Source organism: Pantoea sp. (assembly GCF_032114055.1).
In the GTDB taxonomy this organism is placed as follows: Bacteria; Pseudomonadota; Gammaproteobacteria; order Enterobacterales; family Enterobacteriaceae; genus Pantoea.
This window is the reverse complement of record NZ_DAMCTB010000001.1, coordinates 301482-356831: the sequence shown is the minus strand read 5'-3', so window position 1 is coordinate 356831 and position 55350 is coordinate 301482. Positions and strand designations below refer to the sequence as shown.

The following is a 55350-nucleotide window of genomic DNA, read 5'->3' as shown; positions in this document are numbered from 1 at the left end:
TTAAACTTCACCAGATCTTTATAGGCGTACCAGACCAGGCCACTGCAGTCGAAACCCGTATGCGGGGACGTTCCGCCCCACTGATAGGGTTTACCCAGCTGGCCCATCAGCTTAGTCATCGCCGTTTCACGTGCTTTCTGGTAACGCTGACGGTGAGATTTACTCATTTTAATCGTGCCGGTTTCGCGGGCGTCCGCGTCGGCGGTTTTCAGCGTACGCTGATGACCATAACGTTTCTTTTCATGAAGCTTGCTGATACGGGCAGTTTTAAGCGAGGTCTTTTTAGCAGGTGTCTGTGTCGCGGTGAGTTCAGCTTTTTTCTGTTTCTTTGTTTTGAGTTTCTGAACTGGCGTCACGCGCGGTTTTTTTGTGGCCGTTTTAACCGTGCGACGCTTGCGACGTTCATCGTCGCGCGCACTCTTTTTCTCTGCTTTATGCGTACTGACGTTCACCGGCGCGTGAGGCGACGCAGCGGCGGTGTTGAAAAACAGTTGCGCAAAAGCCAGCATGAAAAGCGTAATGATTAAACGCATAGTCCGTGAGTAAGTTAAGTTGTCATGGCCACTACGCACCGTGACAAAGTTGAGATTAATCTGATCGAAGATCAGCGCCCAGGCCATTCTAGTCCAGTTCTTTTAAAAACTGTAAGGCCTTTTATTATTAATCTTTGTAACCAGCGAAATTGCGTCGAAAATGAACATTTTCAGCGTCTTATATCAGCAAAACTATTACGAATTATTAATCTGTTATCCGCTGTTAACCATCAGGAAATGTGATGCATTGCGACATAACTTAACCATGGTGGCTATTCAGGCGGGCAGCAGGCAAAATCTCGTTTTCAGTCACGCTGCGAAGTCGCTACAATAAACAAACACGAAGTCGCGAATTAAGGAAGGCAATTATGAGTACTGTAGAAAAAATTCAGCGCCAGATCGCAGAAAACCCGATCCTGCTGTATATGAAAGGTTCCCCGAAACTGCCAAGCTGCGGTTTCTCTGCACAGGCGGTGCAGGCGCTGTCAGCCTGTGGTGAGCGTTTTGCTTACGTGGATATTCTGCAGAATCCGGACATTCGTGCCGAGCTGCCGAAATACGCTAACTGGCCAACGTTCCCGCAGCTGTGGGTAGATGGCGAGCTGGTCGGCGGATGCGACATCATTGTTGAGATGTTGCAGCGTGGCGAACTGCAGCCGCTGATCAAAGAGACCGCAGAAAAATTTAAAGAAGCAGAATAACGAAAAGGCCGACATCACGTCGGCCTTTTTCATTGTGCAGGATTACGCCGGTTCCCCGGCTTCGGCAGCATCGCCGGCAAAGGGCAGCGGCCAGCCGCCCAGGCGTTTCCAGCGGTTAACCAGCTCGCAGAACAGGGTTGCCGTCTGCTGAGTATCATAGAGCGCAGAATGCGCCTGCGAACTGTCAAATTCCATTCCGGCAGCAATACAGGCTTTCGCCAGCACGGTCTGCCCCAGCACCAGTCCGCTCAGGGCTGCGGTGTCAAAAGTGGCAAACGGATGAAACGGATTACGTTTCAGGCTGGCACGTTCCGCTGCGGCAGACATAAAGTTCAGGTCGAACGTGGCGTTGTGCGCCACCATAATGGCGCGGTTACAGCCGCTGTCCTTAATCCCTTTACGTACCATTTTGAAGATAGCGTGCAGCGCTTCATACTCGCTGACTGCGCCCCGCAGGGGATTGCTGGGGTCGATGCCGGTAAAGGCCAGCGCTTCCGGATGCAGCAGCGATCCGGCAAAGGGTTCGACGTTGAAATGCAGCGTCTGATCAATCCCAATCCAGCCCTCTTCATCCATTTTCAGCGTAATAGCGGCAATTTCCAGTAACGCATCGGTCTGCGCATTGAAACCCGCGGTTTCGACGTCGATCACCACCGGGTAGAAGCCACGGAAACGTTGATTGAGTGCATTAGGGGAATTCGATTCAGACATCAGGATCTCACTGCAGAAAAAGGGCAGCGCGCATTATGGCAAAAAACAGGGCCGGGTGCAGCAGATAGAGCGCAGAGAAGGGGATTCAGCCTGCCCGGGCGGGCAGGCTGAGAGGTCAATTAGTTGCCAAGGCCTTTACCGGCATCTTTGTTTTCGATCAGTTCGATTTTGTAACCATCGGGATCTTCAACAAAGGCGATAATGGTCGAGCCACCTTTAACCGGGCCAGCTTCACGCGTGACCTTGCCGCCATCCTTGCGGATGCGTTCGCAGGCTGCTGCCGCGTCATCCACGCCCAGGGCAATGTGACCATAGGCATTGCCCAGATCATAGCTGTCGACACCCCAGTTGTAAGTCAGCTCGATGACAGCCCCTTCGCTTTCATCGGTGTAGCCCACAAAAGCCAGGGTGTATTTGTATTCGGTGTTTTCGCTCTGACGCAGCACGCGCATGCCCAGCACACGGGTGTAGAAATCGATTGAACGTTGCAGATCGCCAACGCGCAGCATGGTATGAAGTAAACGCATAACATCCTCTTTAAAATAAAAACGCCATCGCCGGATGACCCAGCGCTAAGTATAGCGATGAAAATCGCCGGTGAATAATGGCTGCCGTCATCGTCCCGGACGACAGCCGGACCCGCTTAAAGTGTCGGGTAATCGATATAACCTTCAGCGCCGCCGCCGTAAAAGCTTTCCGGGCGCTGCGGGTTAAGTGGGGCATCCTGCTGCAGACGTTCAACCAGATCCGGGTTCGCGATGTAATCACGGCCAAAAGCGACCGCATCGATCAGACCGCGACCAATCAAATCATCCGCTTTCTCAACGGTATAGGCACCGGCCCCAATGATGGCACCCGGGAAGAGATCGCGCACTTTCTGACGGAAAGCGTCAGTGTAAGGTTTGCCGCCCGCCCAGTCTGGTTCTGAAAGATGCAGATAGGCGATATTACGTTTTGCCAGCTCGCCGATGTACCACAGCGCCGCCTCTTCTTCATCCGGGCCGTTATCCAGATTCTGGAAACTGCCAATAGGTGATACGCGAATACCGATGCGATCGGCTGACCAGTTGGCGATGACCGCGTCAACGACTTCCAGTGCAAAGCGACCACGTTTTTCGATGCTGCCGCCATACTCATCGGTACGCTGGTTTGAATCAGGGGCCAGGAACTGATGGATCAGATACCCATGCGCCGAGTGCAGTTCAAGCAGGTCAAAATCCGCCTCGCGCGCGTTAGCGGCAGCCTGACCAAAATCGGCCACGATTTGCTGAATTTCCGCCACCGTCAGTTCGCGCGGTACAGACGTCTCTTCGCGATAAACGCTGCCATCTTCCGCACGCAGAGAGGTGCGGGTCCCTGCAGGCAGGGCCGAAGGCGCGACAGGCGCTTTGCCTTCCGGCTGCACGCTGTGATGCGAGATACGGCCGGTATGCCATAACTGTACGGCAGTGTGGCCGCCCGCCTGATGCACGCCGTCGTTAATGTCTTTCCACGCCGCGATCTGCTGCTGGGTGTGCAGGCCTGGCGCACCGGCATAGCCTTTCGCCTGGAAGGAGATCTGGGTCGCTTCAGTGATGATCAGACCGGCGCTGGCGCGCTGGCGATAATATTCTGCCATCATTGGCGTCGGGATGTCGCCTGGCTCAATGCTGCGCAGACGGGTCAGCGGTGCCATAAAGACGCGATTCGGGACGGTAATTGCGCCGACTTTTAGCGGACGAAACAGCTGGGTACTCGCCATAATAGCTCCTGATTAGTAGACCAGTCGTCTACAAATATGTTTTTTAAAAATCAGCGGCGTTCGAGCCACTGTTCGATGGTACTCAATGCCAGACGCAGTGGCTGCGCCTCACGGGAAATTTTGCTCTGCAGGCTGGCGCCGAGCCATAGCAGCGACAGCAGCTCTGCCATCTGCGCCGGAGGCTGTGGAAGCTTAATTGGCTCCTGCTCCGCTGCGGCGACCAGCATCCGTGCGTAGAGGGCCGTGATTTTGGCTGCGCCCTGCTGCAGGGCCACGCGCATCGGCTCAGAGAGGTCGCAGACTTCGGCTGAAACTTTAACGCCCAGGCAGCCCACGATATGCCCCTGCTGAACGAACAGCTCAACCGCGGCACGGAAGTGATTAAGCAGACGCTCTGTCGGTGTACCGCAGGTCTGATTGAGCTGAAGTTCCACATCCTGCAGGTAACGCGCAAAGTAGCGTTCCAGCAGCGCCACGCCAAACGCCTCTTTAGAACGGAAATAGTAGTAGAAGGAGCCTTTCGGCACCGCGGCCTGAGTCAGCAGCTCACTCAGCCCCATACCGGTAAAGCCGCGCTGCAGACAGAGCTGCTCACCTGTCTGCAGCAGGTGTTCACGGGTTTCATTACGCTGTAGCCTCTTATTCATGGCAAAGAGGTTAGTAGACCGGTCGGTCGGATGCAATGCTACAGGCTACGTTTCGCACAGAGTGTTCACCTGAACGGGCGGAAACGGAATAATTCTGGCCGCGCGGGGCGGACTTCCTGCCTGACCAGGCTACGCTTTTAATTGACTGTATATTCTGTGAAACGGGAGGCGTGGTGGCCGAGCAGCTTGAGTTTTTCCCGGTTCCCAGCCCCTGTCGCGGTATCTGCCAGACGGATGCACGCGGCTACTGTCTGGGATGTCTACGCAGCCGCGATGAACGGTTCAACTGGCTGCGCTTCAGTGATGCGCAAAAGCGTGAAGTTATTCGCCTGTGCCAGCAGCGCCGTTTGCGCATGCAGCGGCAGCAGAAAGGTGAGGAGCCGCCCGAACCCCAGCAGCCAGAGTTGTTCTGACGACGCTGTATTCTGCTTTCCGTTATACTCTCTGACACGCTAATTTCAGCCAATGCGCAACAGGGAGAACGTCATGTCAGAACCGCAGGCCATTGCTTTACAGGGCCCCGTATTTTCACCGCTGGTGATGGGGTACTGGCGCCTGATGGAGTGGGGCATGTCGCCTCAGGAGCGGGTCGCGTTTATTGAGCACCATCTGAATCTGGGGATCACCACCGTCGACCATGCGGACATCTACGGGGATTACCAGTGCGAAGCTGCATTCGGTGAGGCGCTGAAGCTGGCGCCAGGCCTGCGCGATCGGCTGCAGATTGTGACCAAATGCGGTATTGCCACGCGCGCCCGGCCCGAAAATCAGATTGGTCACTACATCACCGATAAAGCGCATATCATGCAGAGTGCGGAAAATTCGCTGCGCCATTTCCACACCGATCGTCTCGACCTGCTGCTGATCCACCGGCCCGATCCGCTGATGGCGGCGGACGAGGTTGCAGATGCCTTCATGGCGCTGCATCAAAGCGGCAAGGTGCTGCACTTTGGCGTTTCTAACTTCACGCCTGCCCAGTTCTCACTGCTGCAATCCCGGCTGCCGTTCTCGCTGGTCACGAATCAGCTGGAGATCTCTCCGGTGCAGCAAAGCGTCCTGCTGGACGGATCGCTGGATCAGTGCCAGCAATTGCGCATCCGGCCGATGGCCTGGTCCTGTCTGGGTGGCGGCCGCCTGTTTACCGATCCTCATTTCCAGCCTCTGCGTGATGAACTGGACGCGGTCCGACAGGAAACCGGCGCAACCAGCCTGGATCAGGTGGTTTACGCCTGGATACTGATGCTGCCTTCACGACCACTGCCGATTATCGGTTCAGGTAAAGCGGCGCGGGTGAGTGAGGTTGCCGGATCGCTTGACCTGACGCTGACGCGTCAGCAGTGGTTCCGCATTCGCAAGGCAGCCCTGGGATTTGATGTACCCTGAAGCGTAAAACTGCGTCAATTTCCGGCAAAATAGCGCAACTGCAACCAGACTTACCGGACACCCTGGTCTGCAAACGGAGTTACCATGAAACTGAAAGCAGTTGCGCTATGCGCGTTGATCGCCTGCGGCTCAGCTCAGGCTGCCAGCGAAGAGGTCACAATCCATCAGGTGACCGCCGAAGGCGTCGGGCAGTCGCTGGGCACTGTCAGGATCGACGAGACGCAGTATGGTCTGCAGTTCACACCGGAACTGCAGGGGCTTAAACCAGGCATTCATGGCTTCCATGTTCACGCAAAAGGAAGCTGTGAACCAGGCGACTCTGAGGGCAAAGTCGTGGCCGCGGGTGCGGCTGGCGGCCATCTTGACCCGGCTAACAGCGGCAAACATCTGGGACCTTATGGCGAAGGGCATCTGGGGGATTTACCCGCGATCTATGTGGATGACGCGGGCAAGGCCACTTATCCGGTGCTGGCACCGCGGCTGAAATCGCTGCAGGCGATCAAAGGCAAGGCGCTGATGGTCCATGCTGGTGGGGATAATCACGCCGACCATCCCAAACCGCTGGGTGGCGGTGGGGCGCGCTATGCCTGCGGCGTTATCTGACTTTACCGGGCGGCTGACACCCGCCGCCCGCATTTCATCCGTCTGTTTAGTAATTGTTGTACCATCCCCGGCCTTTCCCCCCTATGATATTGATTCAGGTAAGAAAGCGTGACGGGGAAGGAGCAGGAAAAATGAGAGTGAAGGGCACATTACTGCTGTGTCTGCTGCTGGTGGGATGCGATAAACCCAATGATACGCAACTGGTGACTGAAACCGGTCGTGAGCTTCAGCGCACTATCGACACCAGTCCGATGCGTGTCACCTGCGAAAAGATTGCCAAAGGGCGTGAATGGCTGAGCCGCAACATGGTGCGAAAGCTGGAGAAACAGGGGTGCGATCAGGTCTTTCGCAGCGCGACTGAAACCAATTTTACCGAAACCACCATCTATCGTCACGCTATGACGATGGTCTGTGGCGGAATTCAGGGTCAGAGTTTCACCGGCAGCGAACTGACGCGCCGGTTTATCTTTTCACCGGATGAGAAGGCGCTGGTGATCGAGCCGATGACTGGCATGGACAAAACCCGCTTTGAAGGCCAAAAAACATTGCAACAGTTGCAGGAGGACTTCAACCGCCAGCAGCAGCAATATTGTCACTGATCAGGCAGGCACCGCCTGCTTCAGCTGGGCCAGCGAACAGCGCAAACGCCAGAGAATCCCCGCCAGTTCGCTGGCCTCATTGCTTTCCAGCGCCAGTAACGCGGCGAGGGTTGCCTCCAGTTCCGCCAGCGTCCGATCCAGCGAGCTGTGCTGCACGCCGCGGCTGCTCATAATCTGTTGCAGATGGCGCAGACTCTCTTCGCGAAACGCCAGCAGGGTCGCCGAACCGGTACGCCACTCCCGCAGCTGCCAGACAATGTGCGAACAGTTAAGCAGCACCACGCCCCAGCGCAGCAGCCAGACACGCGCCTGCTCATCCCGGCTGTGGCTGAGCTGACTGATTCGGTGATAAATCTGCGACTCGAAGCGGCTCTCACTAAGCCGGGGATGCTGACGCAACTGATCGAGAAACGCCAGCCGCAGCGCGCGAATATGGCGACGGCTGCGTCGTGCGTCGGAGCTTGGCCGTAAGATCTGAAATGCCAGCCAGGCCAGCAGCACACCACAGACTTTAGCGATGTTGTCATTGAAGAAAGCCTGGTAATCCCAGTCCGGGGGGTTGGTCACCGCGATAAATGAGCCCATAAAGACGATAAATTGTCCCCACATCCCGGCTCGCTGTTTCTGCTGCAGTTTGAAAAGCTGTAGCGTCACCAGCAGCGGAAAGAGTAGCAGCAGAAAAGGCCACAGCTGACTGATTTGCACCATCAGGCCAAATTTCATCACAAAACTAAAGATAAACAACCAGAGCAGCGTCTTCAGCAGCAGAGTAACGCTACCGCCGGGTGAGGGCGATGAGGCGTAGAGCACGCAGGCGATGGCCGTCAGGGTGAGCGCGGCGGCACCGGACGACCATTGGGTGTTGATCCAGAAAGCGCAGCCGAGCACGATAACGCAGAAGGTACGCAGGGCGCTCCAGCCCGCTTCGGCGCTGTCACTGTCCCGGGCCAGCGCCGGAACGGGCGGCGGCTGAAAGCGGGTATCTGCATCAGCCTGATCCAGCAGGCGGATCCAGCGCTGCACATTAAGATACATCCAGCAGAAATAGCGCAGTCGCTGGCAAAAGGCGCGCTGCCGGTAATCACCATCCACCGCAGGCGTCACGCTGCGCAGGATCTGCGCCAGCCGGTACTTGTCACACGCGGGTTTCGCCAGCTCCGCCAGCAGCTGCTGCAGTGCCGCGAAAAGTGCCTCTGGCGCATCCGGCCAGTTCAGCAACATGCGGCGCAGGCTCGACAGCACGCTGGTGAGCCGCAGCTGCTGATGCAACACATAGTTCAGCACGTTATTCTGGCGGCGAAAGCGATAGTGGCTCCAGAACGCCTGGATCCGCAGCAGGTTCATGGTCAGGATCTGGCTGATTACATTCTCATGCGCAACGCGAATAGTGTCGCTGGCCGAGGGCAGCAGCAGCAGCACGGCATGCTCCAGCAGGCGGTCGTGCATCTGCTTCAGTGACGTAATCAGCGTCTCTCCATCTGAGGTACTCGGCAGCACCATCATCATCAGTCCGGCGCACAAAATGCCCGAGATGACCTCACAGACACGGGCCTGGGCGATCGTCCAGAGCGAGGTAATATCGGTGATATTGACGCTGCTGAACGCAATAATCGCCGCGGTATAGCCCGCCAGTGAAAAGGCATAGGCGACGTTGTTCTGGAAGTGACTGGCGATGCCGGTGCAGAGTGCCAGCCAGCCGGCAATCGCAAAAGTAAACAGCCAGGGCTCATTCAGCGTATGCCCGGCGATGAGCAGCGCGGCACTGGCCCCCAGCAGACTGCCGACAATACGCCCGAGGCTTTTGCTGATCGCACCGCCGACCGTGGGAAAACTGATCACGGCAGCAGAGGTCATCGCCCAGTAGGGCTCATCGAGATCGAGTCCATAGGCGATGCTGAGGGCCAGACACATGGCGATAGCGTTGCGCAACGCATAGCGCCACTGTCCGCCGCTGGCCTTAATCCACGGCAGCTGATCCCAGGCCAGCCACTGAATATTCATGGCTGAATCGTAATTGTGCAGCTGGTACCCGCGACCAGGTCGGCGCTGGCGGGTAACGGGTTGAGGCGAATGCGCACCGGCACGCGCTGCGCCAGCCTCACCCAGGGAACGTTGGGTTTGATGTCAGGCACCAGTCCGCTATCGGTCTCGATACTCTGGTCATAGATGGCCCGGCCAATGCTGTCGACCTTGCCCTGCAGCTGCATCCCGTTGCTATAGAGCACCACCTGCGCGGCCGCACCGGCCTGAATGTGGCGCAGTTTCGTCTCTTCAAAATAGCCCATCACATACCAGGAGTGACCATCGACAAGGGCGAACAGTGGCGTCCCCGCTGAGGCATAATTGCCCGGCCGCAGCGTCAGGTTGGTAACCCAGCCATCTACCGGCGCGGTCAATGTCGTCTGCTGCAGATTCCAGCGCGCCCGCTCCCACTCTGCCTGTGCTGCTTTGGCACTGGCGGCTGCAGCCCCGGCACTCAGTCGTGCCGCATCAAGATCCTCGGCGGAAATCACATTGTGCGGCAGGCCGTTACGGCGGTTAAATTCATGCTGCGCCTTTGCCAGATCGGCCTGCGCTTTGCTGAGCTGGGCGGCGGCATTGTCGAGGGCGATCTGCCACGGCACGGGATCCAGCGTCAGCAGGGGATCGCCACGATGGACGAACTGATTGTCCCGCACCTGAAGCCGGGTGATCCGGCCAGAAACCTCAGGCGTGATATCGACCAGTTCCGCCCGAACTTTGCCATCGCGTGTCCACGGTGACTGCATGTAGTAGTTCCACAGCCAGCCACCCGCCAGCAGCGCCAGCCCAAAGACGATCAGCGTGGAGAAATATTTTAACGCGTTAAATTTCATCCCGATTATCCATGACCGATGAGCCAGAGTGCGGCGGTAACGCACAGCACAAACAGAGAGAGATCGAACAGGGTGGGATGCCAGACATCACCTGAATAGATCCAGCCGCGTACCAGCGGGTGGATCAGCAGCCAGAAAAAGAAGCCGAGCATCACCGCTTTGAACATCGGCGGGAAAAAGAGTGAGGCTCCCACGACCAGATCGGTCAGCGGTTTCGCCCCTGAAAGCGCAGGAGTGAGCACGTGATAACATCCTTCGTTAACCCAGACGGCAGATTCCGCGCGCGGTCGCGTTATTGGGGCTGGTCCGGGATTTGTAATTTGTCCTGTAAACTCGCAGAATAGTGTAAAATCTGGCTTGATAGCTAGCAAGCTAATTATAAGGAGATGAAATGGATACGCCACTCGGAACGGATTTATCTCGCCTTGTGCGCATCTGGCGCGCGTTGATTGATCAGCGGCTGAAGCCGCTTGAGCTGACTCAGACTCACTGGGTAACGTTGCACAATATTCATCAACTGCCGCCTGAACAGTCACAGATCCAGTTAGCTAAGGCGATCGGGATTGAACAGCCGTCGCTGGTGCGCACGCTGGATCAGCTGGAGGAGAAAGGGCTGATTACCCGTTCGACCTGCGCCAGCGATCGACGCGCCAAACGTATTAAGCTGACGCAGCAGGCGGAGCCGATCATCGAACAGGTTGAGAGCGTCATTGATGAAACGCGCGATGATATCCTTTCTGGCATCAGTCAGGAGGAGATCGGTCAGATGGTGACGCTGATCGCCCGGCTGGAGAAAAACATCCTCGAACTTCAGCATAAAGAGAAATAAAAAAACCGACGCCCGGGCGTCGGTTTTTTTAACGGCGTTAGCGCGGTGAAACGGTCACCTGGCTTCCGTTAGACGCCATCACAACACGCTGGCCGACAGAGTAACGGGATGCATCCTGTTTCTGCACGACCATGATGGTGTTGCCATCATCCTTGCGGATTTCCAGCTCGACGCCATCCGCTTTGTTGAGTGCGCCCTGAACGCCCTGACCAGCTACGCCACCCAGTACCGCACCACCGGCGGTCGCCAGGCTGCGACCGGTACCGCCACCAATGGTGTTACCCAGGAAGCCACCCAGCACGGCACCGCCAATGGCACCAATGACGTTGCTCTCACTGCCGCCCTGAATCTTCACCGGACGAACAGAGACTAACGTACCGTATGAAACGCTCTGCACCTGCTTGGCTTCACTGGCACTGTAGGTGTCACCCGACAGCGTACTGGTATTGCTACAACCAGCCAGCATCATACCTGTCAGAGCGACCACAATTACACGCTTAATCATTTGAAACTCCTTTAGTCGAGAAGGCGCCACGTTTATCGCTGTATCCTGCTTTCAGTATAAGACACAAACCTGGCAAATTAATCCCTGTCCAAACAAAACACGGTTGGACGAAGCATAGACTCTGCAGAAACAACAATAATTCAATCAGACGTGAAAAAATGTCGCGTCATGTTATCGGTCAGCACGATCGGATTAAAATAAATTAGTCATAGAATTAGCGATCGTTATTTGTCAGGCTAACTGCAGACGAATCGCACCTTCCGCCGGGAGACAGGAAAAGCTATGAAATCAGGACGCTATATCGGGGTAATGTCAGGTACCAGCCTGGATGGAGTCGACGTGGTGCTGGCCGCTATCGATGAAAATATGGTGGCGCAGCAGGCGAGCTATTGCCATCCGATGCCACCCGCGCTGCGCCAGGCGATTCTGGCGATTTGCCAGGGTCAGCCGCTGACGCTGTCACAGCTTGGTCAGCTCGATACCCGCCTCGGTCAGCTGTTTGCAGAGGCGGTGGTAACACTGATGAAGCGCGAGTCGCTCGAGGCCAGCGATATTACGGCGATTGGCTGCCACGGTCAGACCGTCTGGCATGAACCTCAGAGCGAGGCCCCCAGCACGCTGCAGATTGGTGATGCGAATCAGATTGTGGCGGCGACGGGGGTCACGGTAGTCGGCGACTTCCGCCGTCGCGACATGGCATTGGGCGGGCAGGGCGCGCCGCTGGTTCCCGCTTTTCATCAGGCACTGTTAATGGATGCCACGGAACGCCGGATGGTGCTGAATATTGGCGGTATTGCTAATCTCTCGCTGCTGATCCCGGGTCAGCCGGTGCGCGGTTTCGACACTGGCCCGGGCAACATGTTACTGGACGCCTGGATCTGGCGGAATCAGGCACAGCCCTATGATCGGGACGCGCTGTGGGCCCGCAGCGGGACGGTGATCCCGGCGCTGCTGGAGACGCTGTTACGTGAGCCCTGGTTCGCGCTGCCACCGCCGAAGAGCACCGGCCGTGAACACTTCAATCTGGGCTGGCTGGAGCAGCATCTGCGCTACTTCCCCGGACTGGCGCCGCAGGATGTGCAGGCCACACTGGTCGAGCTGACGGCCATCACCATTACCCGCCAGGTCTTACTGAATGATGGCTGCGATCGGTTGCTGGTGTGCGGCGGCGGTAGCCGCAATCCGCTGCTGATGGCGCGACTGGCGGCGCATCTTCCGGGAACCGAAGTGACCACCACCGACAGCGCGGGCGTGAGCGGCGATGATATGGAGGCACTGGCGTTCGCCTGGCTGGCGTTCCGCACGCTCTCCGGACTGCCGGGCAATCTGCCTGCCGTCACCGGCGCACGGGAGAAAAGCGTGCTTGGCGCCGTCTACCCGGCGAATTCACTCTACCGGCGATAGGCGGGAACAGGGGGCGATCTGCCCCCTGCAGGTTCAGATCGGTCAGGCGGCACCAGAAAGATGCGACAGTTTGCGCACCCCGGTGATGACCGTGGCAACCATGGTTTCCCGACGGGTAATCACCTCAACCTGATAGAAGCGGCTGCGGTAGGCAATGGAGTAGATAATGGGATGGTACTTATTTCCTTCCCCGTAGCGGGCGTAATGCGCTTCGAGCGCACGGGTTGCTGCCAGGATATGGGCGGGTTCTTTATCACCACGGATAATCTGCTTCATTCAGTTCCTCAAATGCTGTCCCTGGAGTCACGTCGCACGCATGGCGCGTTGCGCTGGCCTAAACACTGAACATCTGACTGCTAAACATTTAATCACTGATGGGGTAATAGCTGACTCTGCCGCGGGAAGATGACAGAAAGATGATCTTCCGGCGCTGTTAATTATTTAGCAGCGGCCGGATGATCGGGCAAGGCGGGTGATGACAAATTCATCCAAATCGCAGGGGGTTAGTTCAGCTCCGGCCAGGCCACCGCACCGATGCCGTTCAGTTCAGGTTTTGAGAACAGAAAGCCCTGGAACTGCGTCACACCCGCTGCTTCCAGCCACATCCACTCTTCCGGCTGTTCGATGCCCTCGGCGATAACGCCAATTTCCAGCGAGGCACAGCATTTCAGAATGGCATGAATGATCGCCTGCTTAGGACCGCTTTTATGCACATCTGAGATGATAGCGCGGTCGATCTTGATCTTGTCAGGCTGAATGCGGGTCAGAAGCGACAGCCCGGCAAAACCGGCACCGAAGTCATCCAGCGCGAGGCTGATGCCGGCGGCTTTCAGCTGCCTGATGGCGGCTTCAAAGGCTTCAGGCTGGGAGATGATTTCGTTTTCGGTGAACTCCACCATGATCTGCTCCGGCACCAGGTCGTGCGCCGCGATCTCTTTCAGTAAAAAGGCGACGGCATTGGGCACGGTAACCAGGGTCATCGGCAGCAGATTGATTGACAGGGTCATGCCCTCAATCCCCAGCTGTTTTGCCTGGGCGAAAGCGTCTCTTTTTGACCTCAGATCGATCTGATAGAGCTGATCGCGGGACAGCCCGGCAAAATAGTCGAGCGGAGATTCTCCCTGTGGACCACGCAACAGGGCCTCCAGCGAAACAATTTTACAGGCAAGCGGGTCGACGATGGGCTGGAAGGCAAAGGTGATCTCATCTGTGGCCATCAGCGCGGCGTCGCCTGTTCGCTGTTCTGACGCATCACGAATAAACTGCCAGTTGCTGGCGGCGGGGATCTCAAAATAGTTCTCTTTTTCCCGTGCCTCGACAAAGGTACGCAGGAACTGCAGCGCCCGGTCGGCATAGGTCATCTGAAACTTACTGGTACATTTTTCCAGAATGGCTTCCAGCACCCGCTCTTTTTCATGCTGCCGCAGATCGAACAGTTCCATGCCGACGTGACCAAAGCGTCGTGACGGTGCGTAATCACGCAGCAATTCGACCAGATTATGGTGGCGCGGATCCTGGCAAATCCGGCTGTAAACCGCTTTGACCGCTGTCTCCGGGCCTTCAAGCAGCTGGAAGAAATGCGTGCCATTGAACAGTAAAATGCCAGTGACGCTTGATGAGCGGTTGATATGGTTCGCTTTACGCGCCAGTTCAGCCAGAGTATCAAGCTTCACATGTTCAGTAATGTGGCTGCGATAGATGATTGTCGACAACATAACGGTTTCCGGGCTTTTTTATTTTTTGTTGACACACCTTACCAGAAGGTTCTCCTGCGGAGAACGAGGTCCGGTGCGTCTTTCAGATTAAAGTGGCGTTTCGCTGCCTGTTGGCAGCGCGGAATTGCCTAATCCCAGCGCGCGCTGCATAAAAACGGTATCCAGCCAGCGTCCCTGTTTAAATCCTACCGCGCGCAGGATGCCGGTGGTCTCAAAACCCGCAGCATGGTGTACGGCGATAGAACCACGATTCTCGCTGTCGCCAACATTGGCGATCAGCTGGCGATATCCGGCCTGCTCAGCCCACCGGATAGCGTGTTTCAGCAGGCCCGAACCAATGCCGCGCTGCTGAAAGCCAGGATCGATATAGATCGAGTCCTCCAGCGTATGCCGGTAGGCATGGCGAGGACGGTAGGGCGCCAGATAGCAGAAGCCGCACACCACGCCGTCGCTGACGGCGATAAACCAGGGCAGGCCCGCCTGCTGAATCTTATGCATCCGTTCACCGATTTCGGTGACGTCGGGCGGAACAGTCTCAAAGGAGCCGGTACCGTTCAGAACATGCCATGCATAAATCTGCTGAATCGCCACGATGTGGCGACTCTCTGCATCAAAAATTTCCACTTTTGGATGGGGTCCCGACACGCTGTACAGGGTTGAAAAGCAACGTTATAGCGGGTGAGCGGAGGACGCAATACAAATATGACAGTCTGCGGCTTTTTTCTGACAGCCGCGCCAGCCGGGATGAGGGCTGGCGATCACCGGGAAACGACCGGGCGGAATAAACAGCATGAATGAATCAGTGATAAGCCTATTCTGAAAACAACGGCCGCCGGATGATCCCGGTTCGGGTTGCGGCTATTATCTCTGCGGTTCCGATCAAGCGACGATATTATAAGGAGGCGCAGCGTGTTGCGATTCGTTGATTTTCTGAATAGCCAGCAGGGGCTGCGTGCGGCCAGAAATCATTGCTTCGAATTAAATGGCGTCGTGCTGGGTCATTTCACGGCGTTATTCCTGCATGATAACCAGATTATATTTACCAAAGATGGCCGGCAGTGTGCGGTGCCTTATTATCTGGGTCCTGATGAAGATCTCCTTCAGCAGAAGATGAATCCGCGGGTTAAAAATATCCGGGCGATCTGATTCAGGCCATTTATCTCTTTATCGGAACAGATAGCGCGCCAGAATCATTCCTCTTCCCTCATCGGCCAGATATATCTGATGCGGCCAGGCGAGCTGAATCGCTGACAATCTGTCGCGCGATATTAACGCGTTTACTGACACTGCATTATTTATCTGACGCACGGCTCTCCCGGTCGGGGAGCATAAACAGCAACAGCAGGCCGCTGACCGCGAACAGCGTGAGTGCCGTGGCGGCACCCAGCGAGGCGTAGAGCTGACCAAAGAGCGACCCCACAACCTGACCCACTGCCAGCATAAAAAACAGCAGGCCGACACCCGTCGCCGGCTCTTGAGCGACGGCGCGTGCGCCCCATACCAGCAGCACTCCCGACAGCGTAACGTATCCCGCGCCGCAGCAGGCCACCGCAATCAGTAACCCGCTGGATTCACCCTGGCTGAAGGCCAGAACCAGCAGCGGCAGTGTCATCCCGCACAGTGACAGTCGGTAAACGCCGTTCAGCCCGATACGGGCCACGATCGGGCCGGTTGCAACGCCCAGAATGCCCGCGCCGCCGGCCACCAGCCAGAGTAAACGCGCGGCCTCTGCATCGACACCCACATGCTGACGCGGCAGCGCCGGGCCAAAGCTCCACCAGGCCGCACTGACCAGACCAGACACTAGCGCAATGCCCATCAGTCGGCGCATAGCACGACGCTACAGTTGCCGGTATCCGTGACGCACGCTGGCGGCGCGACCCGAGGCATGAACGGGCAGTACGCGCATCACCGGCAGCAGACAGACCAGTGACAACAGGGCGAACAGCAGGCAGGCACTCCGCCAGCCGCCGGGCAGTACGCTGAGAACGACCACGGTCAGGATAATGCCTGCACTGGTCCCGGCATTGATCAGCGTATTGATGCGCGGCTGAGCGACAGACGGGATCCGCCTGCTGACCGCTGCGGCCAGCGCAGGTGGAGCCAGACCGGAACTTAACCCGGCAATAAAGAGTCCTGCCGCCAGGAGTAGCGGTGAAGAGGCACAGGCGAGCAGCAGCAGACCTGACGCGGCACAGAGGGCGGCCAGCAGCGCCGTCAGCCGGACACCCTGGCGATTTGCCAGTGTGGCGGCGGTAAGAATGGTGAGGCAGTACGCCACAAAACTGCAGGCGGACAGCCACCCTGCCTGTTGCGGGCTGAGCGGCATATCTGCTGCGACAGCGGGCAGCATCACTCCCCATGAAAAGCGGGCCATGCCATAGGTTACTGCAATCAGACTGAAGCCGGTCAGGGCGAGGGCGGTGGTGGCCGGTTTCATCTGGCCGCGCCGCTCTGCAGCAACTGACGGGCGACCTGCGCCGCCTGTCGGGCAGCGTCAGGGCCGATAATCAGCGCCGTGGTCATCGCACCTTCAAACAGCATCCAGATGGCATCACTCAGTGGCTGACTGGCCTGACCGCGCCGATGCGTCACGCATTGCGTAATGTAAGTGCGCAGCGTCGTGCGGAAGGCCAGCGTCTGCGACGCCAGTTCGCGATCCCGCCCGGCATATTCGCCCCAGGCCTTGAGAAAAAAGCAGCCTCGTGCGCCGTTGGTCGCCGTCCACGTTTCCAGCACCGCAAACAGATGGGCGATGGCCTCGGGCTGGTGCGCGGGCAGCAGGTCGGCCATAAAGCGCTGCTCCCGGGCGTCAAGCACCGCAGCGGTGAGGGCTTCGCGGGAGGCGAAGTGATGATAAAGCGTGCGCGTTGAGACGCCCGCTTCGCAACAGAGCTGATCGGTACTGGTGACATGGAAGCCGTGGGTATAGAAGAGCCGCTCGGCGGCCTGCAGGATATCCTCTCTCTTTTTCATCCTTTAAAAGTAAACCGATCGTTTTACTTTTCAAGCCAGCCACGTTTGAATGTGTCCGCCTGTTTTAATAAGCCGCTGACGTAGCCGCCTTTTGGGCTGCATTGAGCAGTACCATGCCGGTCTGTTTTGCCATTTTCAGCCTCAGTTTATCAATACTCATAAATCCCCCTGCGGAGCCGCTTTTTATCGCCACGCCTGCTAATCAGATGTGAGCTATGTCGCAAAAATTGCCTCCCTGTTATCTTTTTAACTCATTGTTTTTATTGATTTAAATAAATATGCGCCTGCTTACTGATCGATTAGAAGATCAAATGAAAGCAGGCCAGTAAAGCGAATCGGTGAATTTCAGGGCGTTGAATGGCTGAAGCGATAGCGGCGGCAAAAAAGGGCATATTCTCAAAGTCGGTTCTGCGCATCTAATAAAGTGGTTTTAAGGATAATTCTCAGTTAGTTTAATAATGCTTCAGATTACAAAAAAAACTCTTACCAATTCTGGTTCGTTTTTTACGACACATACAGCAACTATCAGGATGAATTGCCATGCTCAAAGCCAGCTATTATTATCTGTGCCCGCGTCCCATGGGTGGATGGATTTTACACAAAGAAGGTTGCGTTAATCTGTCCAAAAACGACAAGCGCGTATTTATTGGTTCGCTTTATACCCGACAGCAGGCGCTGACGGTGGCAAAAATACATCATCCGAATGCCATATTATGTAATGCCTGTCTGAGCACCTTTATTTGCCCGACCAGCAGCAGCACGGCAATTAAGCCAGCGCGCGCGGCAACGCCTACCCGTCATACACCCCGTCATTAATCGGGCGGAATAACCTGCCGGTGGCAGAGCGAAATCAGCGGAAATAAAAGAAATAAGCGGGCGGGCGGTTCAGAATAAAAATGGCAGCGTAAAAACGCTGCCCGGAAAATCATGCCTGTTTAGGCTGGCCATTTGAGGCAGTCAGGCCGCCATCGACCGGAAGATTGACGCCGGTAATATAACTGGCGTCTTCGCTGGCAATAAACACTATGGCACGGGCAATATCGTCCGCTTCACCTGCGCGACGCAGCGGGATGCGATCGTAAAAACGCTCCAGCAGGGCCTGGTCGTTTTTGGCCTCTTCGGTCAGGTCCGTAAAGGTAAAACCGGGGCAAATCGCGTTGACCCGCACGCCATCCGCGCCATAGTCCATCGCCAGTGCGCGCGTGAAGTTGGTAATCGCCCCTTTCGCCGCATTGTAGATGCTCATGCCCCAGTCGCCGCCCAGGCCTGACACCGAGGAGATGTTGACGACATTACCTTTGCTTTTCAGCAGGGCAGGCATGAAGTAGTGCACGCCGTAGAACACTCCATCAAGGTCAGTCTTCATCAGGGTTTCCCAGGCGTCGAGCCCGACTTCATGTACGCGACCCTGCACGATAACTCCGGCGTTGTTGACCAGCACGTCGACCCGGCCATACTTCGCCAGCACCTTTTCTGACAGCTGTTTAACCTGCTCAGCGTCTGAGACATCACAGGCTGCCACCAGATGGTCGCCTGACGTCATCTCCGCCAGCGTCTCTTCCAGTTTCTGCGCGGTACGGCCCACCAGCACCACGGATGCACCTTCCTCAGCGAAGCGCTTTGCGCTGGCCTCACCAATGCCGGATCCGGCACCTGTCACAACCACAACTTTCTGCGTAAATCTGGACATTATGCCTCCTTGTCAGCATTAATTTTTACGATTAACAACCGCTTAAGCCTGGCAGCGATTGCCAGAAATTCAAGCGCAGCGCAGGATCCGCTGCGCCTGACGCGCGGTTATTAACCCGATTCAGCCCCTACGGACGTCTGAACAGCGCAAAACTGCGGCCTTCCAGCTCGAAGTCTTTCTCTTTGGTGATCACCATCCCCCGTTTCGTCACGTCGCTGGTGGTCAGCTCCAGCACCCAGCCGCCTTCGCCAAACTGCGGGATGCGGAAGGGCACATTGCCTTCAAACGGATTGAGCAGCATCAGGACGTCATGCCAGATGCCCTCTTCGGTCTGCAGATCCGGCCGTCCGATATAGACGCCCAGCGTAGAGCCTTCATCCCACTGCTCGCTCTGCTGGAACCCGCCCCCGGCGTTGAACCATTTGATGTCCATGCCGTCGCGCCAGTTTTCGCGCCGCAGTAACGGCTGCTGCGCGCGTAACTGCAGAATCTGGCGGGTAAACGCGCGCAGCGCCTCTGCAGACTCCGGCAGGTTCTCCCAGTGTACCCAGGAGATTTCGCTGTCCTGACAGTAGCCGTTGTTGTTACCCATCTGGCTGCGGCCAAACTCATCGCCCGCCAGCAGCATCGGCGTGCCGTGAGAGAAGATCAGCGTGGCCAGGAAATTACGCTTCTGACGTTCGCGCACCGCGTTGATCGCATCATCGTCGGTCGGGCCTTCGGCGCCGTAGTTATACGAGCGGTTGTCGCTGTGCCCGTCGTTGTTGTCTTCACCATTCTCCGCGTTGTGCTTGTCGTTATAGGACACCAGATCGTTGAGAGTGAAGCCGTCGTGCGCAGTAATAAAGTTGACGCTGGCCCAGGGGCGGCGACCGTGCTGGTCGTAGAGATCGCCGGAGCCGAGCAGGCGGGCCGCAAAATCCGTTGAGACATTGTTGCCTTTCCAGTAGTCGCGCACGGTGTCGCGATACTGGTCGTTCCACTCGGCCCAGCCGGGCGGGAAGCTGCCCACCTGATAGCCGCCGGGTCCGATATCCCAGGGTTCTCCAATCAGCTTTTTCTGCGACAGGATCGGGTCCTGCATCACGGCATCAAAGAAGCCACCGCGCGGGTCGAAGCCATCCGGTTCGCGGCCAAGAATGGTGCCGAGGTCGAAACGGAAACCGTCGATATGCATCGACTCTGACCAGTAACGCAGCGAATCGAGCACCATCTGCAGCACACGCGGATGCGACGTGTTGACAGTGTTGCCGGTGCCGGTGTCGTTAATGTAATAACGATGCTGATCGGGCATCGTGCGGTAATAGGAGAAGTTATCGATGCCTTTGAATGACAGTGTCGGCCCCAGCTCATTCCCTTCAGCGGTGTGGTTATAGACCACATCCAGGATCACCTCGATCCCGGCATCGTGGAAGGCGCGCACCATGTCGCGGAAGCCCTGAATGCCACGCGGTCCGAAATAGCGGGTCGCAGGCGCAAAGAAGCCCAGAGTGTTATAGCCCCAGAAGTTTTTCAGCCCCTTGTCCAGCAGGTGCTGATCGTCCGGGAACCAGTGCACCGGCAGCAGTTCGACCGAAGTAATCCCTAAACTTTTAATGTAGTCGACGCTGGCTTTGTGGCCCATACCGTCGAAGGTGCCGCGCAGTTCGGGTGGCAGTGCAGGGTTGAGCTGGGTGAAACCCTTGACGTGGGTTTCATAAATCACCGTTTTTGGCCAGGGCACCGTCGGACGGTTATTATCCTGCCAGTCAAACTCATTCGGGTCGATAACCCGGCACTTAGGCGTAAACGGCGCGCTGTCGCGGCTGTCAAATGTCAGATCTTTATCCTCGTGATAGAGATCGTAAGCAAAGTGCGCTTCATTCCATGCGATGTCGCCTGCCAGTTCGCGGGCGTAGGGATCGAGCAGAAGCTTATTAGGGTTAAAGCGATGCCCGTTTTCCGGATCGTAAGGGCCGTAAACACGGTAGCCATAGAGCGCCCCCGGCTTCAGTCCGGGGACATAGCCGTGCCAGACTTCATGGGTATATTCCGGCACTTCCAGACGGGCAATTTCCGTCCTGCCGCTGGGATCGTACAGACAGAGTTCAACCCGCTCGGCGTGGGCGCTGAACAGGGCAAAGTTCACGCCCTGACCGTCAAAGTTGGCCCCCAGCAAATGGCTGTAACCCGCCGTAATTTCAAAACGCTGACTGTTTGACATTGATGCCTCGTTATTCAGTGAACAGAGTGACGCGTAATAAAAGGGTTCAGGCCGGATTTATTCCGCCACCAGTACGGCGCACCACTGCGACGCCAGCGCCGAAAGTGGTAACTGATCCGTCACGGCAAGGGTTTTACGGGTCAGCCGATCGCGATAGGTGCGCTGGCTCAGGGCGGCCGGCAGGGCGAGATGCGTCTCAGCCCAGCGTTCGGCCGGCGGCTGATCGAGATTGTCCGGCAGCAGGTCAAAGACCCGGCGCGACACGACGACAATCACCGCCTGTTGCTGACCGATGCGGGCAAAGGCGAGCACCTTATCCTGCTGCTCGCCCTCTGCGGAGAGCGGCAGATAGTCACCGCGGCGGAACAGCTCCGGCTGCGCCTGACGCAGCGTCAGCAGTCTGACTATCGCCTGCTGATTGACCTGACCGCGCAGCCAGTGCGCTTCGCCTTCGTCGTGCTGTGGCGTCTCAAGCATCGCCGCCAGTGCGTCGAAATCGGGCTCGCGACGGTTGTCGGGATCGACGAGGCTGAAATCCAGCGCCTCGCTGCCCTGATAGATATCGGGCACGCCCGGTGCTGTGAGTTTCACCACCGTCTGCGTCAGGCTGTTGACCAGTCCGGCACGCATAAAGGGCTGCAGCGATGCACAGAAGTCATCCAGGAAGGTACGGTTGGCCGGGGCGAGCAGGTGACGCGCATAATCCAGCACCGCCTCTTCGTAGGCGTCGTTGTTGTCGGCCCAGTCGGTGCGCAGTTTGGCTTCACGCAGCGCTTTCTCCACGTAGACGACAAAGCGCGCTTCCAGTGCCGCCAGACCTTCCGCATCCTGCGGCTGCAGGTCGGTCGGCCAGACACCGGCCAGCGCCTCATACAGCATCCACTCCACGGCGGGTTCGGGCGCCGGGCCATCTTTCAGACGGAGCACCTTATCCTCGTTCATGGCGCGCCAGCGGCTTACGCAGTCGGCCCAGCGCTGTGGCGCTTCGGTCAGGGTATAGAGGCGCGCACGGGCATCCTCACCGCGTTTGGTGTCATGCGTAGAGGTGCCGGACAACGCATCGGGCTGATGGTCGCGTCGCGCCTGCATTTCGGCATGAAACTGATCCAGCGAGAAGTGACGTGCCAGCGGCTCAGCGCCGACCTCATTCAGTGCCAGCGCCATGTGCTGACGGAAGAAGAGGGTATCTTCTACCGATTTCGCCATCAGCGGCCCGGTCAGCTGCTGGAAGCGGGTCCGGAACTGGCTGGCATCGTCGCGGGTCGCGGCGGCCGTTTCCGCCCGCAGGATAGCGGTGAGGAAGTCGAGCGCCTGGTTGTCGGGCGCCTGCGCGCTGGCTTTAACCTGACTGACCACCTGCTCCAGCAGCGCGGTGTCGGCTGGCGTCAGCCCCTCCGGCGTGCCGTAGGTGCGGTAGACCGGGAACGCCACCAGCAGTTCGCGCAGCGCATTTTTCAGTTCCGCTTCCGGCTGGGGCGTGCCGCCAGTGTCGGCAATCTTCAGAGCCAGCTGCAGCAGACGGTTAAACTCACCGGCAAAATTGCGGTCAGCCATCAGTAGCTTGGCCGCGCGCAGTTCCGCTTTCATATCTACGGTTTTGCCGATTACTGCCTGATACGCCTTGCGCAGTCCGCTCAGCCGCTCGCTGTCGACCAGCAGGTTGGCGAGGGCGGCCATAAACTCATAGCCGGTGGTACCGGAAACCGGCCATGCGTCCGGTAACTGCTCGCCGTCGCCCAGGATCTTCTCTACGGTCAGATAGCAGTCGGGACCTGCCGCCTGGCGTAACTGCTTCAGATAACCGTACGGATCGGCCAGGCCATCCACATGGTCCACGCGTAATCCCTGCACCGCGCCGCTGTGAACCAGTTCAAGGATCAGCTGGTGGGCGGCATCAAAGACGGCGGGATCTTCCACGCGCACGCCCACCAGTCCGGTCACTTCAAAAAAGCGGCGGTAGGAGAGGTCACTGGGGGCATCGCGCCATGACATCAGCCGCCACGGTTGCTGGTCATGCAGGGCGGCCATGTCGCTGGCGTCGCGCAGGGCCAGCACCGCCTCTTCGCGATCCTGCCAGGTGTGCGGTGCCAGCGGATAGAAATTGTCGAAGTAGGCCAGCGCCGGTTTTCCTGTCTGTGGATCGCGCTGCACGCGGATGTCGCCCTTTTCCAGCTCTGCTTCAAAAGTGTCGCCGAGGAAGGGCAGCGTCAGGCGACGTGACCAGTCGATGTCAAAGTAGTGCGCGTAACGGCTCTGTTCGCCATGCTCGATCACATCGCGCCACCAGGGGTTCTCCAGCGAGGCGGCCATGTGGTTAGGCACAATGTCGAGGATCAGCCCCAGCCCGGCGGCCTGCAGGGCGGTAACCATGCGATTAAAGCCTTCACGGCCGCCGATTGACGGCTCGATCTGGTTAACGTCCGTCACGTCATAGCCGTGGGTTGACTCTGCGGTCGCGCTGAAAATCGGCGAGGCATACAGATGGCTGATCCCCAGGGTTTTCAGGTAGGGCACCAGCGCCGCTGCGCGGTCAAACGTCATGCCGTTACGGAACTGGATGCGATAGGTCGCGGTTGGAATAGTCATTCTGCTTCTCTCTTAGCCAGACGCACCACAATAGCGTTGGGAGTCAGTTCGGTGCCGGCCTGCGGCCAGGCAAACAGGGTATCGCCCGGCAGATCCGGGATCGGTTGCGCGTGGCTGCCGACGTTCAGCGCCAGTGACAGCGTGCCCTGCGGGAAGTCCCAGCGCACAGCAAGGAAACCTTCTGCGGTGTTCACCACCTGACCGGCATCGCCGCCCGCGTCACGCAGCAGCGGCACAATATGTTCCTGACGCAGGGCCAGCAGCTGGCGCGTCAGCGTCAGCCACTCCTGACCTTCCGGCGTATCGGTGTGCGACCAGTTCAGTTTTGACTGTTCAAAGGTAGTGATAGCGTTGGGATCCGGCACGCTTTCGCCGTGACCGGCATGACCTTCAAATTCTCTGGCGCGTCCTTCACGTACCGCTTTCGCCAGATCGCCGTGGAAATCGGTAAAGAAGAGGAATGGCCGGGTTTCGCCATACTCTTCGCCCATAAACAGCAGCGGGATATGAGGCGACACCAGCAGCGTGGCCAGCAGGACCTGGGTGCGCGCTGCACCTGCCAGCGTAATCAGGCGATCGCCCTGTGCGCGGTTCCCGGTCTGGTCATGGTTCTGAATGAAGTCGACAAAGGCGACCGGCGGCTGGCTGCTGCTTTTCACGCCGCGCGGCTCACCCGACTGCTGCGACACTTCGCCCTGATAGACAAAGCCCTCGGCCAGCGCCCGTGCGACCCGCTGTTCCGGCCTGTCGGCAAAATCCTGGTAGTAGGCGTGATCTTCTCCGGTCGCCAGCACGTGCACAGCGTTATGAAAGTCATCGTTCCATTCGCCGGTAAAGAGGGGGGCATGGCCGTTTTCATCGCGCGGGTGCAGGAAGGTGACGTTGCGGCAATCTTCGGTGGTGAGGTGGACAGGACGATCGGTAATATCGGCACGGATGCGCTCGGCAATCTCCACCAGCACATGCTTTTCACTGGGATCGTCAATCTGGTCGATCGCATCGAAACGCAGACCATCCAGATGGTACTCCTGAAGCCAGTAGAGCGGGGCTTCTGCGATATAGCGGCGAACCGCATCGACGTCATAGGCGATTCCGGCGCCCCAGGGCGTCTGGCGCTCCTTGTGGAAGAAGTCGGGCGAGAGCAGCGGCAGATAGTTGCCCTCCGGCCCGAAGTGGTTCAGGACAATATCCAGCACCACCGACAGCCCATGACCATGGGCGGCATCGATAAAGGCTTTGAAATCGTCGGGTGTGCCGTAGGCGGCATGTGGCGCATAGAGCAGGACGCCATCGTAGCCCCAGCCGCGGTTGCCGCCAAACTGCGACACCGGCAGCACCTCGATCATGGTGATGCCGGTGTCGGCCAGCATCGGCAGTTTGTCGATGGCCGCCCGGAACGTGCCCTCGGGGGTAAAGGTGCCGATGTGCAGTTCATACACCACCGACTCCTCCCAGGGGCGTCCCTGCCACTGGCTGTTCTGCCAGCGATAGGCTTCCGGGTCGATCACCAGTGACGGGCCGTTAACCCCGGCTTTTTGCGCGCGGGCGGCCGGATCGGGCACGGCGGTGCCATCCGCCAGCACAAAGTCATACTCTGCGTTGGCGGCGACCCCGGCAACCCGGGTTTCAAACCAGCCATCCGCCTGCGGTGTCATCTCAATATCCTGACCCGAGAGCCGCAGCGTGACGCGCTGCTGGCCGGTTGCCCAGAGGCGAAAGCGCACCTCATCGCTGGCAACCCGTTCTGCGCCCCAACTTTTAAAAAAAGATCTGGATTCCATTCAGTTGCCTCATTTAGCCTGAAAATGCACGATGACAGCCATCGCACGAAAAGGATGTTGATGACACAAGCGTCGAAAAACCGTAAAGCGATCAGCGAGACCAGGATGCCAGGTGGGCTGGCGCGTCTCTTCAGCCAGGAGGCTGGACTGGTATTCAGCGTGATACCGTGGGAAAACAGCGTTGAGACCGTTTCCACAGGGTATACAGACAGTAAGCATAGACTAAGATATTGCAGTCGCAGGGCGGCGCGGCGTGGCGTGGCATGAATTTGTGTTAATTGCTCTGAATTGACCGTAGCCAGCCGCACAGACACCTCGGCTGGCGCAGAAAACGCTGCCGGATGACACAGACTCACTCTGCGCTTAACTGTGAGGGCGCGGGTCACACCCTAAGGGCGGTGTCGCTGAACATAAAAAAAGGATATGACGTGAGGAAATGTGTTTTGTTAGCTGTGGTACTGCTGCTCTCAGCCTGTTCCAACCGGGTCGGACACCGGCTGGACAGCGGTAATCTGCAGCATATTCATGCCGGTCAGACCACCCGTTCACAGCTGATCGCGCTGTTTGGTCAGCCAGACAGTGAAACGCCTTACACCGATGGGCAGCGGCTGCTGAAGTGGACTTACAGCGAGGCTCGCACCCTGAACACCACCGAGGGGCAGACGCTGACCGTACAGATGAAAAATGACAGAGTGCTGAATTATGCGTTGAGTAAGAGCTAACCGGCCCGGTTGTCGGGCTGCACGGTGGTGTCTGATGACCACCGTGCGTGACCCGTTAGATCCCGCCGTTTTGCTGAACCTCCCGACTGTCGGCGCGCGGCTGCGCCAGCCGGGCAAAATCGGAGCCCGCCGGATGCTGGTAAATCTGCAGAGAAAAGAAACGGGTCATCGCCGTGATATACTCAAAAATCGCGGCCTGCGTATTTTCATAGTCGGCCCAGTAAATTGACGAGGTAAAGCAGTAGACCTCTACCGGCAAACCGTCCGGTGACGGCTTCAGCGGCCGCACCACGATATACATCTCTTTCTGAATATCATCACGCTGCGCCAGCCAGGCGGTCAGGAATTTTCGGAACACCATCAGATTGGTGATGTTGTTTTCAATAAACCAGCGGTCGCCAACGGCGCTGATATCGCGCCCATCCAGCAACTGCGTGATCGCTTCACCGGCCAGACGGATCTGGCTCATCGCCTGCAGCATCTCCTGAGTCACAAAGGTAATCGACTTCTGATCGAGCCAGAAGCTGCGCATAATGCGCCGGGCACCCGAGGAGAACATCGCCTGCCAGTTGGTGTAGGTTTCGGTCAGAAAATTTTTGGTGGGGATGCGCGACAGGGTGTTGTCCCAGTTGCGGATAGTAATGGTGTGCAGCGCGATATCAATCACCTCGCCACTGATGTTTCTGTCCGGCATCTCAATCCAGTCACCCAGCTGCAGCACGTCGTTGGAGGAGAGCTGAACATTGGCCACCAGCGACAGCAGCGTATGCTGGAAGATCAGCATCAGCACTGCGGCCACCGCACCCAGCGAGGAGATGATAATCGCCGGTGATTTATTGGACATAATCGCCAGAATCATGATCGCAGCAATGATGTGCACCAGGATTTTACCAATCTGGATATAGCCTTTGATCGAGTGATTTTTGCGTTTGGACTTGCGCGAATAAGAGTTGTTAACGATCTCCAGCACTTCATTGAAGAAGATCGACAGATAGATAAAGAACAGGATGCCGCAGATGGTCTGAATCGCCACTTTCAGATTTTCAGGCAGGCCCGGCATAAACTGCAGAAAATTATAGACCACAATGACCGGCACAAAATTCGACAGTTTCTGAGAGAGGCGGATATCTTTATCCAGCGGCACGCCTTTTTTATGGCTGCTGAAAAAGACCTTCCTGATCACTTTGACGATGAAGAATTTACAGATCAGGTGCGTAACCATGCCCGCCATTACCAGCAGCAACAGGCTGAAGCTGATCGACAGCACCCGGTTTCCCTCAATAAAACTCATCAGACTCTGAATGTAATGCATGATAACCACGTGCGAAAAAGAGAAGGAGCGAATTCAACCACAGCAGGGGTGCGGTTGTTAAGCGCCGAATGCGCTCAGGTTCCGCCGCCGCGCTTTTTTCTGTCGCAGGCCACGCGCACGGCCGCGGCATTGCTCCCGGCGCGGAGCAATACCTGCGCGCGACGCTCAGATAAATGGTGCACTGGCCGATAACGATCTTATCTCCTCTGACATGAGCCTCTGGATATGCTAAAAAATCTTAAAATTACGCACGGTATTGTGGCAGTTCTGGCCATTTTTATCACGTTACTGACCCTGACTGGCTTTCTGTTTTACAACGGTGTTGCTAAGGCCGATAAAAACTTCGTGGCGGCCGAACAGCTGACGCTGCAGCAGCAGCATCTCAGCGATGCGGTGAAAACCCTGATTAAAACCCGCGTCACCATCAACCGCGTGGCGATCCGTTTCCTGAAAAATCAGCAGGACCCCAAATCACTGGCGGCGATGGCGGCGCTGCTGGAGCAGGCGGGACAGTCAGCGGAAAACGCCGATGCGAATTTTAACGCATGGCAGGCGATGCCGCGCAAAGCCGGGCAGGGTGAGGCGCAATCGGCACAGGTTGAGAGCGCCTATAAGCAGATGCGTGACACCATGCTGGCCTCTATTACCTTCCTGAAACAGGGTAACTATCCGGCCTACGGCAATCTGGAGGCGCAGGCGGCACAGGATCAGCTCGACAGCGCCTATGAAGCCTGGCGGGCGGTAAATATCCAGCTGATGAAAGATACCTCTCTGCAGAATCAACGCAGCCTGACCGATGCACTCTGGGCACTGCTGACCATCGGCCTGATTACTGGCGTGGTCGGCGCGGCGGTCTGGATTGGACTTCAGAAGCTGCTGATTGGCCCGCTGGCCAGGCTGACCGGTTATATGCGTGCCATCTCTGCAGGCGATCTTACTGCAACGATCCCGCAGGAAGGCCGCAATGAAATGGGCCTGCTGACGCAGGAGCTGCAGCAGATGCGCGACGCGCTGGTGGTGACCATTACTTCGGTGGATGAGGCAACCCGCTCTATCTTTACCGGTGCGGCGGAAATTTCAGCCGGCAGCACCGATCTCTCCTCCCGCACCGAGCAGCAGGCGGCCGCGCTGGAACAGACCGCTGCCAGTATGGAACAGCTTACCTCGACGGTGAAGCTCAATGCGGATAATGCGCAGCAGGCCACCACGGTATCGAAAGAGGCGTCGGCCACGGCGCAGCAGGGCGGTGAAACCGTCGCCCGGGTTATCGCGAATATGGATCAGATTAGCGAAAGTTCCAGTCAGATCGCCGGGATCACCGCTATCATCGACAGCATTGCTTTTCAGACGAATATCCTGGCGCTTAACGCCGCCGTTGAAGCCGCGCGGGCCGGGGAGCAGGGCCGGGGATTTGCGGTGGTGGCGGGTGAGGTTCGTTCGCTGGCCGGACGCAGCGCCAGTGCGGCGCAGGAGATCCGTGGGCTGATCGAGCGATCCGCCGAGCGCATTAAAACCGGCGCAGATCATGCTTCTCAGGCGGGCGTGGCGATGGAGAGTATCGTTAAGTCGGTCAGTCGGGTGACGCAGCTGATCGAAGAGATCGCGGCCTCCTCCACCGAGCAGACCCGCGGCATTGAGCAGGTCTGCATTGCGGTTTCGGAAATGGATGGGGTGACGCAGCAGAATGCCGCGCTGGTGGAAGAGTCTGCCACGGCCGCCGCCTCACTGGAGGATCAGGCGAGCACGCTGCGTAAAACGGTTTCGGTCTTCAAAACCGGCAGCCTGCAAACGGCGTTCTCCGCCGCGCCGGTGGCGAAGGCGCTGACCGTGCCAGCACGTCAGCCTGTTGCCGTAACGGACAATGATAACTGGCAGAGCTTCTGAAAACGGCGGTAACGTCGCTATGACATAAAAAAACCGCCCGGGGGCGGTTTTTTATTAACGCAATGCATCAGGCCGGAACGGACTGCGCCTTCTGGCTGCGTGACCAGACGCGGTGCGCCTTCATCGCCTGTGTAAACGCAGACATCAGCGCGCTCTCCGCTGAATCACCCTGCACGATACCCTCTTCCTGATCGCCATCGTTCAGGCCGAACTGCGCTTTAAAGCGACGCGCGTCGCCCACCAGGCCGATCACCTTGAGATGCTTGTAGGCTTCCAGCAGGAAGTACCGGGCATCGCCGCTTAACAGCAGGGCGTCGATATTACCATCCGGCACAATGGCGGCATCGAAAGTCAGGGAAGGCAGACCGGCGAAGGTTGCATCTACCGGCAGCACCGACCCATCATCGGCCCTTACCTGGCCCATGTGTGGTGCCAGCAGTTTAGCGTGAACGCCTTTCGCTTTCAGCGCCTGCAGAATCGCCAGCACATCTGCGGCTTTCACACCGTCGCTGAGCAGCAGCGCCACCTGACGGCCTTTGATCTCCCCACCCGGCACGGCGTAGAGGCTCAGGCTCTCATCCTGCGTCAGACCGTTCACTGCGGCGGGTGGCTGAATATTGCGTTGCTCGTCCGTCAGCGCGATACCCAGGTTATCCGCCACGCCCTGCGCCAGTTTCAGGTCGATGCGTGCCAGATGATCTACCACACGTTCACGAATATAGGCGCGGCCCACTTTACTCAGCTCAAACGAGTAGGCACCAATGATGTGCTGCTGCTCGAACGCTGTCTGGCTGTTCCAGAACAGGCGCGGCTGGGCATAGTATTCGCCAAACGACGGGCTGCGCTCACGCACCTTATGGCCTTCCACGCGCTCCTGATAGCTTTCGAAGCCACCCCCTTTCGCCGCCGGTGGGGTTTCACGCGGCCAGTTATCGTTGATGGAATTTGGCTCGTAGTTAGCCGGATTGGTATCAATATCCTGACGATGCATCCCCTGACGCTGGAAATTGTGATAAGGGCAGGTTGGACGGTTGATCGGGATCTCATGGAAGTTCGGCCCGCCCAGGCGACTGATCTGCGTGTCGGTATAGGAGAAGAGACGGCCCTGCAGCAGCGGATCGTTGGAGAAATCCAGGCCCGGAACGATATGGCCAGGATGGAACGCCACCTGCTCGGTTTCCGCAAAGAAGTTATCCGGGTTGCGGTTAAGCACCATCTTGCCGACGATCTCTACCGGCACCAGCGCTTCCGGGATCAGTTTGGTGGCATCGAGAATATCGAAGTCATATTTGAACTCATCCTCTTCCGGGATCAGCTGCAGGCCCAGCTCATATTCCGGGAAATCACCGGCTTCGATCGCTTCCCAGAGGTCGCGACGGTGGAAGTCGGGATCGCGACCGGTCAGTTTCTGTGACTCGTCCCACAGCAGCGAGGCTTTACCGGCCACCGGCTTCCAGTGGAAGCGGACAAAAGTCGCTTTGCCTTCGGCGTTGACCAGACGGAAGGTATGGATGCCAAAACCTTCCATGGTGCGGTAGCTGCGCGGGATCCCGCGGTCAGACATCGCCCAGATCACATTGTGCATGGTTTCCGGCTGCAGAGAGACGTAGTCCCAGAAGGTGTCGTGGGCGCTCTGGCCCTGCGGGATCTCGTTGTGCGGCTCGGGTTTAACGGCATGCACGAAGTCAGGGAATTTATGCGCATCCTGAATAAAGAACACTGGCGTGTTGTTGCCGACCAGGTCGAATACACCCTCTTCGGTATAAAACTTGGCGGCGAAACCGCGAATGTCGCGCACGGTATCCGCTGAACCGGCACCGCCCTGAACCGTGGAGAAACGGACAAAGACTGGCGTGGTCTGCTCCGGGTCGCTCAGGAACTGCGCTTTGGTCAGATCTTTCAGTGAGCGGTAAGGCTGGAAATAGCCATGTGCGGCCGATCCACGGGCGTGGACAATACGCTCCGGGATACGTTCGTGGTCAAAGTGCGTGATCTTTTCACGCAGGATAAAGTCTTCCAGCAGCGTCGGACCGCGCGACCCGGCGGTCAGTGAGTTCTGGTCGTTGGCGATACGCGTGCCCTGATTGGTAGTCAGAGCCTGGTGGGTGCCGTTTTTCCGGCTGGCTTCAAGCTGGTCAAGTTTGGCGTTGTGTGTCTGCGGAGCTTTCAGGCTACCTGGTGCGGTAGGCTGTTTGCCGGGAGGGGTCGGTTCAGCGGGGGGCTGATGCGAACCATCTTTGGGTGCCAGCGATCCCAGGCCGGGTTCAGAGGATTCGGGACCGGTGGTGGGCGCACGTTCGCTCAGGGGTTTCTTCTCTGTATCTTTCGACATTAATCCATGCTCCAGCGGTTATTTAACTTTCGACGACACTAAATATAGAACAACCTGAACAATACTGAGGATTAAGCGGCCATTTAACTGCGGCGGGCGTTCCTTTTTTATCCGGACAGAAACCGCGGCTTATCTCTGACGCTCTCCTGTCGCTACGCTTATCGACGCCGCTTGCCGTCTGGATCAGCGGTGAGCCAGGCCACGCCCGCCTTACGCAAAACCCGCTGAAGGCGCGCCCGGGCGTCGTCCGCCAGCGGGCCAGAGCAGGGGCCAGAAGCGGTCGCCGATCGGTAAGAAAAATTAACGTCACAGCCGGAAACTTTTCGTTGAATTAAGAAATGTTATATCATAACATTTTGCGCAATTGTAACGGCGAGTGAGGATAAGGTTTTGGCAAATCAGGCAGGTAAGTGGATTGGGTTGATTGGGGCGCTATTAATCAGCCAGCAGGCGCTGGCGCACGGCACGCACGCGCATGGAAAACCGCTGTCTGCGATGGAGCAGAAGGCGGCAGAAGGGATTTTTGCTGACAGCGATGTGAAAGATCGCCCGCTCTCTGACTGGGACGGACTGTGGCAGTCCGTCTATCCGCTGCTGCAAAGCGGTGAGCTGGATCCGGTCTGGCAGAAGAAGGCGCAGCAGACCCCGGATAAAACGGCAGAAGAGATTAAAGCCTATTACCGCAAAGGCTACGCCACCGATGTCGCGACCATCGGCATCGAAAACGGCGTTATGGAGTTTCACGTCGGTGAGCAGGTCAACGCCTGTCACTACCGCTACGCGGGCCATAAGATCCTGACCTATACGTCAGGCAAAAAAGGGGTGCGTTACCTGTTTGAGTGCCAGGATGCCGGCAGCAAAGCGCCTAAATATGTGCAGTTCAGCGATCACACCATCGGCCCGCGCAAGTCTGCGCATTTCCATATCTTTATGGGCAACGAGTCGCAGCAGGCCCTGCTGGCGGAAATGGAGAACTGGCCGACCTATTACCCTTATCAGATGACGAATCCGCAGGTCGTGGATGAGATGCTGCACCACTGAGGCAGTCTGCAGGATAACCCGCGGAGCAGGGCGGGTTGTTAAGCGTGGCGGAGGGGGCTCCTGCCCAGGTCGGATGGCGGGAAGCCGGAATAGCCTGTCCCCTCCGCTGATAAGGTGCCTCCACCTGCTGTTTAATCAGCCAGGGTGAGGGGCTCCCCGGACAAAGCCGTTATCCGGCGACGCATGTTCATGTGCTGTCCGGCGCTGATCGAGGCATTGGTCAGCCGATGCCGTCTCGCCTGCAGCGGTTCGTACTTCAGCGTAATCATCGACACACCGCGCACTCCTGTCAGCATTGAAAACACGTTTCCTCACATTTTTCAGATCCGATCTTCTGGCCCGAATGTATAGCTGCACGCCGCCGCGCAGCCGCGTCAATAGCGACGTGCTGAATAATCTCCCCTGACATAACTGCGCGCCCTGACGTTATTCCGCTCAACGCCGTGGCGCACGACTGGCTGGCCGCCAGAGGCCTGTTACACTTCTGATAAGCATAAATCAGGAGCAGACATGAAATTAGGCTTTGCATGTAAGTATCTTAACGCCGAGGGTAAACAATTTTTCCCGTTTCGCGCGACCACCCGTAAACGCTTCCTGAGTCTGTCGCACGACGAGCGCTACCAGCTGCTGTATGAGATCACCGTGAACAATCTCAATCATCTCTTTCTGACGCTGGAGCAGCTGGCGACCTTACCGCCGTCACTCAGGATGATGCGTATCGGCAGCGATCTGCTGCCTCTCTATACGGTGCCCGAAGCCGCACCGCTGTTTGCTGAATTTCTGCCGGCGCTCCATTCACAGTTTGCCCGCTGCGGCGAACTGGCGCGGACGCATCAGATCCGGCTCTCATTCCATCCGGGGCAGTATACCGTGCTGGCCTCCGACAACCCTGATGTGGTGACGCGCGCGCTGGAAGATGTGGAGTATCACACGCTCTGCGCCTGCCTGATGGGCTACGGCAAAACCTTCCAGGATTTTAAAATCAACATCCACATGAACGGCAAGGCGGGCTTCGACGGCTTTAAGCAGTCATTTAACCGGCTCAGCCCGGAAGCGCGGCGGATGCTGACGGTGGAGAATGACGAGATCTCCTGCTCGCTGGATGATGTGTTGCAGGCAGCACCGCTCTGTCCGGTGGTGCTGGATATCCATCATCACTGGGTAAAAGAGAGTGAGTTTATCCAGCCCGATGATGCGCGTGTGGCCAGAGTGATTGACTCCTGGCGCGGCGTGCGTCCGGTGCTGCACTATTCGATTTCGCAGGAGGGGATTATTCCGGCAGAGGGCTGGCCCGATCAGCAGCAGCTGGGGGTAAGCAAAAGCAAACTGCGTGCGCACTCCGACTATTTCTTTAATCCGACGCTGAATGGATGGGCGCTGTCGTTCCAGGCTTTCGACATCATGTGTGAAGTGAAAATGAAAAATCTGGCGCGGGAGCCGCTCTACTGGTGGGGCATCGCGCAGCAGCGGGTGGCCGATCCCCAGGCGGAATCGGCCGGGGAACAGCCGGTTAAATAATGGCGACACCGCCGGTCACGGCGATGGTCGCCCCTGAAATGTAGCTGGACTCATCGCTGGCCAGCATCACGTAGGTGGGCGCCAGCTCCGCAGGCTGACCGGCACGCTGCAGCGGCACTTCGCTGCCGAAATTCTTCACCTGCTCAACCGGCATGGTCGAAGGGATCAGCGGCGTCCAGATCGGACCGGGTGCGACCACATTGGCCCGGATGCCTTTTTCAGCCAGCAGGGCCGCCAGGCCGCCGGAGAAGTTCACGATGGCGGCCTTGGTGGCGGAGTAGGCGAGCAGCTTCGGTTTCGGCTGGTCGGCATTGATCGAGGCGGTATTGATGATTGACCCGCCCGCCGGCATGTGTCGTGTGGCCGCTTTGCTGAGGTAGAACATGGCGTACAGGTTGGTTTTCATTGTCCGGTCAAACTCATCATCGCTGATCTCATCCAGCGACTCGCGCGTCATCTGATAGGCCGCGTTGTTCACCAGAATATGAATTTCGCCAAACGCCTCGACGGCCTGGTCGACCAGCGCGTTGCAGTGTGACGCTTCGGTAATGTCGCCGGGCACCAGCAGCGCCTTCTGGCCCGCCGCTTCAACCAGCCGGGCGGTATCCTGTGCATCCTCATGCTCATCAAGATAGGAAATCAGCACGTCGGCGCCTTCACGGGCAAACGCAATGGCGACCGCCCGGCCGATACCGGAGTCGCCGCCGGTAATAATCGCCTTTTTACCCGCCAGACGGCCTGAACCCTGATAGCTCTCTTCACCGTGATCGGGCTGAGGCTGCATTGCGGTGGTGCTGCCAGGCCAGCTCTGCTGCTGTTCTGCGAAAGGGGGCTGTGGACGCTGAGTGGATGACATGACGATTCCTCCATAAAAAACAGGGTAATCCGGTCCGGGCATCAGGCCCGGGCCGGTGAGCGATCAGGGTTTCGGTGGGGTGATGCCGTCAATCTGCTCTGACTGGGCGCCGGAACCAGGACGGGCGTTGCCGAGCAATGGCTCATCGCCCAGAATATCGGGCTGCTGTTTCGCGCTGAACTGCCCCCGGCCATCGTAAGCCGGACCGCTGCTCCAGCGGCCTTCCGGCAGCGGCTTATCCAGCGAGGTATTCAGGCAGTAGTAGGCGTGCTCCTGCGCTTCATGCTCCTGCGGGAAGCTGTTCGGGATCGGCAGCGAGGCGTTCAGGCCACCCATCTCTTCGATGACGGCCAGCCACTGCTGCTGGTGCAGGGTGTCACGGGCGATCAGGAAGGAGAGGAAATCTTTCATGCCTTTATCTTCGGTCATGTTGTAGAGCCGGGTCGCCAGTACACGGCCCGTCGCTTCTGCGGTGACGTTCGCCAGCATATCGGCGGCCACGTTGCCAGAGGCGTAGATATGGCTCATATCAAACGGCATGCCGTTGGCGTTCACCGGCATCGCCGCCAGTCCCGAAGAGAGGATATGGCGCGGATTCATACCGCCCAGAATGGCGTTGACCACCGGATCCTTCGCCGAGGCTTCCTGGTAAGAGAGCGGGGCGCCTTCAAGGTTGAGGGCCACGGCGTACCCCAGCATTTCAATATGGCTCAGCTCTTCAGTCGCGGTCGAGATCAGCAAATCGCGGATCCGGACATCTCCCCGCGCGCCCATCGCCTGGAAAAAATATTGCATCGCTACACGAATCTCACCTTCGATGCCACCGATAGCCTGCTGGAGCAGCATGGCAAACTCAGGATCGGGCTTTTCGACACGAACCGGGAATTGAAGTTTTGATGAATGATGAAACATGATTATTTCCTCGTCTGTGTTTGCAGGAGATGCAGAAAAAGCCTGGACACAGATAACGGATAAATAAAGCGTAACGAGAGCAATTAACCGGGATTAGCGGTGAAATCGGCGGCAAAAAAGCCGTTAAGCGGAGCGATAGAGAGTTATGCGTGCGGTGTCAGCGCGGTGCCGGAAAGGGGGGCGGCACTGCAAGGGGAAGACATAAAAAAGCCCCAAAAACTGGGGCCGATTCCGGTCGGGAAATGCATCCATGCTAATTCGCGTTCCCTCATAACAGACACAGGTAATCAGCTGTCGCTGGTCACCGACGCGCGCTGGAGAACGTGCTCAAGCGCCTGACGGTAAATATCCTGCTTCATCACGTCACGCTCGCTCTCCAGGTGGTGAATCAGGCCCAGTACGATATCTTTATCGGATACGTGGGCTTTTGCGCGAGCGAGTTCGGCATGGACGGCAGTAATCACCTGCTGTTCCGTGCTCAGCGCGGTACCAGAGTTCATGAAGTAATCAGAAATCTGAGACTCTGTATTCATCGTTGTTTGCATGGTCAGGCCTCATAAGAAATTGGGGGAGACAGGTTGAGTGCAATCCGCTAAGCGGCTGCGGCAAAAAAAATTGCATCTGAAGGTGGAAATCCACAACACCTTCAGATGCGGTGCAATGCACCTTTCGTTACAAGTGATTTAACATCACGAGGTAAAGTTATACAAGAAAGGCAAAGTTGTACAATGAAATTTGACAAAAACTATCTGGTCGGTGGTGTATTTAAAATGCATCTTTGTTGTAATGCGCAGGTTTTTCTTATTAAATCTTCTAAAACAATGCGTTATGATTTATTTTCGGCAGGGGAAAATTTTGGGTTAAAAATAGCAAAGCATTTTTTTCGTTATGACAGGGTGCTCAACAGTTTTCCTGACGGCGGATATCAGCAAAATCTGTACAGGTTTCAGGGCGAAAACCAGACAGCGTTGCATCAGGCTGTTGCAATTCTGTCCGACTGAGAAGCCACGCAGCATAATTCACTTCACACCTCCGGTTCAGACCGCTAAGGTTGACCTCCTATTCACTACAAGGAAATGAGCATGGTCCACGACTATTTTGCACTCCCTCCGACAGGTATCACTCAGGAACAACATAAACGCGCGATCGCTGTTGCCGCTGCGCTCTCTGTCGCAAAAGAGTCTGTCAGCGCCTCCACGTCCGCAACCGGCTCGAAGACATCCTGGGATCTGCAGGCTGTGGCAAATGAAATAGCGAATCTGGCTGATGCGATTCAGGATGCGCTGGAGAGTGACAGCGGCGTGTAAATCCGGGATGTGCGCCTGGCGCGTTTACGATGGGCCGGAGCAGGGTTCAGCCGCGCCAGTAAAATCCGGCAGGCGGACGCTGCCGGAAGTGCATTTATTCCATGCCCGGCGGCTCATACTTAATATATTGTCTCAGGGCATCATGGATGGCCCGATTATTCCCCTCTTCCAGTCCGCGTTCGGCATATTCCTTCGCCAGTGCCGCCAGCACATCGTCAAATTTTCCTTTGTAATTGAGATTATTCAGCGCTATTTGCTGGCCCAGTATCGCCTTTAATACAGTCGTCTCAACCGTTAACTGTGCAACCGTCTCTTCCAGCTTTCTGATGCGATCGTCGTCTGCCATAACTCCTCCATGCCTGAAAAAAAAGGCAGAATAACGCTCTCACCCGTCATATTCAAACGTCTGTCTGAACCGGAAAGCGGATGTCAGATTTTCCTTAAGTCAAAATAATCCACGGCTGAATTTATAAGAGACGTTACTGTAAGCAGAGTATGGCACTATTTTTCCGCTGCGCTGAAAGTAACCTGTTTTTGTTTGCTATCCCGACAGTGAAAAACCGGTGATTAAAAAAAAGTGTCGGGTCATCAGACGTTTTACTTAAAAAAGGGGCCGGGTACTTGATTAAAAGGGGGAATAGCTATTACTGTATTTATATACAGTAATATGGAAAAAGGAGTAAAATTGTGGAATTCATTAAACCTGCGGACATTCGCGCTATCCTGCCGCTACCGCTCTATATCGAACGTGTTCCCTGCGGCTTTCCCTCTCCGGCGCAGGATTATGTTGAACAGCGCATCGATCTGAATGCGCTGATGGTCCAGCATCCCAGTGCCACCTATTTTGTCCGCGTCAGCGGCGAATCGATGATTGAGGCGGGCATCAACGATGGCGATATGCTGGTCGTCGACAGTTCCCTTACCGCCGCCCATGGCGATATCGTGGTCGCCGCCGTCGACGGCGAATTCACCGTTAAGCGTCTGCAGCTTCACCCCTGCCTGCAACTGATGCCGATGAATACCAAATTCAAACCCATCGCTATCCAAACCGAAGATGTGCTGGAGGTGTTTGGTGTTGTCACCTTTGTGATTAAAGCGACGCACTGATCATGTTCGCGCTGGTCGATGTGAACTGCTTTTATGCATCGTGTGAAACCGTTTTTCGCCCCGATCTGAAAGGCAGGCCAGTCGTTGTACTGTCAAACAATGATGGCTGCGTCATTGCCCGTAGCGCAGAAGCAAAAAAGCTCGGCATTAAGATGGGGGCCCCCTATTTTCAAATGCGCGAAGAGCTGACGCGTCACGCGGTGCAGGTTTTCAGTTCAAATTATGCGCTTTACGCCGATATGAGCCATCGCGTTATGACCATACTCGAAGAAATGGCCCCGTCGGTGGAGATCTACTCTATTGATGAAGCGTTCATGGATCTTACCGGTGTGCAAAACTGCATGGCGCTGGAGATTTTTGGTCACCAGGTCAGAGGGCGTATACGCAAAGAAACCCATCTCACGGTAGGTGTTGGCATTGCGCAGACGAAAACGCTGGCCAAAATGGCAAATTTTGCGGCCAAAAAGTGGAGCAAAACGGGCGGCATTGTGGACCTGTCAAACCCCGAGCGGCAGAGAAAGCTGCTGCCACTGATTGCGGTGGCTGACGTCTGGGGGGTGGGCCATCGCATAGCTAAACGGCTTAACGCAATGGGCGTTATGACGGCGAAAGATCTGGCTGACCAACGTCCCGAAACCATACGTAAACAGTTCAGCGTGGTGATGGAGCGCACAGTCAGAGAGTTACGTGGCGAATCCTGCCTGGAACTGGAGTCATTGGCACCTGTGAAGCAGCAAATCATGTGCTCGCGTTCGTTTGGCAGCCGTCTTTCTGATTATGATCAAATGCGCGAAGCCGTCTGCGCTTATGCGGAACGCGCAGCAGAAAAACTACGTCGTGAGAATCAATATTGTCGCCAGATAGGGGTGTTTATCCGTACCAGCCCGCACGCGCAGGATGAACCCTTTTATGGCAATCAATCCACCGGCCAGTTGCTGATCCCGACGCAGGACACCCGTGACATTATTAATCTCGCAGTACGGTGTCTGGATAACATCTGGATTGAGGGACATCGCTATATCAAAGCCGGCATTGTCCTGGGCGATTTTTTCACTGATGGCGTGGCTCAGCTCGATCTGTTTGACGAACAACAGCCGCGCCGTAATAGTACAGAGCTGATGCAGCTGATTGACAAAATAAACAAAACGGGCTGCGGAAAACTCTGGTTTGCCGGGCAGGGAATAAACAAAGCCTGGGCGATGAAACGTGAGCTGTTATCGCCTGCTTATACCACCCGAATAACGGATCTGCCGGTGGCGGCACTGAAGTAGAAAGGTGCCGGTGTATTCATATCGCCCGCCCGCGCAAAAAGCTTTTTTTAACACGCGTGAAAGGAGCCAGAAGGTTATGCTTTTCTTGGTCCGATGAGTGGTTTTTCATCGGGTTGTTAAGCATCATAACCAGGCAGATATAATGAATTTCACGCAATTCGAAGCCAGAATAAAGCAGTGGCCCGCGATCACTTTTACCACCATCATTTTGTCCCGCCATTGCCACGACTATGAGATCTACGCGATTGACGATAACAGTACGGTAAATACCCGGCTTTTTTTATGCCAGGCGGAAAACGAAAATCATGCCAGCCTGTTAATTAAGCAGTTCACCTTATGGCTGATGAAATTCAATGCCGGGCAGCGCCCTGCAAGGGGACAAAGAGCGCATAACGATACCGTTATTATCTGAATAAGCATTGCCCGGCCTGCGTCTGAGATGATACCGGGTGCCGCCCGGAACCGGCTGACAGGGGGGCCTGCAGGCCGTGCGGCCTGTGGCGCGTCAGCTGCAGATGACGCGCTGTCGCGCAGACCATCTATACTTGTTGCCCATGCCTGAGATAGAATCGCTGTCGATTTTGACAGACATGCACGACCTCAGACCGGTAACGATGATTACGACAGCCACAGCGCATAAAAACAGGGAGCGGGGACGTCCAAGAGAGTTCGATATTGAACAGGCTCTGGACCACGCCATGACCGTTTTCAGGCAAAAAGGGTATCACGCAGCCTCAATAACCGATTTGGGTGAGGCGATGAACCTCTCTGCAGGCAGCATCTATAAAGCCTTCAAAGACAAACGTTCGCTGTTTCTGCTGGTGTTCGAGCGCTACCTGGCTCTGCGCAACGCCGATCTGCGTCGTCGTCTGGCACCCTGCGTCAGCGGGCGGGAAAAAGTCACCGAACTCTTACAGTTCTATCTGGACTCAGCCCGTGCGACAGAAGGACGGTGCGGCTGCCTGGTCGTCGGCAGTGCGATTGCGCTGCAGACTCTGGATGCGGAGCTGGCGCAGCGCATCGACGATGTGGTTCAGCGTAACCAGCGCTTTCTGGTCACGCTGCTGGCGCTGGGTCAGAAGGATGGCTCAATCGATAATACACTGGACAGTGAAGCGGCAGCCGGTCTGATCCTCTGCATCGCCTTTGGTATGCGGGTGGTAGGTAAGGTCGGTGATGTCACGAATGAGCAGGAGACGCTGGCACTGGCACTGAAAGTGCTGGGATAGGCGTTCTGCGGTCAGGCAGACAGCCTGCCGTCTTCAGCACCCCGTATTCAGCCCGTCATTTTCGCAACGGGCTTTTCCTCCGGCCTTTATGCTCATCAATACCTTATTGCGGGCAAAAAGGCGTCTCAACGCCCCAATCCGTGAACGGGCAGCTGCTCAGACATGCCGCATGGAAGGGGTCACGCCACAAATCATGACGGTGAAAAAAGGGCAGAGCAGTGGCGCGGTCGCTTAACGCCCGAACAGCAGGCTGATGAGCGTGCGATAATGGCGCTCTTCCTCTTCCGTGGATGCGGTTTCGAGTCGCAGCAGAAGTTTAGTGCAAATCGACTTACGGTTTACGTTCAGTCCGGCATGCAGAATTTCAACCACCACCTGTCCCAGCGTCTCTTGCTGTGAAGGCAGGCTTGCCGCATTAAAATAACGGGCAATATCGTCTGCCGTCCGCGGCAGTCTCTGGTTAGGGTACATGGTTTATTTCCCGACAGGTGATGTAAAAGTGTTCATTCAGGCGCGAAGTTATACAAAATAAATGAATCTGTACAGCTATTTCAGCGATGGACGGATAATTTTTTTATCCCTGCCAGGATGTCGGGCCAGCGAGACGGCAAAACCGGCAAGCGAAACGTGAAAAAGGGGGCGCTGAGCCGGGCTGGTACCCGGATCTGACCCGGATATCACGAACGATAATCGTCAAGAAAGGCGGGTGCCTGACCGGATTCGACCAGCCATTTAAGTTCAGCGCGGTCATGCGAAGCGGCTTCAGCAAGACCTTTGAGCCAGTTACGTGCGTCAGCGATTTGTGCGACGCGCTCATCGTTTTTTTCATTTTCAGCCATCACCCCCAGCTGCTGAATCAGCGATGCCAGGGAAATTTCCTGCCCCTCAAAGGCCAGGTTAATCGTGGCTTCACCAAGAATGATGTGACCGACATTTTTTTCATAATAAATCATCTGCTACCTCCCGATTAAATAGCGACATATAAGTTTAGTAAACGAAGCGCCGGACTAAAAGCCCCTGAAAACCGGTCGGAAAAAGCAGAATGGCTGAAAATCAGATGGAACCTTTGAGCATTATGGTAAACAGTTAAATGCAAAGCATAAAATAAAAGGTTAATTTGCTGGCGAAAGAAGGGTGAACAATTATGCTGGTTAAAAAAATGAAAATAGCCTGAAATTCAGATAAGTAAAATTCCCGGATTCCCTGCTTTTATCAAATAGCTGGCAGTACGCAGCTCGGTGACTGACTGACATACCGGATAAAAGGGCGCTGTTGTAAAGTCCGTTTTGCCCGACAGTTGCAGCCTGTGCGGGAAAAATAAAGCCGCTGATAAGCGGCTTTATTTAACAGACGACAGCCGTGGGATCATTTATGGGGAACTTCAGAAACCGCTTTAACGTCTGCTTTATTAATCTGCTGCTTCACACCGTTCGCATCGGTGTAGGCCAGCAGGCCAGCATCAGACTCAGAAGGCTTACCGTCACTGATGATCGTCCGGCCATCATTCGTCTGAATCGCATAGCTGGTACGGGTGCAGCCGGTTAATACGGTCATACCGATCAACGCGGCAAGAGGCAGAATCAGCGCTTTTTTCATCTTATTCACCTTATATTAGTTATCGAGTTCACTCATATTACTAATCTCATTGCGATTAATTTGCTCAGTTTTTCCGGTCTGAGCATCGCGATAAGAAACCAGACCCGTATCTGAATCAATCTGGGGTTTTCCATCAGTAACAATCGTACGGCCATCGGTGGTCTTAATCGATTGATTCGAGGCGCAACCCGCCAGCGTACCTAAAGACAGAGCCAGCAAAGCAATAGCTGACAGGGATTTCATTTTCATTTTTTCAACTCCGTGAATTTTATCCAGACATTTACAGCATAGACGGCTTTATCGGGTTTGCCGGACCTGCCACGCTTCGATGGCGGCTTTTTAAACAAAAAAGTGCAGGTAAAGGGGAAATGAGCAGGTGCAGCGAAAAAAATCGCATTTATTGCAAAGAGAACCGCGGTTAATAGCCGCATAGCGTACAGCGCTGACCAGCGGAACAGAAGAAAAGGCGGCGGCAAATAAACAGGGTAGCTCAGAAAGTTATTCAGGCGGAGGGCCGGCATCGCTACAGGGTAGAAGCCAGCCTTTGCATGGCTGAGGAGCAGCCAGCCCGGGACAATCCACCGCTCGTCGTCCCGGGCAACGGCATCAGAGCAGGGAGTCTTCGCCCGCTTTGGCGGCCGCTTTTTCTGCTTTCATCGCACTGACCGGATCGGATGCGCCCAGCCAGCGGTCAAATTTCTGGTAGGTGTCGATAAAGGTTTTAAAATAGCTGCTGGCGACAGTGGCATTCTCTTTGTGGTTCATAAAGGCTACGGCCAGCTTAAATGCATCTTCGTTATCAAATTTCATCTCTGTTTCCCCTTGCATAAGATGTATAGAGCGTAGCCTGAGAATAGAGGCTGTGCATTCGGACAACCACCTGAAAAAGCGCAATAATTCATGCAGGCTGACCTCATCAGCCCGATTGGTGTCGATTCTCACTTACTTCGCGCCCAATCCTTCTTATAATGCCCGCTCCACCTGCAAAGGAGACACGCTTATGTTGAAAGGATTAACCCTCGCTGCAGGAGTGCTGCTGTCGGGCTGCAGCCTGATGCATAAAGAGCCACCGGCAGCGCAGACCCTGCACTATCGCTGCGGAACCCTGCCTCTGACCGTAACGCTGGATGAGGCGAAAGAACAGGTCAGTTTCATCATGGATGGCCAGCCGCTGACGCTGAAGCAGACGGTATCTGCGTCCGGAGCCCGCTACAGCGACGGCACCTATGTTTTCTGGTCCAAAGGGAACGGCGCGTTTATCGAACGTAACGATAAAATTGTCGTCAACGATTGTGAGCTGCAACCTGCCAGCTGACCTTTTATCTGAATAGGCGAGCATCATGAGTGACAGCGAAACGCTACACACCATTGCCCATCTGCGGCGTGAATATACCCGGGGCGGCCTGCGTCGTAAGGATCTGCCGGAAAATCCGCTCGCGCTGTTTGAACAGTGGCTGAGCCAGGCCTGTGAAGCAAAACTGCCCGATCCCACGGCCATGACCGTGGCCACAGTGGATGAAACGGGCCAGCCCTGGCAGCGTATTGTGCTGCTGAAACATTTCGACGCCCAGGGCATGGTGTTTTACACCAACCTCGGCAGCCGCAAAGCGCTGCAGCTGGCGCAGAACCCGCGCATCTGTCTGCACTTCCCCTGGCACTTTCTGGAGCGTCAGGTGATGGTGCTGGGCGAAGTGGAAAAACTGTCGCCGCTGGAGGTGCTGAAATATTTCCACAGCCGTCCGCGCGACAGTCAGATCGGTGCCTGGGTGTCGAAGCAGTCGAGCCGGATTTCGGCGCGTGGGATTCTGGAAGGGAAATTCCTTGAGCTTAAACAGAAGTTTCAGCAGGGCGATGTGCCGCTGCCGAGTTTCTGGGGGGGGTATCGGGTGAAATTTCATACGATGGAGTTCTGGCAGGGCGGCGAACATCGCCTTCACGATCGCTTTATTTATCAGCGCGATCACGACGGCTGGAAAATCGACCGTCTGGCACCCTGAATCTGCATGATTCCCCTCTATCAGCGCTGGCACAGAGAGCGTCGGCGCTTTATGCTATAGCCCTCATTTTTTTGGTTCCGCAACTCAGCGGAAAGCTGTGTACCAGCATAGGTGCAGTCTGATCAATTTGGAGTCAGTAATGACCAGCAGTAACCTGATACAACAATTGCAGGAGAGGGGCCTTATCGCCCAGGTGACGGACGAAGACGCGTTAACAGAGAAACTGGCGCAGGGGCCAATTTCGCTCTATTGCGGCTTTGACCCCACTGCTGACAGCTTGCATTTGGGCCATCTGGTACCGCTGCTCTGCCTGAAGCGTTTTCAGGATGCCGGACATAAGCCGGTGGCACTGGTCGGGGGCGCAACCGGCCTGATTGGCGACCCGAGCTTCAAAGCCGCAGAGCGTAAACTTAATACCAGTGAAACCGTCGGTGAATGGGTTGAAAAGATCCGCCAGCAGGTGGCCCCGTTCCTCGACTTCGATTGTGGCAGCAACAGCGCCATCGCCGCCAACAACTACGACTGGTTTGGCAGCATGAACGTGCTGACCTTCCTGCGTGACATCGGTAAGCACTTCTCCGTTAACCAGATGATCAATAAAGAAGCGGTGAAGCAGCGTCTGAACCGTGACGACCAGGGCATCTCCTTTACCGAGTTCTCCTACAATCTGCTGCAGGGTTATGACTTTGCCTGCCTGAACGAGCGTCACGGCGTCTCCCTGCAGATCGGTGGTTCTGACCAGTGGGGCAACATCACTTCCGGTATCGATCTGACCCGCCGCCTGCATCAGAATCAGGTCTTCGGCCTGACCGTTCCGCTGATCACCAAGTCGGACGGCACCAAATTCGGTAAAACCGAAGGTGGCGCAGTCTGGCTGGATGCGAAGAAAACCAGTCCCTACAAGTTTTATCAGTTCTGGATCAACACCGCCGATGCGGATGTCTATCGCTTCCTGAAGTTCTTCACTTTTATGAGCATTGACGAGATCAATGCGCTGGAAGAAGAGGATAAAAACAGCGGCACCGCGCCACGTGCGCAATATGTGCTGGCTGAGCAGGTGACGCGTCTGGTGCATGGTGAAGCGGGCCTGTCAGCGGCAAAACGTATTACCGCCAGCCTCTTCTCCGGCTCCGTCAGCGACATGACCGAAGCGGACTTCGAGCAGCTGGCGCAGGATGGCATGCCAACCATCGCGCTGAGCGCAGAAGACGACCTGCAGCAGGCGCTGGTGAAAGCCGAACTCGTGCCATCCCGGGGTCAGGCTCGTACCATGATCGGCTCTAATGCCGTCTCTCTGAACGGTGAAAAGCAGTCCGATGCGGAGTACCGCTTCAGCGACAGCGACAAACTGTTCAACCGCTTTACGCTACTGCGTCGCGGCAAAAAACACTACTGCCTGATTAACTGGCAGTAAGCGTTCAGGGCCGGTTTCCGGCCCTTTTTTATGGCAAGGCAGACAGGGCAAATACGTGAAAAATATTTTAGCGATTCAGTCGCATGTTGTTTTTGGTCATGCCGGTAACGCGGCGGCTGAGTTTCCGATGCGCCGCATGGGTGCAAACGTCTGGCCGCTGAATACCGTACAGTTTTCCAACCATACGCAATATGGCCACTGGACCGGCACGGTGATGCCCGCAACGCATTTGACCGACATCGTCAAAGGTATCGCTGACATCGATCGCCTGAAGACCTGTGACGCGGTGCTGAGCGGCTATCTGGGATCGGCGGAGCAGGGCGAACAGATTCTGCAGATTGTTCGTCAGGTAAAAGCGGCGAATCCCAATGCCTGGTACTTTTGTGATCCGGTCATGGGCCATCCTGAGAAAGGCTGTATTGTGGCACCGGGCGTAGCGGAGTTTCACTGCAAAATGGCGATGCCTGCCAGCGACATTATCGCGCCGAACCTGCTTGAGCTGGAGATGCTGAGCGAACGCACCGTGACGGATGTCGACGCGGCAGTGGATGCTGCCCGGGCACTGATTGCCCAGGGACCACGCGTCGTGCTGGTGAAACACCTTGCGCGCGCGGGTCGCCGCAGCGATCGCTTTGAGATGCTGCTGGTGACGGCTGACGACGCCTGGCACATCAGCCGTCCACTGGTCGATTTCGGTGTGCGTCAGCCGGTCGGCGTCGGCGATCTCACCAGTGGCCTGCTGCTGGTGAATCTGCTGCATGGCAAATCACTGCAGGATGCACTGGAGCACGTCACGGCGGCCGTTTATGAGGTGATGCTGAAAACCCATCAGATGGGCGAGTATGAGCTGCAACTGGTCGCAGCACAGGATGCCATCGCCAGTCCCACGCAGCACTTCGCGGCAGAAAAACTGTAATGCATCAGGGCCGGTTGACCGGCCCTGATCGCCTAAACTAACCCTTCCGCCTTTAGCGCCGCCTGCACCGCAGGCCGTTCCGCAACGCGTTCAAACCAGGTCTCCAGCGCCGTCAGACCGGATAAATCCAGCCCCAGCGCTTTGGCCCAGCGCGTCACCACAAACAGATACGCATCCGCCACACTGAAATGCAGCCCCATCAGCCACTGTCTGTCACGCAATGACTCATCCACATAGCGAAACTTCGCTTCCAGCTGGCTGCGGATTTGCGCCTTTACCTCGTCAGGGTAGCCGGGACGGAACAGCGGGCCGAAGCTTTTGTGCAACTCACTGCCAATGTAGCTGAGCCACTCCACGGTGTGATAGCGGGTCAGGCTGCCGACCGGCGCCAGCAGATGGCGATCGGGCTTGAGATCCGCCAGATACTGCACAATCGCCACGCCTTCGGTCAGCACGCTGCCGTCGCTGAACTGCAGCGCGGGCACCTGACCTTTGGGATTGATCTGGCGAAAATCGTCGCCCTGTTCGGTGAGTCTGGTGGCCAGATCGACATTAACCTGCGTAAAGTCGAGCCCGCATTCGCGCATAACAATGTGGGGAGAAAGAGAGCAGGCACCTGCTTTGCAAAACAGTTTCATGACCATGTACTCCTTGTGCAATGGGATCACAGCATAGTAAAGGCTCAGGCTGGAATTACCAGTGATAAGGATCAGGGATCTGCGTCGCGGGGCCATCGTTCACAAAAAAGCCGGGCAGAGCCCGGCTGAGTCGTGACAGGTGACCAGGTCTGCGCGTTATTTTTTCGCGTCAGTATCCAGGGTCATCCGGTTCAGCAGCGGGGCTGTGATCAGCATCAGCAACGCAATGACCGCCGTGACGATGCCGATTTGCTGGAATACGCGGCTGTAGGTCGCCAGAGAGATCAGCGGATCGGTCACGTTTTCCGGCACCGCCATCAGGTTAGCCACTTTACCGGCAATCACCGCCGCGCCAGCGGTAGTCAGGAACCAGGAGCCCATGATGAAGCCCATCAGACGCTGAGGTACCAGCTGCGCCACCATCGCCAGGCCAAGACCGGAGATCATCAGCTCACCGATACTCTGCAGCGCATAGCTCAGGATCAGCCAGTTAACGGAAACGATACCGGCGTCGCTGGCAAATTTTGCGCCTACCGGCAGCACCAGGAAGGCACCGGAGCAGAGCACCATACCGAGAGCAAACTTATGCGGCATCGGCAGCTTATCGCCCAGCTTGTTATAAAGCGCCGCCAGCAGCGGACTGGCCAGCATGATCCAGAACGGGTTCAGCGCCTGGAACTGCTCTGGCGCAAACGTAATGCCGAAAATCGTGTGCTCAACGTTGCGGATAGCAAAGAAGTTGAGTGAGGTTGGCATCTGCATATAGAGCACGAAGAACAGGATCGCTTCGACCATCAGCAGGAAAGCCACGATCATCTTACGGCGCGCCGCGCCCTGCAGCGCAAAGGCTTCTTTGGCAAAGACCAGCAGAATGCCCAGCGCAATCACCGCCAGCACCAGACGGGCGATAGCCTGATGATGCAGCATCCAGTTTGCCAGGGCGATCAGCACGACCACGCCGACCAGCGTCATCAGCAGTTTTCCGATCTGCAGCGGGGCGAAGTCTGGCTTAGAGCCATAATCCTTCACCATGTGTTTGCAGAACAGGAAGTTAAGCAGGGTGATGACCAGACCAATGACGCAGAGCGAGAAGGCCACGCTGTAACCATACTTTGCTGCCAGCCACGGTGTCAGCATCATTGAAAAGAGCGAACCGATGTTGATCGACATATAGAACATGGTGAAGGCACCGTCGATACGTGGGTCATCTTTTTCATAGCAAGTTGAAAGCAGCGAGGAGGGGTTCGCCTTGAACAGGCCGCTACCGACGGCGATCGTCGCCATACCGGTATAGACGATGCTGACGTTATGGCCGGAGAAGGCCACCTGCGCATACCCCAGCGCCAGCACTATCACGCCCAGCACAATCACGCGCTTGGTGCCCAGCACCTTATCGCCCAGCCAGCCGCCGATGGCGACCAGTCCATAAACCAGCGCACTGAATGAAGAGAACAGGGTAATAGAGTCTGATTCAGACAACCCCAGCTGCTTCACCAGGTAGACCGCCATAATGGCCTGCAGGCCATAGAAGCCAAAACGTTCCCATAACTCAATCGAGAAGATTAAATAAAACGCTTTTGGCTGTTTAAACGCATTGAGGCTGACAGCCTCATCAGTGTGTTTGTTTGCAGTTGACACATGTACCTCAGTTTTTCATACCCTGTTTCGGGACAGCAATTAAGTCTGCGTCGTGTGAGTTTTCCACGCGCCAGATTGTTATTAGAAGGGAAAAGGGGCGACTAATTTGGCTGATTAAGGGCGACAGGGCAAGAATTTTCTGACAACCAGCCTGAGCTGATAATGTAGTGTTAAAAACCGTAAAATAAGCCGTTGATTAGATTTAAATTTCGGCGAGAAGGGGTGATTCAGTACAATCCAGCTGAATCTCAGTTCGGTGCTGGATGAAATTGAAATTAACTGCTAACGAAAGATTTTGTGGATGATTCGTTTATAGGAGCGCAGATCACCAGCACGGACGGACTGTCACCGAACTTTTTTCCAGCGATATGAATAAAGAGTAACCATTATGCGGTCCGGGTTGTTGAAAAAATAGACGATGCGCGATCAAACCCACAATCTGAGGATTTAATTCAGAAAGTAAAAAAAGAAACCGATTGCGTCGCGTCGGAAAGGCAGAAAACCGCAGGATCAATACGCAGAACGGGGGTGAATTCTGCTGTCATAAACCGCATTGCGGCAGACGCCGCCATTCGGTCGCAGCTTCGCCAGCGCGCCAGGAGGGGAACAGGCAATAAATGACAAAAAATTAACATTCGTGTAACCTACTGTTTTCCCTGAAAAGGATCTGCCCATGTCATTACTGCGTCTCTTTCTGGTGGGAGACTACCGTGCCAGCGCGGTCGCTCATCAGGCCATCCCCCTTGCTATCGAGCGTGCTGCCCGCAGCCTGAACATCACCGTTGAAACCACCTGGGTCGCCACCGGGCGACTCGACGAGACCGATCTGACACAGTGCGATGCGCTCTGGGTGGTGCCGGGCAGCCCCTATCACAACGACAGCGGCGTCTATGACGCTATCCGCTGGGCGCGGGAGAGCGGTAAGCCTTTTCTGGGCTCCTGTGGCGGGTTTCAGTACGCGGTGATTGAATATGCCCGCCATGTCCTGGGCTGGCAGGATGCCGCACATGCCGAAACCGACACTGGCGGACGCAGCGTCATCGCGCCGTTGAGCTGTTCGCTGGTAGAGCAGCGCGGTATGGTGAGATTCGAACCAGGCTCGCGTATCGCCACCGCCTACGGCGCGCTGGAGAGCGATGAGGGCTATCACTGCAACTTTGGCGTTAACCCGGCGTTCAGCGCGGCGCTGGGCGAGAAGACGCTGCAGATAACGGCCTGGGATGAGGCGGGTGACGTCCGCGGCGTGGAGTTGCCGGGGCATCCCTTTTTCGTGGCAACGCTGTTCCAGTCAGAACGGGCGGCGCTGCAGCAAAAAATCTCACCGCTAGTGGTGGCCTGGATGCAGGCCGCGCTGACGCAGCGGTAAGGGCGGGCCAGCGCCTTACCTTTAGTGACAGCGTCACAAAATAGAGATACGTTTCGCAACGGCTGACAGGCTGTCAGCCGGTTTTTCAACCGAACTGGCGACGCTGAGCGATCTCCTCCGCGCGCAGCAGCAGCGCCTGCAAATCATCCTCGTCGATATCCAGCAGCTCACCGCCCTGTAGCGCCTGATGCAGGTCGTCACGCGTCAGCGGAACGGGCATCATGACAGGTTCTGGCTTCACCTCTTCGGGTGCCAGCGGATGCGGATAACGCCGTCCCGCCAGATTGTTAAACAGCAGTGCCAGCAGCGCCAGGATCAGAGAATTGAGCAGAACGGGCGTCAGCACAAAGTGATAGCCGAGTTGCTGCACCGACGGGCCGCCCAGAATGGCGGTCAGCGCTACCGCGCCGCCGGGCGGGTGAAGACAGCGTAGCTGAAACATCAGGAGTATGGCGACGCAGGCCGCGACGCCGCAGGCGATAGCCGGATCGGTAATAAGCTGACAGACCACAATGCCTGTCAGCGCAGAGAGGCTGTTACCGCCGACAATGGCCCATGGCTGAGCCAGCGGACTAGCCGGTACGCCAAACAGCAGCACGGCCGAGGCGCCGACCGGCGCGATAAACCACAGGTTCAGTTCGCCCAGCATCCAGTGGCTCAGCAGGCTGGTGAGCATCAGCCCGGTGCCGGCGCCCAGTCCGGCGATAACGATATGCTTTTTGCTCACCGCCAGCGGATGCGGCCAGAGTCGCGCCAGAAACAGTCGCAGCGCATGCTTCCCGGCAGAAGGGTGTTTGTTCATAACATTACTCACTGAGGCATAACATTTTCTTATAATCAGGGGCGGCGATTTTCCATTATCGCGCTCTATGTAACAACCCGAAAAATTGTGTTGTCTTTCAGGCTGGTGTTACGCAGAGGCAAAGGCGGGGAAGCCGGGCAGAAAAGCAGAAACCCGCCGAAGCGGGTCTGGGATCGAGGCCGTTACTCCGTTTTATCAGGAAACTCGCAGAGATCTTCGATCAGGCATGAGCCGCAGCGGGGCTTGCGCGCCACGCAGGTGTAGCGACCATGCAGGATCAGCCAGTGATGGCAGTCAACCTTATAGGCCGCAGGCACCACCTTCAGCAGCTTCTGCTCCACCTCTTCGACGTTTCTGCCCGGCGCAAACTTCGTGCGGTTGCTGACGCGGAAGATATGGGTATCGACGGCAATGGTCGGCCAGCCAAAGGCGGTATTGAGCACCACGTTAGCGGTTTTTCGGCCCACGCCTGGCAGGGCCTCCAGCGCGGCGCGATCTTCCGGCACCTCACCGTTATGCTTCTCAAGCAGGATGCGGCAGGTCTTAATGACATTCTCCGCTTTGCTGTTAAACAGGCCGATGGTTTTGATGTATGACTTCACGCCTTCCACGCCCAGCGCCAGCATCGCGGCAGGCGTATTCGCCACCGGATAGAGCTTCGCGGTGGCCTTGTTGACGCTGACATCGGTTGCCTGCGCCGAGAGCAGCACCGCGATCAGCAACTCAAAGGGTGAGCTGAAAGCGAGTTCGGTGGTCGGATGCGGATTGTTCTGCTGCAGCCGGCGCAGAATCTCAGTACGTTTGGTCTGATTCACACGGCTTTCCCGACGGCGTTTTGTGGCGCAGCGGTTTCGGCTGCCTGAGCCCGCAGAGCAGCCCGCTGTTTCATTTTCTGATCGATTACGTATTTGCCCGCCAGCATCATGCCGAGGCCGATAAAGGCACCCGGCGGCAGCATGGCCAGCAGCATGGGTGAGTCGAAATGCACCACTTCGATACGCAGCGATTTCGCCCACGGGCCAAGCAGCTGATCGGCCCCGTTAAACAGCGTGCCGCTGCCGATAATTTCACGCAGTGAGCCCAGAACCACCATGGCGCAGGTGGCCCCCATGCCAATGGCGAAGCCATCCAGCGCCGCAAGCGGAATCGAGCTTTTCGAGGCGACGGCTTCCGCACGGCCTACCACAATACAGTTGGTAACAATCAGCGGGATAAAGATCCCCAGTGACTGATAAAGCCCGTAAGCATAGGCATTGATCAGCATCTGTACGCAGCTCACCACCGAGGCGATGATCATCACATAAATCGGGATACGGATTTCAGACGGCACCCAGCGCCGGGAAGCGGAGATAAAGCTGTTGGTCAGCGTCAGCACCAGCGTAGTCGCCAGGCCTAACCCCAGGGCGTTAGTGGCGGTGGCGGTGACCGCCAGCAGCGGACAGAGTCCCAGTAGCTGAACCAGCGCGGAGTTATTTTTCCACAATCCGCCGACCAGCAGACTTTTTGCTTCACTCATTTGCGTCTCCACATGCGGGTAACGAAGAGAGTCTCTCCGGAAGGGTTTTCATCAATAGCGCGGTACGTTTCGTTGCATTGACCACCGCGCGAGGGGTAATAGTAGCACCGGTAAACTGGTCAAATTCGCCACCATCTTTTTTTACGGCAAAGGCTTTGTCTGCCGGGCCATGAACGACTTTTCCATTGAAACTGTTGATCCAGTCGGAGATGCGCAGTTCGATTTTGTCGCCCAGGCCTGGCGTTTCATGGTGTTCGATGACCCGCACGCCCAGCACTTTACCCTGGAAATCGGCGCCGACCAGCATCTGTATGGCACCCGAGTAGCCGTCGGGTGCGGTCGTTTCCAGCGCCGCCGCGACAGGCTGGCCGCCTTTACGCGCCACAAAGAGATGGTGCGGGGCGCCATTACCCAGCGCACTGTCCGTGACAACGTAACAATCCTGTTGAATGTTATTGTCATACCTGTCGGCGGGCACCACCTGGTCCAGCAGGTTTTTCTGCTGCAGCAGGGTCTGATGCGCCACGGTCGGTTTCGTCACCGTGTTCACGACTGCGGTGGCGGCGGTGGTAATCGCCGCGAAAACCGCCAGCGTCACCCCATTTTTGCGAATCGTCTCCAGCATCGCTTAATCCCTCTGATGGCCGTAAACGCGCGGCTGGGTGTAATAGTCAATCAGCGGCACGCAGATGTTTGCCAGCAGCACGGCAAAGGCGACGCCATCGGGATAGCCGCCAAAGCTGCGGATCAGCCAGATCAGCAGGCCAATCAGCGCGCCGTAGAGCAGGCGACCACGATTGGTGGTTGAGGCGGTGACGGGATCGGTGGCGATAAAGAACGCTCCCAGCATAGTCGCGCCCGAGAAAAGGTGAATCAGCGGACTGTTGAGCGAGCCAGGGGAGAAGATCCAGCCCAGCGTGGCACAGCAGGCCAGTGACAGCAGCATGGCCACAGGAATATGCCAGCGAATCGCCTTTTTCCACAGCAGGAACAGGCCACCGGCCAGATAGCCCACATTGACCCACTGCCAGCCGAGGCCTGCCAGCACACCGCTGTAGATCGGCTGCGCCAGCAGCTGTCCGGCGCTGTGTCCGGCGCGCAGGCCGGTTTTAAAAGTATCAAGCGGCGTGGCCTGGCTGATGCCATCAACACCCAACTGCAACTGCTGCATGGTGTCACCCGCCAGCGTATGGCCATAGAACACCATGCTCAGTGTATCCATCAGAGTAGGCCGGATGGCCTGCAGCGTGTCAGGCGGGAGCCAGCTGGTCATCTGCACCGGAAAAGAGATCAGCAGCACCACGTAGCCGACCATCGCCGGATTGAACGGGTTCTGGCCCAGTCCGCCATAGAGCTGTTTCGCAATCACCACCGCAAACAAGGTGCCGACGACAACCAGCCACCAGGGCGCCAGCGGCGGCAGACTGATACCGATCAGAACGGCCGTCAGCAGGGCAGAGTTGTCCGCCAGCGTAGAGGCAACAGGGGCGTTGCGCAGTCGCAGAATGGCCGCCTCGGTCAGCCAGGCAGTCAGCGACGCCAGGATAACCTGAATAAAGGTGCCGTAACCAAAGAAGTAACACTGTGCAGCGAAACCCGGCACCGCAGCCAGTACCACCAGCAGCATGATATTGCCGGTGCTGCGGCGGTTATGGGTATAAGGAGAACTTGCGATACGAAAAGCCATTTAATCCTCAAGCGTCGTAGACGACTGCGCTTTACGCGCTTTGGCACGGGCGATGGCGGCAGCAATTGCAGCTTTACGCGCATCGTCGGGTTGATTCAGTTCAGGTGCCTGTTCCGGTTCAGCGTTCGCGTTATTGGCCTGCTCCTGAGCCTGTTCTGCGTTTTCCACTGCAAAATGCGCGGCGGTCGCCAGGGCAGCGGCATCGCGTGAGGCAGCGTCCGCTTCACGTTCCGCCTGCGCGGCCTTCTTCGCCTTAGCGCGGGCGATAGCGGCCTGGATAGCGGCCTTACGCGGATCGGTGTCGGCGTCTGGTACGGCTGCGTTGTTGGCATCCGGTGCGACTTCGGCTGCATTATCGGAAGCCGGTGCAGTATCTGCGCTTTCCGCCTGCGCGGCTTTCTTCGCCTTAGCACGGGCGATAGCGGCCTCGACGGCGGCCTTACGCGGATCGGGGTCGGCGTTTGGTACGGCTGCGTTGTCGGTAGCCGATGCAGCATCTGCGCTTTCCGCCTGTGCAGCCTTCTTCGCTTTGGCGCGGGCGATAGCGGCCTCAACAGCGGCTTTGCGCGGATCGGCAGCGGCCTCCGGCGCGGCTGCGTTATCGGGAGCCGATGCAGCATCCGCACTTTCCGCCTGCGCAGCTTTCTTTGCCTTAGCACGGGCGATAGCGGCCTCAACAGCGGCTTTGCGCGGATCGGCAGCGGCTTCCGGCGCGGCTGCGTTATCGGGAGCCGGTGCAGTATCTGCGCTTCCCGCCTGCGCAGCTTTCTTCGCCTTAGCACGGGCGATAGCGGCCTCAACGGCGGCTCTGCGCGGATCGGCAGCGG

The 55350-nt window shown here is 56.8% G+C and carries 60 protein-coding genes and 2 pseudogenes (1 of these 62 cut by a window edge); 24 read left to right on the top strand and 38 right to left on the bottom strand.

Annotated features, from left to right (window positions below; all coding sequences use genetic code 11):
- On the bottom strand, positions 1-533 hold the 5' portion of the coding sequence (locus RT657_RS01665; RefSeq protein WP_313652685.1) for a C40 family peptidase. The gene continues 265 nt to the left of window position 1, outside the view; the window shows 533 of its 798 coding nt (coding positions 1-533); its start codon is at positions 531-533; its stop codon lies beyond the left edge, outside the window.
- A gap of 365 nt (positions 534-898) precedes the next feature.
- Between RT657_RS01665 and RT657_RS01660 the strand changes: the two genes are divergently transcribed.
- The gene (locus RT657_RS01660; protein WP_313652684.1) at positions 899-1234 is read left to right on the top strand and encodes a Grx4 family monothiol glutaredoxin; all 336 of its coding nucleotides are present in this window, start codon (positions 899-901) and stop codon (positions 1232-1234) included.
- Between the two features lie 42 nt (positions 1235-1276).
- On the opposite strand, the gene rnt is transcribed toward RT657_RS01660, so the two are convergent.
- The 4 genes from rnt to RT657_RS01640 all read right to left on the bottom strand — a co-directional run bounded on the left by rnt (position 1277) and on the right by RT657_RS01640 (position 4333).
- Positions 1277-1945 (bottom strand): ribonuclease T, encoded by a 669-nt coding sequence (gene rnt, locus RT657_RS01655; protein ID WP_313651940.1) that lies wholly within the window; start codon positions 1943-1945, stop codon positions 1277-1279.
- Between the two features lie 119 nt (positions 1946-2064).
- Positions 2065-2472, bottom strand: coding sequence for a lactoylglutathione lyase (gene gloA, locus RT657_RS01650; protein ID WP_313651938.1), 408 nt, complete (start codon positions 2470-2472; stop codon positions 2065-2067).
- 116 nt (positions 2473-2588) lie between these two features.
- Positions 2589-3686 carry an alkene reductase gene (locus RT657_RS01645; protein WP_313651936.1) on the bottom strand — a complete coding sequence of 366 codons (1098 nt, stop codon included), beginning with the start codon at positions 3684-3686 and terminating at the stop codon, positions 2589-2591.
- A gap of 50 nt (positions 3687-3736) precedes the next feature.
- Complete coding sequence (locus RT657_RS01640) at positions 3737-4333, bottom strand: TetR/AcrR family transcriptional regulator (RefSeq protein ID WP_313651934.1); 597 nt, start codon at positions 4331-4333, stop codon at positions 3737-3739.
- Positions 4334-4506: 173 nt separating this feature from the next.
- Between RT657_RS01640 and RT657_RS01635 the strand changes: the two genes are divergently transcribed.
- The 4 genes from RT657_RS01635 (at position 4507) to RT657_RS01620 (ending at position 6918) form a co-directional block, all read left to right on the top strand.
- The gene (locus tag RT657_RS01635) at positions 4507-4746 is read left to right on the top strand and encodes a DUF1289 domain-containing protein (RefSeq protein WP_313651932.1); all 240 of its coding nucleotides are present in this window, start codon (positions 4507-4509) and stop codon (positions 4744-4746) included.
- A gap of 73 nt (positions 4747-4819) precedes the next feature.
- Positions 4820-5716: an aldo/keto reductase family oxidoreductase gene (locus tag RT657_RS01630; protein WP_313651930.1), complete on the top strand. Its 897-nt coding sequence runs from the start codon at positions 4820-4822 to the stop codon at positions 5714-5716.
- Positions 5717-5800: 84 nt separating this feature from the next.
- The gene (sodC, locus tag RT657_RS01625; protein WP_313651928.1) at positions 5801-6319 is read left to right on the top strand and encodes a superoxide dismutase [Cu-Zn] SodC; all 519 of its coding nucleotides are present in this window, start codon (positions 5801-5803) and stop codon (positions 6317-6319) included.
- A 131-nt stretch (positions 6320-6450) separates the two neighbouring features.
- Positions 6451-6918, top strand: a complete 468-nt coding sequence (locus RT657_RS01620) for a hypothetical protein (RefSeq protein ID WP_313651926.1) — start codon at positions 6451-6453, stop codon at positions 6916-6918.
- Here RT657_RS01620 and RT657_RS01615 read toward each other — a convergent pair whose 3' ends face one another.
- The 3 genes from RT657_RS01615 to RT657_RS01605 are packed head-to-tail and all read right to left on the bottom strand — an operon-like array spanning position 6919 to position 10015.
- Positions 6919-8919, bottom strand: a complete 2001-nt coding sequence (locus RT657_RS01615; protein WP_313651925.1) for an FUSC family protein — start codon at positions 8917-8919, stop codon at positions 6919-6921.
- Positions 8916-9773: an HlyD family secretion protein gene (locus RT657_RS01610; protein ID WP_313651922.1), complete on the bottom strand. Its 858-nt coding sequence runs from the start codon at positions 9771-9773 to the stop codon at positions 8916-8918. The genes RT657_RS01615 and RT657_RS01610 overlap by 4 nt, the downstream gene beginning before the upstream one ends.
- A gap of 5 nt (positions 9774-9778) precedes the next feature.
- Positions 9779-10015, bottom strand: a complete 237-nt coding sequence (locus tag RT657_RS01605) for a DUF1656 domain-containing protein (protein WP_313651920.1) — start codon at positions 10013-10015, stop codon at positions 9779-9781.
- Positions 10016-10164: 149 nt separating this feature from the next.
- Here RT657_RS01605 and slyA point away from each other — a divergent pair, with 149 nt between their 5' ends.
- A complete protein-coding gene (gene slyA / locus RT657_RS01600) occupies positions 10165-10602 on the top strand; it encodes a transcriptional regulator SlyA (protein WP_313651918.1) in 438 nt (145 codons plus the stop codon).
- 37 nt (positions 10603-10639) lie between these two features.
- Here slyA and slyB read toward each other — a convergent pair whose 3' ends face one another.
- Positions 10640-11107 carry an outer membrane lipoprotein SlyB gene (gene slyB / locus RT657_RS01595; protein ID WP_313651915.1) on the bottom strand — a complete coding sequence of 156 codons (468 nt, stop codon included), beginning with the start codon at positions 11105-11107 and terminating at the stop codon, positions 10640-10642.
- A 282-nt stretch (positions 11108-11389) separates the two neighbouring features.
- Here slyB and anmK point away from each other — a divergent pair, with 282 nt between their 5' ends.
- Entirely contained in the window at positions 11390-12511 is a 1122-nt protein-coding gene (gene anmK, locus RT657_RS01590) for an anhydro-N-acetylmuramic acid kinase (RefSeq protein WP_313651913.1), read from the top strand.
- Positions 12512-12553: 42 nt separating this feature from the next.
- Here the strand turns inward: anmK and RT657_RS01585 are convergent, their stop codons facing one another.
- From RT657_RS01585 to RT657_RS01575, 3 genes are all read right to left on the bottom strand, one after another.
- Positions 12554-12787, bottom strand: coding sequence for a DUF4060 family protein (locus RT657_RS01585; RefSeq protein ID WP_313651911.1), 234 nt, complete (start codon positions 12785-12787; stop codon positions 12554-12556).
- A 227-nt stretch (positions 12788-13014) separates the two neighbouring features.
- Positions 13015-14226: a diguanylate phosphodiesterase gene (locus RT657_RS01580; RefSeq protein WP_313651909.1), complete on the bottom strand. Its 1212-nt coding sequence runs from the start codon at positions 14224-14226 to the stop codon at positions 13015-13017.
- A gap of 87 nt (positions 14227-14313) precedes the next feature.
- Positions 14314-14850: an N-acetyltransferase family protein gene (locus RT657_RS01575; protein WP_313651907.1), complete on the bottom strand. Its 537-nt coding sequence runs from the start codon at positions 14848-14850 to the stop codon at positions 14314-14316.
- Positions 14851-15135: 285 nt separating this feature from the next.
- Between RT657_RS01575 and RT657_RS01570 the strand changes: the two genes are divergently transcribed.
- Positions 15136-15372 carry a hypothetical protein gene (locus tag RT657_RS01570; protein WP_313651905.1) on the top strand — a complete coding sequence of 79 codons (237 nt, stop codon included), beginning with the start codon at positions 15136-15138 and terminating at the stop codon, positions 15370-15372.
- Between the two features lie 145 nt (positions 15373-15517).
- On the opposite strand, the pseudogene RT657_RS01565 reads toward RT657_RS01570, so the two are convergent.
- Together RT657_RS01565 and RT657_RS01560 are read right to left on the bottom strand one after the other, a co-directional pair.
- Positions 15518-16666, bottom strand: a pseudogene (locus RT657_RS01565) (MFS transporter).
- Positions 16663-17202: a TetR/AcrR family transcriptional regulator gene (locus RT657_RS01560; RefSeq protein ID WP_313651903.1), complete on the bottom strand. Its 540-nt coding sequence runs from the start codon at positions 17200-17202 to the stop codon at positions 16663-16665. Before RT657_RS01560 ends, RT657_RS01565 begins: the two are co-directional and overlap by 4 nt.
- 540 nt (positions 17203-17742) lie before the next feature.
- On the opposite strand from RT657_RS01560, the gene RT657_RS01555 reads away from it, so the two are divergent.
- Entirely contained in the window at positions 17743-18018 is a 276-nt protein-coding gene (locus RT657_RS01555; protein WP_313651901.1) for a hypothetical protein, read from the top strand.
- Positions 18019-18127: 109 nt separating this feature from the next.
- Here RT657_RS01555 and RT657_RS01550 read toward each other — a convergent pair whose 3' ends face one another.
- The 4 genes from RT657_RS01550 to treZ all read right to left on the bottom strand — a co-directional run bounded on the left by RT657_RS01550 (position 18128) and on the right by treZ (position 25462).
- Positions 18128-18892, bottom strand: coding sequence for an SDR family oxidoreductase (locus tag RT657_RS01550; protein WP_313651899.1), 765 nt, complete (start codon positions 18890-18892; stop codon positions 18128-18130).
- Between the two features lie 127 nt (positions 18893-19019).
- Positions 19020-21095 carry a glycogen debranching protein GlgX gene (gene glgX, locus RT657_RS01545; protein WP_313651897.1) on the bottom strand — a complete coding sequence of 692 codons (2076 nt, stop codon included), beginning with the start codon at positions 21093-21095 and terminating at the stop codon, positions 19020-19022.
- 57 nt (positions 21096-21152) lie between these two features.
- Entirely contained in the window at positions 21153-23681 is a 2529-nt protein-coding gene (gene treY, locus RT657_RS01540; RefSeq protein ID WP_313651895.1) for a malto-oligosyltrehalose synthase, read from the bottom strand.
- On the bottom strand, positions 23678-25462 hold the full coding sequence (gene treZ / locus RT657_RS01535) for a malto-oligosyltrehalose trehalohydrolase (RefSeq protein WP_313651893.1): 1785 nt from the start codon (positions 25460-25462) through the stop codon (positions 23678-23680). The genes treY and treZ overlap by 4 nt, the downstream gene beginning before the upstream one ends.
- Positions 25463-25914: 452 nt before the next feature.
- On the opposite strand from treZ, the gene RT657_RS01530 reads away from it, so the two are divergent.
- Positions 25915-26184 (top strand): hypothetical protein, encoded by a 270-nt coding sequence (locus RT657_RS01530; protein ID WP_313652683.1) that lies wholly within the window; start codon positions 25915-25917, stop codon positions 26182-26184.
- A gap of 55 nt (positions 26185-26239) precedes the next feature.
- Here RT657_RS01530 and RT657_RS01525 read toward each other — a convergent pair whose 3' ends face one another.
- On the bottom strand, positions 26240-27496 hold the full coding sequence (locus RT657_RS01525) for a mechanosensitive ion channel family protein (RefSeq protein WP_313651891.1): 1257 nt from the start codon (positions 27494-27496) through the stop codon (positions 26240-26242).
- 225 nt (positions 27497-27721) lie between these two features.
- Between RT657_RS01525 and RT657_RS01520 the strand changes: the two genes are divergently transcribed.
- Complete coding sequence (locus RT657_RS01520) at positions 27722-29380, top strand: methyl-accepting chemotaxis protein (RefSeq protein WP_313651889.1); 1659 nt, start codon at positions 27722-27724, stop codon at positions 29378-29380.
- A gap of 67 nt (positions 29381-29447) precedes the next feature.
- On the opposite strand, the gene katE is transcribed toward RT657_RS01520, so the two are convergent.
- The gene (katE, locus tag RT657_RS01515; protein ID WP_313651887.1) at positions 29448-31712 is read right to left on the bottom strand and encodes a catalase HPII; all 2265 of its coding nucleotides are present in this window, start codon (positions 31710-31712) and stop codon (positions 29448-29450) included.
- Positions 31713-32102: 390 nt separating this feature from the next.
- Between katE and zinT the strand changes: the two genes are divergently transcribed.
- Complete coding sequence (gene zinT / locus RT657_RS01510; protein WP_313651885.1) at positions 32103-32753, top strand: metal-binding protein ZinT; 651 nt, start codon at positions 32103-32105, stop codon at positions 32751-32753.
- Between the two features lie 131 nt (positions 32754-32884).
- On the opposite strand, the gene RT657_RS01505 is transcribed toward zinT, so the two are convergent.
- A complete protein-coding gene (locus tag RT657_RS01505; protein WP_313651883.1) occupies positions 32885-33049 on the bottom strand; it encodes a hypothetical protein in 165 nt (54 codons plus the stop codon).
- A gap of 214 nt (positions 33050-33263) precedes the next feature.
- Here RT657_RS01505 and RT657_RS01500 point away from each other — a divergent pair, with 214 nt between their 5' ends.
- Positions 33264-34271, top strand: a complete 1008-nt coding sequence (locus tag RT657_RS01500; RefSeq protein ID WP_313651881.1) for a UV damage endonuclease UvsE — start codon at positions 33264-33266, stop codon at positions 34269-34271.
- Here the strand turns inward: RT657_RS01500 and RT657_RS01495 are convergent.
- The 3 genes from RT657_RS01495 to RT657_RS01485 all read right to left on the bottom strand — a co-directional run bounded on the left by RT657_RS01495 (position 34264) and on the right by RT657_RS01485 (position 36584).
- Complete coding sequence (locus RT657_RS01495) at positions 34264-35127, bottom strand: glucose 1-dehydrogenase (protein WP_313651879.1); 864 nt, start codon at positions 35125-35127, stop codon at positions 34264-34266. The genes RT657_RS01500 and RT657_RS01495 overlap by 8 nt on opposite strands.
- A gap of 63 nt (positions 35128-35190) precedes the next feature.
- Complete coding sequence (locus RT657_RS01490; protein WP_313651877.1) at positions 35191-36039, bottom strand: manganese catalase family protein; 849 nt, start codon at positions 36037-36039, stop codon at positions 35191-35193.
- A 287-nt stretch (positions 36040-36326) separates the two neighbouring features.
- Positions 36327-36584 (bottom strand): biofilm development regulator YmgB/AriR family protein, encoded by a 258-nt coding sequence (locus RT657_RS01485; protein WP_313651875.1) that lies wholly within the window; start codon positions 36582-36584, stop codon positions 36327-36329.
- 183 nt (positions 36585-36767) lie between these two features.
- Here RT657_RS01485 and RT657_RS01480 point away from each other — a divergent pair, with 183 nt between their 5' ends.
- Entirely contained in the window at positions 36768-37040 is a 273-nt protein-coding gene (locus RT657_RS01480; protein WP_313651873.1) for a hypothetical protein, read from the top strand.
- 81 nt (positions 37041-37121) lie between these two features.
- The gene (locus tag RT657_RS01475; protein WP_313651871.1) at positions 37122-37346 is read left to right on the top strand and encodes a hypothetical protein; all 225 of its coding nucleotides are present in this window, start codon (positions 37122-37124) and stop codon (positions 37344-37346) included.
- A gap of 94 nt (positions 37347-37440) precedes the next feature.
- Here RT657_RS01475 and RT657_RS01470 read toward each other — a convergent pair whose 3' ends face one another.
- Positions 37441-37692 (bottom strand): hypothetical protein, encoded by a 252-nt coding sequence (locus RT657_RS01470; RefSeq protein ID WP_313651869.1) that lies wholly within the window; start codon positions 37690-37692, stop codon positions 37441-37443.
- A gap of 341 nt (positions 37693-38033) precedes the next feature.
- Between RT657_RS01470 and umuD the strand changes: the two genes are divergently transcribed.
- From umuD to RT657_RS01450, 4 genes are all read left to right on the top strand, one after another.
- Entirely contained in the window at positions 38034-38453 is a 420-nt protein-coding gene (gene umuD, locus RT657_RS01465; protein WP_111141160.1) for a translesion error-prone DNA polymerase V autoproteolytic subunit, read from the top strand.
- Between the two features lie 2 nt (positions 38454-38455).
- The gene (gene umuC, locus RT657_RS01460; protein WP_313651866.1) at positions 38456-39724 is read left to right on the top strand and encodes a translesion error-prone DNA polymerase V subunit UmuC; all 1269 of its coding nucleotides are present in this window, start codon (positions 38456-38458) and stop codon (positions 39722-39724) included.
- A gap of 142 nt (positions 39725-39866) precedes the next feature.
- Positions 39867-40136, top strand: a complete 270-nt coding sequence (locus RT657_RS01455) for a hypothetical protein (protein ID WP_313651864.1) — start codon at positions 39867-39869, stop codon at positions 40134-40136.
- A gap of 202 nt (positions 40137-40338) precedes the next feature.
- Positions 40339-40953, top strand: a complete 615-nt coding sequence (locus RT657_RS01450) for a TetR/AcrR family transcriptional regulator (RefSeq protein ID WP_313651862.1) — start codon at positions 40339-40341, stop codon at positions 40951-40953.
- A 231-nt stretch (positions 40954-41184) separates the two neighbouring features.
- Here RT657_RS01450 and ycgZ read toward each other — a convergent pair whose 3' ends face one another.
- From ycgZ to RT657_RS01425, 5 genes are all read right to left on the bottom strand, one after another.
- Positions 41185-41424 (bottom strand): regulatory protein YcgZ, encoded by a 240-nt coding sequence (gene ycgZ, locus RT657_RS01445; protein ID WP_111141149.1) that lies wholly within the window; start codon positions 41422-41424, stop codon positions 41185-41187.
- A gap of 206 nt (positions 41425-41630) precedes the next feature.
- Positions 41631-41906 carry a hypothetical protein gene (locus tag RT657_RS01440; protein WP_313651859.1) on the bottom strand — a complete coding sequence of 92 codons (276 nt, stop codon included), beginning with the start codon at positions 41904-41906 and terminating at the stop codon, positions 41631-41633.
- 412 nt (positions 41907-42318) lie between these two features.
- Positions 42319-42549, bottom strand: a complete 231-nt coding sequence (locus RT657_RS01435; RefSeq protein ID WP_003848985.1) for a YgdI/YgdR family lipoprotein — start codon at positions 42547-42549, stop codon at positions 42319-42321.
- A gap of 15 nt (positions 42550-42564) precedes the next feature.
- Entirely contained in the window at positions 42565-42798 is a 234-nt protein-coding gene (locus tag RT657_RS01430; RefSeq protein WP_010245442.1) for a YgdI/YgdR family lipoprotein, read from the bottom strand.
- Between the two features lie 357 nt (positions 42799-43155).
- Positions 43156-43359 (bottom strand): hypothetical protein, encoded by a 204-nt coding sequence (locus RT657_RS01425; protein WP_313651857.1) that lies wholly within the window; start codon positions 43357-43359, stop codon positions 43156-43158.
- Between the two features lie 190 nt (positions 43360-43549).
- Between RT657_RS01425 and RT657_RS01420 the strand changes: the two genes are divergently transcribed.
- The 4 genes from RT657_RS01420 to pdxY all read left to right on the top strand — a co-directional run bounded on the left by RT657_RS01420 (position 43550) and on the right by pdxY (position 46876).
- Positions 43550-43864, top strand: coding sequence for an MliC family protein (locus RT657_RS01420; protein ID WP_313651855.1), 315 nt, complete (start codon positions 43550-43552; stop codon positions 43862-43864).
- A 25-nt stretch (positions 43865-43889) separates the two neighbouring features.
- Complete coding sequence (pdxH, locus tag RT657_RS01415; RefSeq protein ID WP_313651853.1) at positions 43890-44546, top strand: pyridoxamine 5'-phosphate oxidase; 657 nt, start codon at positions 43890-43892, stop codon at positions 44544-44546.
- A 139-nt stretch (positions 44547-44685) separates the two neighbouring features.
- Positions 44686-45960 carry a tyrosine--tRNA ligase gene (tyrS, locus tag RT657_RS01410; protein WP_313651851.1) on the top strand — a complete coding sequence of 425 codons (1275 nt, stop codon included), beginning with the start codon at positions 44686-44688 and terminating at the stop codon, positions 45958-45960.
- Positions 45961-46015: 55 nt separating this feature from the next.
- Entirely contained in the window at positions 46016-46876 is an 861-nt protein-coding gene (pdxY, locus tag RT657_RS01405) for a pyridoxal kinase PdxY (protein ID WP_313651849.1), read from the top strand.
- 32 nt (positions 46877-46908) lie between these two features.
- Here the strand turns inward: pdxY and gstA are convergent, their stop codons facing one another.
- Both gstA and dtpA read right to left on the bottom strand, forming a co-directional pair.
- Positions 46909-47514 (bottom strand): glutathione transferase GstA, encoded by a 606-nt coding sequence (gstA, locus tag RT657_RS01400; RefSeq protein ID WP_313651847.1) that lies wholly within the window; start codon positions 47512-47514, stop codon positions 46909-46911.
- Between the two features lie 156 nt (positions 47515-47670).
- On the bottom strand, positions 47671-49152 hold the full coding sequence (gene dtpA / locus RT657_RS01395) for a dipeptide/tripeptide permease DtpA (protein WP_313651845.1): 1482 nt from the start codon (positions 49150-49152) through the stop codon (positions 47671-47673).
- Positions 49153-49825: 673 nt separating this feature from the next.
- On the opposite strand from dtpA, the gene RT657_RS01390 reads away from it, so the two are divergent.
- Positions 49826-50518, top strand: a complete 693-nt coding sequence (locus RT657_RS01390; protein ID WP_313651842.1) for a CTP synthase — start codon at positions 49826-49828, stop codon at positions 50516-50518.
- A gap of 85 nt (positions 50519-50603) precedes the next feature.
- Here RT657_RS01390 and RT657_RS01385 read toward each other — a convergent pair whose 3' ends face one another.
- From RT657_RS01385 to RT657_RS01360, 6 genes and pseudogenes are all read right to left on the bottom strand, one after another.
- Positions 50604-51320, bottom strand: a complete 717-nt coding sequence (locus RT657_RS01385) for an HPP family protein (protein WP_313651840.1) — start codon at positions 51318-51320, stop codon at positions 50604-50606.
- Between the two features lie 182 nt (positions 51321-51502).
- Entirely contained in the window at positions 51503-52135 is a 633-nt protein-coding gene (nth, locus tag RT657_RS01380; RefSeq protein ID WP_313651838.1) for an endonuclease III, read from the bottom strand.
- Complete coding sequence (locus RT657_RS01375) at positions 52132-52836, bottom strand: electron transport complex subunit E (RefSeq protein ID WP_313651836.1); 705 nt, start codon at positions 52834-52836, stop codon at positions 52132-52134. The genes nth and RT657_RS01375 overlap by 4 nt, the downstream gene beginning before the upstream one ends.
- On the bottom strand, positions 52829-53461 hold the full coding sequence (gene rsxG / locus RT657_RS01370) for an electron transport complex subunit RsxG (RefSeq protein WP_313651834.1): 633 nt from the start codon (positions 53459-53461) through the stop codon (positions 52829-52831). The genes RT657_RS01375 and rsxG overlap by 8 nt, the downstream gene beginning before the upstream one ends.
- A gap of 3 nt (positions 53462-53464) precedes the next feature.
- Positions 53465-54523: an electron transport complex subunit RsxD gene (gene rsxD, locus RT657_RS01365; RefSeq protein WP_313651832.1), complete on the bottom strand. Its 1059-nt coding sequence runs from the start codon at positions 54521-54523 to the stop codon at positions 53465-53467.
- Positions 54524-55350 (bottom strand): annotated as a pseudogene (locus tag RT657_RS01360) (electron transport complex subunit RsxC); the annotation flags it as partial.

Bases quoted from the DNA above. Each gene is read 5' to 3' on its own strand.
- rnt (WP_313651940.1), bottom strand. From the start codon at position 1,945: ATGTCTGAATCGAATTCCCCTAATGCACTCAATCAACGTTTCCGTGGC.
- gloA (WP_313651938.1), bottom strand. From the start codon at position 2,472: ATGCGTTTACTTCATACCATGCTGCGCGTTGGCGATCTGCAACGTTCA.
- RT657_RS01645 (WP_313651936.1), bottom strand. From the start codon at position 3,686: ATGGCGAGTACCCAGCTGTTTCGTCCGCTAAAAGTCGGCGCAATTACC.
- RT657_RS01640 (WP_313651934.1), bottom strand. From the start codon at position 4,333: ATGAATAAGAGGCTACAGCGTAATGAAACCCGTGAACACCTGCTGCAG.
- RT657_RS01630 (WP_313651930.1), top strand. From the start codon at position 4,820: ATGTCAGAACCGCAGGCCATTGCTTTACAGGGCCCCGTATTTTCACCG.
- sodC (WP_313651928.1), top strand. From the start codon at position 5,801: ATGAAACTGAAAGCAGTTGCGCTATGCGCGTTGATCGCCTGCGGCTCA.
- RT657_RS01620 (WP_313651926.1), top strand. From the start codon at position 6,451: ATGAGAGTGAAGGGCACATTACTGCTGTGTCTGCTGCTGGTGGGATGC.
- RT657_RS01615 (WP_313651925.1), bottom strand. From the start codon at position 8,919: ATGAATATTCAGTGGCTGGCCTGGGATCAGCTGCCGTGGATTAAGGCC.
- RT657_RS01610 (WP_313651922.1), bottom strand. From the start codon at position 9,773: ATGAAATTTAACGCGTTAAAATATTTCTCCACGCTGATCGTCTTTGGG.
- slyA (WP_313651918.1), top strand. From the start codon at position 10,165: ATGGATACGCCACTCGGAACGGATTTATCTCGCCTTGTGCGCATCTGG.
- slyB (WP_313651915.1), bottom strand. From the start codon at position 11,107: ATGATTAAGCGTGTAATTGTGGTCGCTCTGACAGGTATGATGCTGGCT.
- anmK (WP_313651913.1), top strand. From the start codon at position 11,390: ATGAAATCAGGACGCTATATCGGGGTAATGTCAGGTACCAGCCTGGAT.
- RT657_RS01585 (WP_313651911.1), bottom strand. From the start codon at position 12,787: ATGAAGCAGATTATCCGTGGTGATAAAGAACCCGCCCATATCCTGGCA.
- RT657_RS01580 (WP_313651909.1), bottom strand. From the start codon at position 14,226: ATGTTGTCGACAATCATCTATCGCAGCCACATTACTGAACATGTGAAG.
- RT657_RS01560 (WP_313651903.1), bottom strand. From the start codon at position 17,202: ATGAAAAAGAGAGAGGATATCCTGCAGGCCGCCGAGCGGCTCTTCTAT.
- RT657_RS01555 (WP_313651901.1), top strand. From the start codon at position 17,743: ATGCTCAAAGCCAGCTATTATTATCTGTGCCCGCGTCCCATGGGTGGA.
- RT657_RS01550 (WP_313651899.1), bottom strand. From the start codon at position 18,892: ATGTCCAGATTTACGCAGAAAGTTGTGGTTGTGACAGGTGCCGGATCC.
- glgX (WP_313651897.1), bottom strand. From the start codon at position 21,095: ATGTCAAACAGTCAGCGTTTTGAAATTACGGCGGGTTACAGCCATTTG.
- treY (WP_313651895.1), bottom strand. From the start codon at position 23,681: ATGACTATTCCAACCGCGACCTATCGCATCCAGTTCCGTAACGGCATG.
- treZ (WP_313651893.1), bottom strand. From the start codon at position 25,462: ATGGAATCCAGATCTTTTTTTAAAAGTTGGGGCGCAGAACGGGTTGCC.
- RT657_RS01525 (WP_313651891.1), bottom strand. From the start codon at position 27,496: ATGCATTACATTCAGAGTCTGATGAGTTTTATTGAGGGAAACCGGGTG.
- RT657_RS01520 (WP_313651889.1), top strand. From the start codon at position 27,722: ATGCTAAAAAATCTTAAAATTACGCACGGTATTGTGGCAGTTCTGGCC.
- katE (WP_313651887.1), bottom strand. From the start codon at position 31,712: ATGTCGAAAGATACAGAGAAGAAACCCCTGAGCGAACGTGCGCCCACC.
- RT657_RS01505 (WP_313651883.1), bottom strand. From the start codon at position 33,049: ATGCTGACAGGAGTGCGCGGTGTGTCGATGATTACGCTGAAGTACGAA.
- RT657_RS01500 (WP_313651881.1), top strand. From the start codon at position 33,264: ATGAAATTAGGCTTTGCATGTAAGTATCTTAACGCCGAGGGTAAACAA.
- RT657_RS01495 (WP_313651879.1), bottom strand. From the start codon at position 35,127: ATGTCATCCACTCAGCGTCCACAGCCCCCTTTCGCAGAACAGCAGCAG.
- RT657_RS01490 (WP_313651877.1), bottom strand. From the start codon at position 36,039: ATGTTTCATCATTCATCAAAACTTCAATTCCCGGTTCGTGTCGAAAAG.
- RT657_RS01485 (WP_313651875.1), bottom strand. From the start codon at position 36,584: ATGCAAACAACGATGAATACAGAGTCTCAGATTTCTGATTACTTCATG.
- RT657_RS01480 (WP_313651873.1), top strand. From the start codon at position 36,768: ATGAAATTTGACAAAAACTATCTGGTCGGTGGTGTATTTAAAATGCAT.
- RT657_RS01475 (WP_313651871.1), top strand. From the start codon at position 37,122: ATGGTCCACGACTATTTTGCACTCCCTCCGACAGGTATCACTCAGGAA.
- RT657_RS01470 (WP_313651869.1), bottom strand. From the start codon at position 37,692: ATGGCAGACGACGATCGCATCAGAAAGCTGGAAGAGACGGTTGCACAG.
- umuC (WP_313651866.1), top strand. From the start codon at position 38,456: ATGTTCGCGCTGGTCGATGTGAACTGCTTTTATGCATCGTGTGAAACC.
- RT657_RS01455 (WP_313651864.1), top strand. From the start codon at position 39,867: ATGAATTTCACGCAATTCGAAGCCAGAATAAAGCAGTGGCCCGCGATC.
- RT657_RS01450 (WP_313651862.1), top strand. From the start codon at position 40,339: ATGATTACGACAGCCACAGCGCATAAAAACAGGGAGCGGGGACGTCCA.
- ycgZ (WP_111141149.1), bottom strand. From the start codon at position 41,424: ATGTACCCTAACCAGAGACTGCCGCGGACGGCAGACGATATTGCCCGT.
- RT657_RS01440 (WP_313651859.1), bottom strand. From the start codon at position 41,906: ATGATTTATTATGAAAAAAATGTCGGTCACATCATTCTTGGTGAAGCC.
- RT657_RS01435 (WP_003848985.1), bottom strand. From the start codon at position 42,549: ATGAAAAAAGCGCTGATTCTGCCTCTTGCCGCGTTGATCGGTATGACC.
- RT657_RS01430 (WP_010245442.1), bottom strand. From the start codon at position 42,798: ATGAAAATGAAATCCCTGTCAGCTATTGCTTTGCTGGCTCTGTCTTTA.
- RT657_RS01425 (WP_313651857.1), bottom strand. From the start codon at position 43,359: ATGAAATTTGATAACGAAGATGCATTTAAGCTGGCCGTAGCCTTTATG.
- RT657_RS01420 (WP_313651855.1), top strand. From the start codon at position 43,550: ATGTTGAAAGGATTAACCCTCGCTGCAGGAGTGCTGCTGTCGGGCTGC.
- pdxH (WP_313651853.1), top strand. From the start codon at position 43,890: ATGAGTGACAGCGAAACGCTACACACCATTGCCCATCTGCGGCGTGAA.
- tyrS (WP_313651851.1), top strand. From the start codon at position 44,686: ATGACCAGCAGTAACCTGATACAACAATTGCAGGAGAGGGGCCTTATC.
- gstA (WP_313651847.1), bottom strand. From the start codon at position 47,514: ATGAAACTGTTTTGCAAAGCAGGTGCCTGCTCTCTTTCTCCCCACATT.
- RT657_RS01390 (WP_313651842.1), top strand. From the start codon at position 49,826: ATGTCATTACTGCGTCTCTTTCTGGTGGGAGACTACCGTGCCAGCGCG.
- RT657_RS01385 (WP_313651840.1), bottom strand. From the start codon at position 51,320: ATGAACAAACACCCTTCTGCCGGGAAGCATGCGCTGCGACTGTTTCTG.
- RT657_RS01375 (WP_313651836.1), bottom strand. From the start codon at position 52,836: ATGAGTGAAGCAAAAAGTCTGCTGGTCGGCGGATTGTGGAAAAATAAC.
- rsxG (WP_313651834.1), bottom strand. From the start codon at position 53,461: ATGCTGGAGACGATTCGCAAAAATGGGGTGACGCTGGCGGTTTTCGCG.
- rsxD (WP_313651832.1), bottom strand. From the start codon at position 54,523: ATGGCTTTTCGTATCGCAAGTTCTCCTTATACCCATAACCGCCGCAGC.